Here is a 56475-nt window from a genome sequence, read left to right as displayed (position 1 = left end):
CGGATCTGCTGCGGCTGACCGACGAGGGTGCCGAGGACGTACTGGCCGGCCGCTTCGACCACCTGCTGCCGTCGGGGGGTGTGTGGCCGACCGAAAACCGTTGGGCGGTGCGCCTTCTCGCTGACGACGAGGTCGACGTCTGGTTGATCAGCTGGGTGCCGGACCGGTCGACGGAACTACACGACCATGCCGGCTCGCTCGGCGCGTTGACCGTGTTGAGCGGCGCGCTCTCGGAATTCCGCTGGAACGGTAAGGAATTGCGTCAGCGCACCCTGGCCGCCGGCGATCAGGCCTCGTTCCCGCTCGGCTGGGTGCACGACGTGGTACGTGCCCCGGACCACGTCGCGGGTGCGCCCGAACCGTCGAATCCGACGCTGTCGGTGCACGCGTATTCACCACCTCTGTCCGCCATGTCGTATTACGAAGTGACCGGCCACGGCACGCTGCGGCGCACCCGTACCGTGCTCACCGACCAGCCCGAAGGCGATGTGAAATGACGCACACGCATCTCACCATCAATGACATGCTGGAGGCGGCGCGTGCGCGATTGACGCGCATGTACGCATTCGAATTACCGGAGGCGATCGCGCGCGGCGCCCTGCTGGTCGATATTCGCCCGCAAGCTCAGCGCGTCAAGGAGGGCACCCTGCCGGGCGCATTGGTGATCGAGCGCAACGTGCTGGAGTGGCGGCTGGACCCCACCAGCTCCGCGCGGCTCGCGCTGGCCACCGATCACGATCGCGAATGGGTGATCGTCTGCTCGGAGGGCTACACGTCGAGCCTGGCGGCCGCGGCACTGCAGCAGTTGGGTCTGCACCGGGCCACCGATCTGGTCGGTGGCTATCAGGCGGTAAAGGCCGCGGGGCTGCTGTCGGTGGCCGCGGGCGCACCGCATCTGGCCGGTGAGATCAACGCACTCGTCTCGCTGTAATCGCCCGGGTGAGCGGGGGTCGGGCGCGCGCAAAACGATTTCCGGAGCACGATAGGGTGGTTCGCTGTGAGCACCCCGAACAGCCCTTCGTCCGGTGGCTCCGCGGGCCGGGTTCCTGCGGGGCAATCGCATCCTGCCGCAGCGGAAGTCGACGTTCCCGAGCAGATGCGGATCCGCCGGGAGAAGCGTGAGCGGCTGATCGACGCGGGCGTCGAGGCGTATCCGGTCGTGGTGCCGCGGACCCACAGCCTCGCCGAGATCCGCGCCGCCTATCCCGACCTCGCGCCCGACACCAGCACCGGAGTGCAGGCCGGTGTGGCCGGCCGGGTCATCTTCATGCGCAATACCGGCAAACTGTGCTTCGCCACGCTGCAGGAGGGTGACGGCACCAAGCTGCAGGCGATGATCAGCCTGAACGGTGTCGGCGCCGACGCGCTGGCGGCGTGGAAGGCCGATGTCGATCTGGGTGATTTCGTCTTCGTGCACGGTGAGGTGATCTCCTCCCGTACCGGCGAACTGAGCGTGATGGCCGATTCCTGGTCGATGGCGGCCAAATCGCTGCGTCCGCTGCCAGTGGCGCACAAGGAGATGAGCGAGGAGTCGCGGGTCCGGCAGCGTTATGTCGACCTCATCGTGCGGCCGGAGGCGCGGGAGAACGCCCGCACCCGGGTCGCGGCCGTGCGCGCACTGCGAAATGCATTGGAGCGCAGGGGTTTCCTCGAGGTCGAGACGCCGATGCTGCAGACCCTGCACGGGGGTGCGGCGGCGCGTCCGTTCGTCACCCATTCCAATGCGCTGGATATGGATCTGTATCTGCGCATCGCGCCGGAGTTGTTCCTGAAGCGCTGTGTGGTGGGCGGGATCGAGAAGGTCTTCGAGATCAACCGCAACTTCCGTAACGAGGGCGCCGACTCGACGCATTCGCCCGAGTTCGCGATGCTGGAAACATATGAGGCCTACGGCACCTACGACGATTCCGCGCTGATGATGCGGGAATTGATCCAGGAAGTCGCGCAAGAGGTCTTCGGTACTCAGGTCGTCACGCTCGCCGACGGTACGGAATACGATCTGAGTGGTGAGTGGAACACCGTCGAGATGTATCCTTCACTATCCGATTCGCTGGGTGTCGAGGTAACGCCGGAAACTACTGTTCCGGAATTGCTGGCCCTGGCCGATCGGGTCGGTCTGGAAATTCCTCCGGACAAGGGTTACGGCCACGGCAAACTTGTCGAGGAACTGTGGGAACACAGCTATGGCGACAAGCTGTATGCCCCCACTTTCGTACGTGACTTCCCGGTGGAGACGTCGCCGCTGACACGGCAGCATCGCAGTAAGCCGGGCGTCACGGAGAAGTGGGATCTGTATGTCCGCGGATTCGAGTTGGCCACTGGCTATTCGGAACTCGTGGATCCGGTCGTGCAGCGGGAACGTTTTGTCGACCAGGCCAGGCTGGCCGCCGCTGGTGACGACGAGGCCATGCGGCTCGACGAAGACTTCCTCGCCGCCATGGAACATGGTATGCCGCCGACAACGGGTACCGGTATGGGAATCGACCGCTTGCTGATGGCACTGACCGGACTCGGAATCCGGGAAACCATACTGTTCCCAATTGTGCGTCCGTCCGGTCGCTGAGTACCGGGTTTGAATGCCGATTCCCCGTCTTGGAAATTTCGTATCTAGAGGTATTCTCGACTCGGGCATCGGCCTGGTATCCGGGTCGCACGATTTCGAGAGGACGTTCATCTCATGGCAAAGAAGGTCACCGTTAGCCTGATCGACGATGTCGATGGTGAGTCCATTGCGGACGAGACCATCGAGTTCGCGATCGACGGTGTTTCGTACGAGATCGACCTGTCCGCGGCGAATGCGGCGAAGCTGCGGGACGGGCTGGATGTGTGGGTCGCCAATGCCCGCCGGGTGAGCGGTCGCCGGCGCAGCAAGCCGGTCGGTGCGACCACCGGAGCGCCGAAGGGCCGAGTTTCCATGGATCGCGAACAGAGTGCGGCAATTCGGGAATGGGCGCGGCGCAAGGGCCACAAGGTTTCCGCGCGTGGTCGCATCTCCGCCGATGTCGTGGAGAGCTACCACAAGGAAGTCGGCCGCAACAACTAGTGCGGTCGAAAAGACCCGGCTGCGTCTGTGCCGCTGCCGCCCGGAGGAATCGTGCGACGTCCGGGCGGCAGCGGCATTTCGATGCGGTGACGGTAATTCCGTGGGCTCGCGCGCGGACGGCCCCGGCGTGGTGATCTTGCTCGCCGCCGCGTCGGCGCGGCACCATGGGGCCTATGCAGACCACGTCACTGGCGGTACGAGAGTGGGGGTAGCAACGCGGTGACGGACATTCACGAATCGTTTCTCCGGTTCATCGACGACACCGGCAGCCGGCACGAACTGACGCTGACCCCGGATCATCAGCGCATCACCATCGGGCGTTCGCCGCAGGCGGATCTGTCGCTGGGCTGGGACGCCGAGGTGTCGCGATTGCATGCGGCCGTGGAATATCTCGGCGCGCACTGGACGATCGTCGACGACGGACTGTCGCGCAACGGCACCTTCGTCAACGGGGAGCGACTGGCCGGCCGCCGCCGGCTCGAGGCCGGCGACCGCATCCGGGTCGGTACCTCTATGTTGTCGTTCCACGATTACACCGGCACGGTCGACGACGCGACCCGGACCTCGGTCGGCTCGGTCCCGAGTCCGCGATCGCTCACCGATACCCAGCGCGCGGTACTGATCGCGCTGTGCCGCCCGTATCGCGGCAACACCGAATTCGCCACGCCCGCATCCAATCAGCAGATCGCCGACGAGTTGTACCTGAGCGTGGATGCGATCAAAACCCATCTGCGCGCGCTGTTTTCGAAGTTCGGCGTCGAAGACCTGCCGCAGAATCAGAAGCGGGTGCGGCTGGCGGCGCTGGCCATCCAGAACGGCATCATCTCGCATCGCGACCTCTGATACCGGCCAGCCGGATGTGATGAGCGATTCTTGTTACCCGCCGGTATCTATCCGAACGGTTCCCTTCCCCCGCTAGTGTTGAAACACGTTCTAGTTTGGGGAGGGGCTCGCAATGCCTTCTCGTTCCGTGTGTGCGCCGCGTCTGTTTCGCCGGTTGCCCGGATCCGTTCTCGTCCTGGCGGTATTGAGCACCATGTGGGTGACCGCCGCCGCCGCGGCTCACGCCGAATATCCGGTGGACTACAACTTCTTCTCCGGCATTCCGTACGAGCTGCGAAATCCGGGTGGATCCCTGCCCGGCGCCGACGACTGGTCGTGCCGGCCCAGCGACGCCCATCCGGAACCCGTCGTGCTGGTGCACGGCACCGGCGGCGGGGCGCAGACGAACTGGGGCGTGTACGCGCCGCTGCTGGCCAACGAGGGATATTGCGTCTATTCGCTGACCTACGGCGCCTACGATCTGCCGTGGCCGCTCTCGGCGATCGGCGGAATGCTGCCGATCGAGGACAGTTCGGCACAGCTCGCGGCGTTCGTGGACCGGGTGCTGACGGCGACCGGAGCCGCGAAGGTCGATCTGATCGCGCATTCGCAGGGCAATCTGGTGGGCAACTACTTCGTGAAGCGACTGGGCGGTTCCGACAAGGTCGACAAGTTCGTGGCGATCGCGGCGCCGTGGCTGGGCACCTTCGGCCCGGTGATCGACCCGGCTCGCGATTTCGCCCGGCGCCTGGGCGCGGAGCCGGCCTTCGACGCCGCCCTGGGGGTGAGCCCCTGTGCGGCCTGCGCGCAGATGACGGGTAGTACGGACTTCATCCGCTCTCTGAACGCCGACGGCGTCTACGACCCGGACGTCATCTACACCAATATCGAGACCCGCTACGACGAGCTGGTGGTCCCGTACACCGTCGCCTTGGTTCCCGGCCCGAAGACGACGAACGTCGTGGTCCAGGACGGCTGCGCGGCGGACTACTCGGAGCACGCGGGTATCGCGGGCAGCGACCGGGCGGCGGCGTTCGCGCTCAACGCCCTGGATCCGGACGATCCGCGGCCGGTGCCCTGCCACTTCATCCCGCCGATCACCGGATAGTTCCGTATCCGGGGCCGCGAATCCCGCCGTCGCGAAGCGGAGGCGGAAAATTCAGCTGTGGGCGTAGTTGCTGGGGAAACGTTCCGGGTCGGAGTCGCGTTAGAACGGTATGACTCGCGTTGTCGCCCGTTCGCAATAGGGTGGACGGACGACGGCCGTGACCCCCGCCAACTACAGTAGAGGCGGGGGATGCAACCCCAGGGCTTCATGGCAGGCTGGCGCCACAGGTGTGAAGCACAACAGCAGCGCCGGATGCCGTGGATAGCGGAGCAGGAAGTGAGGGAGCGATGTTCGAGAGGTTCACCGACCGCGCGCGGCGGGTCGTTGTCCTGGCCCAAGAAGAGGCTCGGATGCTCAACCACAACTACATCGGCACCGAGCACATCCTGCTGGGCCTGATCCACGAGGGTGAGGGTGTCGCGGCGAAGTCCCTGGAGTCGCTGGGAATTTCGCTCGAGGGTGTGCGCAGCCAGGTGGAGGAGATCATCGGACAGGGCCAGCAGGCGCCGTCCGGTCACATCCCCTTCACCCCCCGGGCCAAGAAGGTGCTGGAGCTGAGCCTGCGCGAAGCGCTGCAGCTCGGCCACAACTACATCGGCACCGAGCACATTCTGCTCGGCCTGATTCGTGAGGGCGAAGGCGTCGCGGCCCAGGTGCTGGTGAAGCTGGGCGCCGACCTCAACCGGGTGCGGCAGCAGGTCATCCAGCTGCTGTCCGGCTACCAGGGCGGTAAGGAGGCGGTGGAGTCCGGCGCTCGTGGCGAGTCCGGGACTCCGTCCACCTCGCTGGTCCTCGACCAGTTCGGGCGCAATCTGACCCAGGCCGCACTCGAAGGCAAACTCGACCCCGTCATCGGCCGCTCGAAGGAGATCGAGCGCGTCATGCAGGTGCTGAGCCGCCGCACCAAGAACAACCCGGTCCTGATCGGTGAGCCCGGCGTCGGTAAGACCGCCGTCGTCGAGGGTCTCGCCCAGGCCATCGTCAACGGCGAGGTGCCGGAGACGCTGAAGGACAAGCAGCTCTACACCCTCGACCTGGGTTCCCTGGTCGCGGGCAGCCGCTACCGCGGTGATTTCGAGGAGCGCCTGAAGAAGGTGCTCAAGGAGATCAACACCCGCGGCGACATCATCCTGTTCATCGACGAGCTGCACACGCTCGTGGGTGCGGGTGCCGCCGAGGGCGCCATCGACGCGGCCTCGATCCTGAAGCCGAAGCTGGCCCGCGGTGAGCTGCAGACCATCGGTGCCACCACCCTCGACGAGTACCGCAAGTACATCGAGAAGGACGCCGCCCTGGAGCGCCGGTTCCAGCCGGTCCAGGTGGGCGAGCCGACGGTCGAGCACACCATCAACATCCTCAAGGGTCTGCGCGACCGCTACGAGGCGCACCACCGGGTCTCCATCACCGACGGTGCGCTGGTGGCCGCGGCTACGCTGGCCGACCGGTACATCAACGACCGGTTCCTGCCGGACAAGGCGATCGACCTGATCGACGAGGCCGGTGCGCGGATGCGCATCCGCCGGATGACCGCTCCGCCGGACCTGCGCGAATTCGACGACAAGATCGCCGATGCGCGCCGGGAGAAGGAAAGCGCCATCGACGCGCAGGACTTCGAGAAGGCCGCGCGGTTGCGCGACAAGGAGAAGCAGCTCGTCGCCAAGCGCGCCGAGCGGGAGAAGCAATGGCGTTCCGGTGATCTGGACGTCGTGGCCGAGGTCGACGACGAGCAGATCGCGGAGGTGCTGGCCAACTGGACCGGTATTCCGGTGTTCAAGCTCACCGAGGAGGAGACCACCCGTCTGCTCCGCATGGAGGACGAGCTGCACAAGCGGATCATCGGCCAGGAGGATGCGGTCAAGGCCGTGTCGAAGGCCATCCGCCGTACTCGCGCCGGCCTGAAGGATCCGAAGCGTCCGTCCGGCTCGTTCATCTTCGCCGGTCCGTCCGGCGTCGGTAAGACCGAGCTGTCCAAGGCGCTGGCGAACTTCCTGTTCGGCGACGACGACGCGCTCATCCAGATCGACATGGGCGAGTTCCACGACCGCTTCACCGCCTCGCGGCTGTTCGGTGCCCCTCCGGGCTACGTCGGCTACGAGGAGGGCGGCCAGCTCACCGAGAAGGTGCGCCGCAAGCCGTTCTCGGTCGTGCTGTTCGACGAGATCGAGAAGGCCCACCAGGAGATCTACAACACCCTGTTGCAGGTGCTGGAGGACGGTCGCCTCACCGACGGCCAGGGCCGGACCGTGGACTTCAAGAACACGGTGCTGATCTTCACCTCGAACCTCGGCACCTCGGATATCTCGAAGGCCGTGGGTCTGGGCTTCTCGCAGTCCAACGCCGAGGGCTCGAACTACGAGCGGATGAAGCTCAAGGTCAACGACGAGCTGAAGAAGCACTTCCGTCCGGAGTTCCTGAACCGTATCGACGACGTCATCGTCTTCCACCAGCTCACCAACGAGCAGATCGTGGAGATGGTGGATCTGATGATCAACCGCGTCGCGACCCAGCTGCGGAACAAGGATATGGAGATCGAGCTCACCGAGAAGGCCAAGAGCCTGCTCGCCAAGCGCGGATTCGACCCGGTGCTGGGCGCCCGCCCGCTGCGCCGGACGATTCAGCGCGAGATCGAGGATCAGCTCTCGGAGAAGATCCTGTTCGGCGAGATCGGCCCCGGCCAGATCGTGGAGGTCGACGTCGAGAACTGGGACGGCGAGGGCGCCGGTGAGGACGCCAAGTTCACCTTCGCCGGTAAGGCCAAGCCCGCGAAGGCGGAGGCCGAGCCGGTCGCGGCGCTGGCCGGCGCGGGCGAGACCACTCCCGAGGCCTCGGGCGAGTAAGTAGTCCGCACAGATCGGTAGATGCCGGTCATCCCGCCTCGCGGGGTGACCGGCATCGTCGTATGCGCACTAAATGAGTAGCGGCCGCGCGGGCGAATGTTCCATTCTGGCGATGTTCGCGAGCGGAAAGAGGGCTGTGTGCTGACCGATGCCGAGGTGGAGGGGTTCGTCGCCGAGGGTTTCGTCCGGGTGGAGGGTGCGTTCTCCGCGGCCATCGCGGCCGAGGCGCGGGAGATCCTCTGGCGGGCGACCGGATGCGATCCGGAGGATTCCGGGACGTGGACGCGCCCGGTGATCCGGCTACCCGGCTTCGGGGACCCGCCGTTCGCCCGGGCCGCGCAGAGTCCACTGCTGGCCGACGCGTGCGATCGGCTGGTCGGTGCCGGTCGGTGGAAACCGCAGCAGGGCCTGGGCACCTTCCCGATTCGTTTCCCCGGCGAGCAGCCGCCCGGTGACGACGGATGGCACATCGATGCGAGTTTCCCGGGCGAGGATCCGGAGGACTATCTGCGGTGGCGGATCAATGTGCGGTCGAAGGGCCGGGGACTGCTGATGCTGTACCTGTTCTCCGACGTCGGACCCGATGACGCGCCGACCCGGATTCGGGTGGGCTCACATCTGCGGACGGCGAAGGTACTCGAACCGTACGGCGAGGCCGGAGTCGCGATGTTCGATCTGGTGGACGCTTTCGCGGCGACCGCGGATCTGCCCGAGGTGGCGGCGACCGGCCGGGCCGGAGACGTGTATCTGTGCCACCCGTTCCTGGTGCATGCCGCCCAGGCGCATCGCGGCCGGAACCCGAAATTCATGGCCCAGCCGCCGCTGCGGCTGCGGGAGCCGTGCGTGCTGGACCGGCCCGACGGGGCGTATTCGCCGGTGGAGCAGGCGATTCGACGGGGCCTCGAGCTCGGCGCCATCCGCTGACTACGCGCGGGGACGTACCCGGGATGTGTTCTCCGGACGGATGATTCGCGCTGCCGGGAGGCAGAGGGTGAGAGTCATGGATATCGGATTGCATCTGACGAACGTCGCGCTGGACACTCCCTCGGAACGCATCGGATCGCGTCTGGCCGAGGTGGTCCGCACGGCGGAGGAGAGCGGATTCTCGGTCGTCGCGGTGGGTGATCATCTCTGGCAGAGCCCTTGGCTGGGGCATGTAGAACAGAATGTGCTGGAGGCGTATTCGACGCTGTCGTTCATCGCGGCGCACACCTCACGAGTGGAGCTGACCGCGGTGGTGTCGGGGGTGCACTATCGGCATCCGGCCATGCTCGGAAAGCTGGTCACCACGCTGGATGTGCTGTCCGGCGGCCGGGCCTGGCTGGGGATCGGGACGGGCACCTCCACCGGCGATGTGGAGGGCTACGGCCTGCCCTTTCCGCCGTTGCGCGACCGCTACGACATGCTGGAGGAGACGCTGCGGATCTGCCGTGCCATGTGGACCGGCGAGCGGGGTGGCGCGGAACCCGTACCCGGCAAGCACTTTCACGTCGAGCGCCCGCTGAATGCTCCGCAGGTGGTGCGGAATCCGCTGTCGGGCGGGCATCGCCCGCATCCGCCGGTGCTGATCGGCGGGGACGGTGAGCGGCGCACGCTGCCGCTGGTGGCGCGGTACGCGGATGTGGCGAGCCTGCGACCAGGGCCGGAGCTGGCGAGCAAGATCGAACTGCTGGACCGGCTGTGCGCGGAGATCGGCCGCGATCCGCGCGAGATCCGTAAGAGCTGTGTCTTCGCCTTCGACCTCGGGCCCGGCGGGGGCGGCGTCGGTCAGGTGCTGGGGCAGCTGAAGCGGATGGCGGATATGGGCATCGACCTGGTGATCGGACGGGTGGCCGGCGTCGACGAGCTGACGCCCCTGGAGGTGCTCGGGCGCGAGGTGATTCCGGTAGCCGCGGAATTCGGTCGCTGATATCGGACCCGCGGCCGGACTACTGCCAGCCGGGGCGTACCAGACCGGATTCGTAGGCCATCACCACGAGTTGCGTCCGGTCGCGGGCACCGAGTTTCACCAGGATTCGACTCACGTGGGTGCGGGCGGTGGCGGGGCTCATGAAGAGGCGCCGGCCGATTTCGGCGTTGGTGAGCCCCTCCGCGACCAGCACCATCACCTCGCGCTCGCGGTCGGTGAGCTCCGACAGTGCCGCGGCGGGCGCGGGTTTGGCGTGGGTGGCAAATTCGGCGACCAGGCGTCGGGTGACGCTGGGCGAGAGTAGTGCGTCCCCGGCGGCCACCACGCGCACCGCCTTCACCAGATCCGCGGGTTCGGTGTGTTTGACCAGAAATCCGGTGGCGCCCGCACGCATTGCCTCGAAGACGTATTCGTCGAGCTCGAAGGTGGTCAGCACCACCACCTTCACCTCGGCGAGGCCGGGGTCGGCGGCGATCTCGCGGGTGGCGGCCAAGCCGTCGAGGACCGGCATGCGGATATCCATCAGCACGACGTCCGGATGCAGTTCCCGGGTCATCCGCACTGCCTGATCGCCGTTGCCGGCCTCACCGACGACCGCGATGCCGTCCTGGGCATCCAGCAGCGCGGCGAATCCGGCACGAACCAATGCTTGGTCGTCGGCGACCAGCACGCGAATATCCTTCACGAAACCTCCTGCGCAGCAGCGTATTCGGGGCCGATCATGTCGTTTCCGGTTCGACCGGAGGGGCAGGAGTTCCGGGCTCACCGGTTACGTTCCCCGGGATCGGCAGTCGAGCGTCCACTCGGAACCCGCCGTCGGTGCGCGGTGTCGCGGACGCCTCACCACCCAGTGCGCGGGCCCGTTCGACCATGCCGGGAATCCCGTTCCCGCCACCGGTTGTGGATGACTGTGGAGAATTCGGCGGTCGCTCGTTGTCCACAGTGATGCACAGCGCGCTCGGTGAATAATCCACCACCACGGTCGTTTCCGCGCCCGGCGCGTGTCGCAGCACATTGGTCAGCGATTCCTGCACGATGCGGGCGGCTGCCACGTCGACCACCACCGGCAACCGGCGCGGCGTACCCGAAATCCGGGTGTGGACCACCGTCCCCGCGGCGCGGGTCGGAGCCAGCAATGATTCCAGATCGCCGATGCCGGCCGCCGGACCGGTAGGCGCCGCAACGGTTTCCGCGCCGGCGCGGATCGAGCGCAGCAGGCTGTGCACCTCACCGATCGCATCGCGGCTGACCTCTTTGATCGCCGACAGCGCGGTCGCCGCCTGTTCGGGTTTGCGGTCGAGCAGTTCCAGCGCCACCGACGACTGCACGTTGATCAGCGACAGGCTGTGCGCGAGGACGTCGTGCAGTTCGCGCGCGATGGCCAGCCGCTCCTGGGCCGCCCGCTGTTCGCGCTCGGCCAGTTCGCGGGCGCGTTCGGCCTCCCGGTTACGCCGCGCGGCCTCGGCGCGCTGCCGCCGCGAGATCAGCGTCGAACGCCGCTGCCGGATCCCCTCGGCGATCGCGATCAGCACCACCAGCCAGGCGAGGATGCCGGCGACCGGCCAGCCCCCGGGGCTGTGGCCGCGCAGGGCGGGCACCGGCCACACCATGAGCAGATAGCCCAGCGGCACCAGCGGATAGGTGTACCAGCGCGAGCCGCGCGAGGCCGCGGTCAGGAAGGCGATGACCAGCGAGACGAAGACCGGTCCGTAACCGTAGCCGACCAGCAGATAGGCGGCCGTGACCGCGAGCACGCCCACGAACACCGCCCGGGGATACATCGCGCGCAGCGCCAACAGCAGCGGGCCGGCCACCAGCAGCGCGTATCCCAGCGCATCCAGTGGCCGCACGCCGGACTGATGCGCATTCGCCGCATGTCCGGCGCCCAGTTGGACGGCGGCCACGACGACGCTCAGCATCACATCCCGGGTGCCGGGCCGCGTACTCGACTGCACAGTTCGAACGGTAACCCCGCCGCGCCGCCCAGTGCGCCTCCGCGCCGCGAATTACGTCCAGATACGTACGCCGAGCCGGGCACGGTGACGGATGTGTGGCCGCAGGTCGAAGCGGATGGTCGAGATATGAAAAGATCGAATGCCGATCCGGGTGGCGCGCTTCCCGGCACGGCCACACAGGCTCGGTCGAACGCCGGCGAGGTCGTGGTCACCGACGCGCTCACCAAGAAGTACGGCGACCAGACGGCCGTGGACGCGGTGTCCATGACGGTGCGGCGCGGCGAGATCTACGGATTTCTCGGTCCCAACGGCGCCGGTAAGACGACGACCCTGCGGATGCTCGTCGGGCTGATCGCGCCGACCTCCGGTACCGCGACGGTACTGGGCCTGAATCCGGGCGAACCGGAGTCGTTGCGGCGCATCGGCGTTCTGATCGAAGGGCCGGGTTTCCATCCGTACCTGTCCGGCCGCGACAACCTGCGGGTGCTGGCCCGCTACCACCGGACCGAGCGCACCGCCGGTGCCCGGCGTCGCGACCGATTCGCCGAGGTGGACGAGATCCTGGCTCGGGTAGGTCTCGCAGACCGGGCCGACGACCGGTTTCGCACCTATTCGCTCGGCATGAAGCAGCGCCTCGGTGTCGGCGCGGCCCTGCTCGGCAGCCCCGATCTGCTCATCCTGGACGAGCCGACCAACGGCCTGGATCCGGCCGGCATGGCCGAAATGCGAGAACTGGTCACCGGTTTGGCCGCGGACGGGCACACCGTCGTGCTCTCCTCGCATCTGCTCGGTGAGGTGCAGGAAATCTGCGATCGGGTCGGTGTGATCTCGGGCGGGACGCTGCTCACCGAATCGACAGTGGGCGAATTACGGGGCGCGGCAACGCTTCTGGTGCGCGCCGAACCGTTGGAGACGGCTTACTCGGCGGTGCGCCGGGTGGTGGGTGAACATCGGGCGAAGCTGTCCGCCGCCGGCATCAGAGTCGATGCCGGTAGGGCAATGGCGCCCGAGGTGGCGCGCGCGGTGATCGCATCCGGCGCGGATCTGCTGGAGCTGCGCACGGACGAGAAGTCCCTGGAGGAAGTGTTCTTCGAGATGACGAAACAGGAGCACCCATGAACGACGTACTGGCCTGCACCCGAGCCGAATTCGCGAGGTTGCGGAAGTGGCCCGCGTTCTGGATCGTGCTCGGTACCTGGATCGCGCTGAATCTCGTCTTCGCCTACCTGTTCAACTATCTGGCCTACACCTCGGGCAGCAGTTCCCGGATGTCGAACGGGCAACCGCGCGAGGTGCTGTTGCAGCTGATGCTGCCCGCAGCCGTGCCGGAGGTGTTCACCCAGGGCATGGCGATGTTCGGCGGTGCGCTCATGCTGGTGCTCGGTGCGCTGGTGGTGGGCAGCGGATACGGCTGGGGCAGTTGGAAAACCGTCTTCACACAGGGGCCTTCGCGCCGCGCGGTGGTCGGCGGGACCGTGCTGGCCCTGGCGAGCGTGGTGGTGGGCTTGGTCGGTGCGGCGTTCGTGGTGGATACCGGTGTGGCCGCGATGATCGGGGTGGCCGAGCACCGGACATCGACGCTGCCGACGGCCGCGCACACCCTGCTCGGCCTCGCGACCGGCGTGGTGATCCTCGGTATGTGGACGCTGGCCGGCGCGCTGATCGCGGCGATCGCGCGTGGTCCCGCGCTGGCGGTCGGGCTGGGGCTGGTGTGGGTGCTGGTGGTGGAGAATCTGTTACGCGGCGTCGCGTCGATCTTCTCGCCGATCCGGGCGATCACCGACCATCTGCCGGGGACCGCGGCGGGTTCGGCGGCCGGGGCCATGCGCAGTGTCGGCGGCGCCGCGACACCGGGCGTCCTGGATATCCTGTCGCGACCGGCGTCGTTTCTCGTCCTGGCGGCATACATCGTGGTATTCGCCTGCGGCACAGTGGTATTGATGGTGCGTCGCGATATGGCGTGACCGCCCGCGCGGGAATCGTGCCGGACGACGGTGAGTCGAGCACGCTCGGCGAGTAGGTTCGATCGCGACGGCTCATTCTCACTCGACGAAAGGACAGCGATGCCTACACGTAGCGCGCGTACCGCATGGACCGGTGGCTTGCAGGACGGATCCGGACAGGTCGACCTGGCCAGTTCCGGTGTCGGCAAATTCGACGTCTCGTTCCCGAAGCGGACCGCCGATACCGCCGAGGGCACCACCAGCCCCGAGGAACTTATCGCGGCCGCGCATTCGTCCTGCTACGCGATGGCACTGTCCGGTCAGATCGGCGCCGCCGGCGGCACCATCGAAAGCCTGGACGTGAATGCCGACGTGACGCTCGGCCCGGATCCCGCGGGCGGCTTCCGCATCTCGAAGATCGCGCTGACCGTGCGTGGCCGGGTCTCGGGTATCGACGCGAGCGGCTTCGAGCAGGCCGCCCAGACCGCCAAGGCCGGTTGCCCGGTCAGCAAGGCCCTCGCCGGCGTCGAGACGATCGAACTCGACGCCGCACTCGAAAGCTGAGCCGGCTCGGGACCCGGTAGGGGTTCGCGGCGAGAAGGACAGGCCCGTCGCGCCCCTCGGCGCGGCGGGGTCGCTCGCCCGGTGGCCGGGGCCGGACCGCCGGGCGAGGTGACGACTACTGGGCCGGTTTGCCCGCGACGTCGAGGACGACCTCGAATTCCAGCAGCGAGGCGCCCGTGGCGACCGGTTGGCGGGCCTGTCCGGCGTGCGCCTCCTTGGCCGGGCCGTCGCGCCACGCGGCGAACGATTCCTCCGAATCCCACTGTGTCACAACGAAATACCGGTCATCTCCGGCCACCGGGCGGAGCAACTGGAAGCCCAGGAAGCCGGGCGAGTTCTCCACCGCGTGCGCGCGATGCGCGAAGCGCTTCTCGAGTTCGGGTCCGGCTCCCTCGGGAACCTCGATCGCATTGATCTTCACAACAGCCATGAGCACAGGCTAATCCCATCGCGCGGCACGTATCGTCGGTGCCGATGTTGTACGACGAGGGCGGCACCGGGGTGCCGATTCTGCTGCTGCACGGATTGATGGGCAGCGCGCGGACCTGGGCGGGCCAGGTGCCGTGGCTGCGCGAATTCGGCCATGTCCACTCCTTCGACGCGGCCGGCCACGGCCGTCCGGCGCCGCCCGAGCTCACCACCGAGGCGTTCGTCGCCGACCTGGCCGCCGCGACCGCCGCGATCTCGGAGCCGATGGTGGTGATCGGGCATTCGATGGGCGGCCTGCACGGGTGGATGTTCGCGGCCGCGCATCCCGAGCGGGTGCGCGCGCTGGTGGTCGAGGATATGGCGCCCGATTTCCGGGGGCGAACCGCCCGGCACTGGGCGGAGATGATCGAGGCCTGGCCGCAGCCGTTTCCCGATGCCGACGCGGTACTCGACTATTTCGGCCCGGTCGCCGGGCGCTACTTCCTCAACTCGTTCCTGCCGGCGCCGGACGGCTACCGGTTGCACGGGTCGGTCGCGACCTTCCGCGATATCTCCGAGGAGTGGGGCACTCGCGATTTCTGGACCGAATGGGCCGCGGTGCGCGTGCCGACCCTGCTGATCGAGGGCGAATACACGATCACGCCGCCGGGGCAGATGCGGGAGATGGCGGCGGCGCGGCCCGGGGTACGCCATGTCGTCGTCGGGGCCGCCGGACATCTCGTCCACGACGATCAACCCGAAGTCTATCGCGCCGAAGTCGAACGGTTTCTGCACGAAAACGTGGGTTGATCGGATCGTGTGCGGGCGGGAGCGGGCGAAACGGCGGCCCCGCGCAGCTGTGGTTCAGCAGCTGCGGGCAATCGCCTTCAGTCTCGGTCCGCAGGCGACGTATGCTCCTCTCAGGCCCCGACCATAAGGTGAATCATGATTAACTTCTCGATACCCGCCGACCTCGCCGCCGAACGTGACCGCATCCGCCGGTTCGTCATCGACAAGATCGTCCCGTTCGAGCGCGACCCCCGCCTGACCGCGCACGGACCCGACGACGATCTGCGGCAGGAATTGGTCGAAGTGGCGCGGGCCGAGAAGCTGCTCACCATTCAGGCGCCCGAGGAACTCGGCGGTCGCGGGCTCACCCACGTCGAACAGGCCGTGCTGTACGAGGCGGCCGGATGGTCCACGCTGGGACCGGTCGCGATGAACTGCGCCGCGCCCGACGAGGGCAATATGTTCCTGCTGTCCAAGGTCGCGAACCCGGAGCAGGTGGACCGCTACCTGATGCCGGTGATCGACGGCCGTCAGCGATCGGTCTTCGCGATGACCGAACCCGGGGGCGCCGGATCGGATCCGGCCCAGCTCGCCACCACCGCCACCTTCGACGGCGAGAACTTCACGATCAACGGCCGCAAATGGCTGATCACCGGGGCCAACGGGGCGAAGACCTGGATCGTCATGGCCAAACTCGAGGACAACGACCACCTCCCCGCGGGCCCGACCCTGTTCCTCACCGAGGGGGACGCACCGGGAATCGTCGTCGAGCGAACCATGAACACGATGGACCGCAACTATGTCGGCGGCCACGGCGTCGTGCGCTTCGAGAATCTGGTCCTGCCCAAGGAGTCGTTGCTGGGGGAGAGCGGCCAGGCCCTGCGCTACGCCCAGCTGCGACTGGCGCCCGCCCGCCTCACCCACTGCATGCGCTGGCTCGGCGCCGCCGAACGCGCCCAGAGCATCGCCGTCGAACACGCCAAGACCCGTACCGCCTTCGGCAAGCCGATCGGTGAGCACGAGGGCGTGTCGTTCATGCTGGCCGACAACGAGATCGCCCTGCACCAGTGCCGCCTGACCATCTGGCACGCCTGCTGGCTGATGGACCAGGGCCACAAGGCGCGTCACGAGAGTTCGATGGCGAAATCCTATGTATCCGAGGAACTGTTCAAGGTCGCCGACCGCTGCGTCCAGGTCCTCGGCGGAATCGGCATCAGCGACGAAACCGTGGTCGAGATGATCTTCCGCGACATGCGCGCCTTCCGCCTCTACGACGGCCCCACCGAAGTCCACAAGTACGCAATCGGCCGCCAAATCCTGCGCGGATAGAGGTCCCGTGCGCCCTGCCTTCCCTCAGGGTGCACGTCTACGAGCCGTGCACCCTGGTGGGTCTCGGCCCAGGGGGCCGAGACCCCGCCGAAGCGAAGCGAAGGCCAATAACGCCAATAACACAGCCAGTAAGGTGGGCGGAAAGATCACCCAAACCTAGGATTGTGTCGCATGAGTTCGGAACTGCAGGTCGATGTGTCCGCCGGTGTCGCCGTACTCACGCTCAATCGTCCCGCGCAGCAGAACGCCATGACGCCTGCGATGGCGGCGGAGCTCGGGACCGCGCTGCGGCGCTGCGATACCGAGGACGCGATTCGGGCGGTGGTGATCACCGGGACGCCGCCCGCGTTCTGCGCGGGCGCCGATCTGTCCGCCCGGGTCGGCGACGTGCGCGGCACGATCGATCCGCCGCCGTGGCAGATCCGCAAGCCGGTGATCGCGGCCGTGAACGGGCATGCCGTGGGGATCGGGCTGTCGCTGGCACTGCAGTGCGATCTGCGATACATGGCGACCGATGCCGTATACGGCCTGAACCAGGTGCGCCGCGGCGCGATGGCCGACGGCTACGCGCACTGGACACTCCCGCGTCTGGCGGGGATGGCCAATGCGGCCGACATCATGCTGACCGGCCGCACGTTCGACGGTGAGGAAGCGCGCCAGATGGGCGTGGCCAACAGCAGTCTGCCGGCCGGTGAGGTGTTGCCGACCGCCTTGGCCGTGGCCCACGACCTGGCGGCCGGTTCGGCGCCGCTGCCGACGGCACTGACCAAGCGGCTGCTCTGGGAGGGTCTCGGGATGAGCCCCGAGGCGGTCGGCCGGCTGGAATCCGAACTGCACGGCTTCGTCGGCAAGAGTGTGGACGCGGCCGAGGGGATGGCGGCGTTTCGCGACCGCCGCCAGCCGCAGTGGAAGGGCAGTATCAGCGCCGAATGGCCCGCGGGCGAGTTGTCGTCGCCGGGCGAACGTCCGGGGCTCGACGGCACCGCCGAGGAACCGGCCTAGCGGACCGGTCAGCGCCCGCCGATGAGCATCATCAGAAAGACGCACGCGTACAACACCATCAGTACGGTGCCGACGATGCCGACCACATAGCCGACCACCACCTGCGAGCGGCCGCCGATGGTGCCGCCGGACATCTCGATCTGGTCGAGCGCCCGCTTGCCCATCACCCACGCCACCGGACCCAGTGCGCCGCAACACAATAGGCTCAGCACACCGAGGATCAGCACCGTCGTCGCATGGGGGTGTTCGACCGGGTTGCCGGTCGGCGGCTCAGGCAGCGATCCCCAGTAGTCGGGTTGATTCATGGCCACCGTGCGAGTTTACGGCGTGCCGACCCGAAAAGCTTGGTAGACGGGCATCTTGGGAGTTTCCGGCCCAGCTCAGCGGCGCTGGCGGGCGATGTCGGAGAGCACGACGCCCGCCGCCACCGAGGCGTTGAGCGACTCCACCGGGCCGGCCATCGGGATGCTGATGATGGTGTCGCAGGTTTCGCGGACCAGGCGTGACAGGCCCTTGCCCTCCGAGCCGACGACCACGACGGTCGGCGTGGTGCCGTCGAAGTCGTCGAGGACGGTGTCGCCGCCGGCGTCGAGTCCGACCACCTGCAGACCGGCCTTGGCCCAATCCTTCAGTGTGCGAGTCAGATTGGTCGCGCGGGCCACCGGCAGCCGGGCCGCGGCGCCGGCGCTGGTGCGCCAGGCGACCGCCGTGACACTCGCGCTGCGGCGCTGCGGAATCACCACGCCGTGGCCACCGAACGCGGCGACGGAACGGATCACCGCGCCCAGGTTGCGAGGGTCGGAGATGTTGTCCAGCGCCACCAGCAGCGGCGCGGTCCCGGACGCGCGCGCACTGTCCAGCAGATCCTCCGGATGGGCGTAACGGTACGGAGGCACCTGCAGTGCCATCCCCTGATGTAAACCGTTGGCGCTCATCCGATCCAGGTCGATGCGCGACACCTCCAGGATGGAGATTCCGGCGTCGGCGGCGCGCTGCACGGATTCGGTCAGCCGGTCGTCGTTCTCGGTGCCCAGCGCGACGTACAGCGCGGTGGCCGGAACCTCCGCGCGCAGACACTCCACCACGGGGTTGCGGCCCAGCACCAACTCCGGCCCGTCGTCGCCCTTGCGGGTGCCGGGTCGGCCGCGGTTCTGCCCCTGCGTCGCGTTGGCCGCTTTCGCCGCCACCGCAGCGCGTTTCGCGGCGGGGTGGTTCTTGCGCATGGTGGCGGGCGGAGTGGCGCCGCGGCCCTCGAGCCCGCGGCGGCGCTTACCGCCGCTGCCGACGACGGCGCCCTTTTTGGTGCCGCCCTTGCGGATCGCACCTCGTCGCTGCGAATTTCCTGCCATCAGTATGCCTTTCGTGTCGGTCGCGACACCCGCACCCGATCAGCAGGCTTCGCCGGTTGAATCATTTGGCCAGCGACCAATCCGAGCCGCCGGCAGTGTCGACGACTTCGATTCCGGCCGCGCCGAGCCGATCGCGCACCGCGTCGGCGGTGGCCCAATCCTTTTCGCTGCGGGCCTGCTGGCGGCGCTCGAGTTCGGCCCGCACCAGGACGTCGAGTGCGGATTCGGCCGCCGAGGTGTCCTTCGGGCCGGCCCAGTGCGGATCCAGCGGATCGACGCCCAGGATCCCGAGCATCGCCCGCACCTGCCCGGCGGCCTCGCGCGCCGATTCGCCCGCGCCCGCTTCCAGCGCCCGATTGCCCTCGTGCACCACGCGATGAATTTCGGCCAGTGCCTTCGGGATCGCGAGATTGTCGTCCAGCGCCTCGGCGAAGGCATCGGTCCATTTCCCGACCGCGACCTCACCCACCCGCTCGACGGTGCGCTGCACGAATGCCTCGAGTCGCTGATAGGTCTGCGCGGCGTCGCGCAGCGCCTGCTCGGAATATTCGAGCATCGACGCGTAATGCGCACTGCCCAAATAGAACCGCAATTCCACGGGCCGCACCTGGGTGAGAATATTCGGCACCGAGAGCGTGTTGCCGAGCGATTTCGACATCTTCTCGCCGCCGAGCGTCACCCACCCGTTGTGCAGCCAATACTGTGCGAATCCGTCTCCGGCGGCACGGGATTGGGCGATTTCGTTCTCGTGGTGCGGGAAAACCAGATCCATACCACCGCAGTGGATATCGAATTCGGGGCCGAGGTAGAACTCGGCCATCGCCGAGCATTCCAGATGCCAGCCCGGGCGCCCGGGCCCCCACGGCGACGGCCAGGTCGGCTCGCCTGGTTTGGCGGCCTTCCACAGCGTGAAATCGCGCGGATCGCGTTTGCCCTCGCCGGCGCTCTCGCCCTGCTGCACATCCTCGAGTTTGTGCCCGGAGAGCGCACCGTATTCCGGGTAACTGCGCACATCGAAATACACGTTGCCGCTCGACGCGTAGGCGTGCCCGCGGTCGATGAGCCGCTGCATCATCTCGACCATCTGGGTGATGTGCCCGGTGGCCCGCGGTTCCACCGACGGCGGCAGCACCCCGAGCGCCTCGTAGGCGCGGTCGAAGGCACGCTCGTGGGTCGCGGCCCATTCCCACCACGGACGGCCCGCGGCGGCGGCCTTTGCGAGGATCTTGTCTTCGATATCGGTGACATTTCGCACGAAGGCCACGTCGTAGCCGTTCGCGGTGAGCCAGCGGCGCAGCACGTCGAAGGCGACGCCGCTGCGGACGTGCCCGATATGAGGTTCGCCCTGCACGGTGGCGCCACACAGGTACACCGACGCACGTCCAGGGACCAGCGGGGTGAAATCCCGCAGGGTCCGCGTCGCGGTGTCGAACAGGCGCAGAGTCACGACCAGCCATCCTAAGGCTTGTTGAACAACGGTATGGGTGGGCCCCTCCTATGGTCCACGGTCCATCGAATGCGATGACGCCGCGGGTCCGGAAAGGATTCGCCGGGGCATGTTTCCGGAGCGAGTTTCGGGGCGGCGATGCGGCCGCCGGGCACGAGCGCGAATACGGCGGACGACGCCGAGTTCGCTGCGGTCGATCCGCGCGAGCAGGAAATCCGCGGTGGATCGCCGACTGCGGTTATGCGGTACTACATCGCCCGTCGTGCACGAGTAATGCGGTCGCTACCGCCGCGATGCCCTCACCGCGTCCGGTGAGTCCCAGACCGTCGGAAGTCGTACCGGATACCGAAACCGGTGCGTCGAGCAATTCGCCGAGTATTTTTTGCGCTTCGGCGCGTCGCGGCCCGATCTTGGGGCGATTACCGATGATCTGTACCGCCGCGTTGAGGATCCGATATCCGGATTCGCCGAGCAACCGCCGTACCTCGGTCAGCATCGCGGCGCCGGATACGCCTTCCCATTCGGGCCGTCCGGTGCCGAAGACCGCGCCGACGTCGCCCAGGCAGGCGGCCGACAGCAGCGCATCGCACAGAGCGTGGGCGGCCACATCGCCGTCGGAATGTCCGGAGCAGCCGTCGTCGCCCTCGAACAGCAGTCCGGCCATCCAGCAGGGCCGGCCGGGTTCGATGGGATGTACATCGCTGCCGATGCCGGTGCGCAGCGCGGTGAGATCGGTCATCCGGTCACCGCCGCTCCGGTCGTCGTGGGGAGCGTGGCATCGGCTACCAGCGCGTTCGCGAGCTTCAGATCGAGTGGACCGGTGATCTTGAAGGCCAGGGGGTCGCCCGGAACCACCGAGACGGTCGCGCCGAGCGCCTCCACGAGGCCCGCATCGTCGGTGGCGGGCAGGTCGACCGCATAGGCCTCGCGCAGCAACGCGGCGTCGAAGCCCTGGGGAGTTTGAATGGCCCGCAGCCCCGAACGGTCGGGCGTACCGGTGACGTCGCCGGCCGTATCGACGGCCTTGATGGTGTCGGCCACCGGGATACCGGGAACGACGGCGCGATGACCGGCGTCCAGCGCGTCCACGACGCGCGCGATCAGCGACGGCGGCGTCAGGGCGCGGGCCGCGTCGTGCACGAGGACATGGGTGGCTTCCGGTGCGGCGGCCAGGCCGGCACGGACCGAGTCGGTGCGTTCCACGCCGCCGGCCACCACGTCGACCGATATCGAGCTGGCCGCGTGGGCACGGGCGGCGAGCAGTTCCCGGGCCGCATCGATCATCTCGATGGGCGCCATGATCACGATGCGGTCGACGACCCCGGACGCGATCAGACCGTCTACTGCGTGTACGAGCATGGGACTGCCGCCGACCGGGACGAATGCCTTGGGTGTCGATTCACCCAAGCGAACGCCCCGACCGGCGGCAGGAACCAATGCCACAACGCGGCGGGAGTTGAGCGTCAAGGCGATGCGGTCAGGAAGCCGCGGCGAGAACCTCGTCGAGCAGGGTCTCGGCCTTGACATCGTCGGTGCCCTCGGCGAGCGCGAGCTCACCGACCAGGATCTGCCGGGCCTTGGCCAGCATCCGCTTCTCGCCGGCGGACAGGCCGCGGTCCTGCTCCCGACGCCACAGGTCGCGGACGACCTCGGCCACCTTGTTCACATCGCCGGAGGCGAGCTTCTCGAGGTTGGCCTTGTACCGCCGAGACCAGTTCGTCGGCTCCTCCGTGTGTGGAGCGCGTAGCACCTGGAAGACTCGGTCGAGACCTTCCTGGCCGACGACGTCGCGGACGCCGACGTACTCCGCGTTCTCTGCGGGAACCCGAACGGTGAGATCGCCTTGGGCGACCTTCAGGACCAGATACTCTTTCTGAACACCCTTGATGGTGCGAGTCTCGATTGCTTCGATCAGCGCCGCTCCGTGGTGGGGGTAAACGACGGTGTCTCCGACCTTAAAAATCATGTGTCCCGTGCCCCTTTCGATGTTCACAGTTTAACATGCGACTCGATAACGCCGCGATCAACGGCGCAGGTCAGGGGCCACAACAGGCCGACCTCGGGGCTTGACAGATCGCGATGCGTATGCATCTTGTTGCGGCAGAACGGGATACGCGGCTCGCGGGTCGCCGCGGAACATTACACCGGACCGGTCCACACCGACCACCCTGTGAACTACTACGCTGCCTACTACTACTCTCCATCGTGGAGTGAGCCGGTCGACATGGAGGACAACCCGTGACTGCCCTGAAAGCCACCACAGCGTCGAATGTGACCAAGGTGTCGCGGCGCGCAATCGCTGTTGCCGCGCTGGCCACCGGTGCGGCGCTGGCGTTGTCCGGATGCGGTGCCGGCCAGATCTCGCAGACCGCGGGCCAGGTGCCCGCCGTCAACGGCAACGCGGCCACCGTCGGCAATGTGGCGCTGCGTGACGTGCGCATCCTGCTGCCGCAGTCGGAGGAGTACACCAACGCCAAGGGCGGCAAGTCCGTCGTCGCGTTCAGTGCGATCAACGAGGGTTCCTCCAAGACCGACCAGCTGGTCAGCATCACCACCGACCTCGGCCAGGTGAAGATCACCCCGGCCACGCCGGAGCTGGTCCCGGGGCAGACGGTCGTCGCCACGGGTCCGGAAGCGGGCAAGGCCGCGCAGGCGGGCGAGAACTCGACGCCGACCTCCGCCCCCGCGCAGCCCACCAGCTCGGCCGCGACCCCCACGCCGGAGCACAGCGCCTCGCCGCGCCAGGAGGGGGCCGGAACGCCCGATCAGCCGGCCGACCCGAACGCGCATCCGATCCTGGTCGAGATCACCGGGCTGTCCAAGGACATCGTGCCCGGCCTGACCTACGGCGTGACCTTCAACTTCAAGAACGCCGGCACCGTGCAGGTGCAGGTGCCCGTCGACGCCGGCCCGGACACCCCGCGGCACGAGGGCGCGACGGTCGCCGAGCACGGCGGCCACTGAGCCACGCCTGCGCGCACACCGCCACGGCATACCGGCCCATGTCGGCCCCTCTATCTAGGCTGCGCACGTGGCCAAGGTGAAGTCGCTGTACCGCTGCTCGGCATGCGGGAACGAGGTTGCCAAATGGGTGGGGCGCTGCCCGGGGTGCAACGAATGGGGGACCGTCGACGAGGTGGTGACGGCCGGCGCCGGTGCGGGTACGCATGCCGCCGGGCGCCGGGCGCTGCTGCCCTCGACGGCCGCGGCGCCCATCTCGACCATCGATTCGAAGGTCACCCGTGCCCGGCCCACCGGGGTCGCGGAACTGGACCGCGTCCTCGGCGGCGGGGTGGTGCCGGGATCGGTGGTGCTGCTCTCGGGTGAACCGGGCGTGGGCAAGTCGACGCTGTTGCTCGAGGTCGCCCACCGCTGGGCCCGGCAACGCGACGAGCGTGCGCTCTACGTCACCGCCGAGGAGTCCGCCGGGCAGGTCCGGCTGCGCGCCGACCGGACCGGGGCCGTGCACGAAAGAGTCTATCTCGCAGCCGAATCCGATCTCGCCACGATTCTCGGCCATGTCGATCAGGTCCGGCCGACACTGCTGGTGGTCGATTCGGTGCAGACCATGCTGGCCGCCGACGCGGACGGGGTGATCGGCGGCGTCACCCAGGTGCGTGCGGTGACCGCGGCCCTGACCTCCCTGGCCAAGGTGAGCGGGATCGCGGTGCTGCTGGTCGGCCACGTCACCAAGGACGGCAATGTCGCCGGGCCGCGCACCCTCGAACACCTGGTGGACGTGGTGTTGCAGTTCGAGGGCGACAAACACTCCACCCTGCGCATGGTGCGCGGCATCAAGAACCGCTTCGGCAGTGCCGACGAGGTGGGCTGTTTCGAACTGCACGACGACGGCATCGTCGGAGTGAGCGATCCGTCCGGACTGTTTCTGCATCACCGCGCGGATCAGGTTCCCGGGACCGCGATCACCGTCGCGATGGACGGTAAGCGGCCGCTGCTCGGCGAGGTGCAGGGGTTGACCGTATCCACCCAGGTGCCCGCGCCCCGGCGGGCGGTCAGCGGTCTGGACTACAACCGGGTGTCGATGGTGCTCGCGGTGCTGCAGAGCCGCTGCGGTGTGTATCTGGGCAAGCACGACGTATATGCCGCCACGGTCGGCGGGATGCGATTGACCGAACCCGCCGCCGATCTGGCCGTCGCGGTCGCGATCACCGGCGCCGAACGCGATATCCCACTGCGCGCGGGCATGGTGGTGCTGGGCGAGGTCGGCCTCGCCGGGGAGGTCCGGCGTGTCACGGGGGTCGGGCGCAGGTTGCGCGAGGCCGAGCGGCTAGGTTTCACGGAGGCGTTGGTACCGCCGGGGACCGACCTGTCCGGCATCGGAATGAAGGTGCACGAGGTCGCGAGTGTTCGTGCGGCACTCGCCTCGAGTGGTTTGTCGAAGCGACGACGCGAGCGTGTGGAGGCTGTGGAATGATCCCGGGCCGTTGGGTGACCCACCTGCTCGGCCGTCCCGCGCCGCGCGGCAGGTTCACGACCCCAGCGGATGTGCCGCTCGCGGCGGCTCCGGCGGAGGCGATGGCCGCGGCGGAGGCGGTTGAGGCCGGCGAGGATCCCGGTCTGAGCACCACCATCGCCCGGCTGGTGCCGGGCACCGAACTGCGCGACGGTATCGACCGGATTCTGCGCGCCCGCACCGGCGGGCTGATCGTGCTCGGCTACGACGAGGAACTGGAACGAATCTGCGACGGCGGATTCGAACTCGATGTCGAATTCTCGCCGACCCGGCTGCGTGAGCTGTCGAAAATGGATGGCGCCGTGGTGCTTTCGACCGACGGCGCGCGCATCCGCCGCGCCAATGTCCATCTGGTTCCCGATCCCGGCCTGCCGACCACCGAATCCGGCACCCGGCACAAGGCGGCCGAGCGCACCGCCGCACAGACCGGCTATCCGGTGGTGTCGGTGAGCCGCTCGACCGGCATCGTGACGGTGTATCTCAACGGGCATCGGCATCCGATCCAGACCTCGGAGACCATCCTGTCGCGAGCCAATCAGGCGATGGCGACGCTGGAGCGCTACCGCTCCCGGCTGGACGAGACCACTCGGCAGCTGTCACTGGTGGAGCTGAACGACTGCGCGACGGTGCGCGATGTGCTGGCGGTGGTGCACTGCCTGGAACTGGTCCGTCGCGTCGCGCGCGAAATCAGTTCCGACGTGGCCGAACTCGGCGTCGACGGCCGGCAGCTGGCGCTGCAACTGGCCGAACTCGTCGGCAACACCGAGGCCCTGCGCCGCCTGCTGGTCCGCGACTACATCCGCGGCGAACCGGTCGACGACGCGATGGTCGACCGCACCCTGGCCGCCCTCGACGGGCTGCTCGAGGTGGATCTGCTGGAACTCACCAATCTCGCACCGCCCCTAGGGTTTCCGGCGACGTTCGAAGCTCTCGACACCGCCGTGGGCCCGCGCGGATACCGGGTGCTGGCCGAGATCCCGCGGGTGCCGCTGCGCCGTGCCGAACCGGTGATCGCCGCCTTCGGCTCGCTGTCGGGCCTGGTATCGGCGAGTGCGTCGGAGATCGAGGGCGTCGACGGCATCGACGCGCATCTGGCCCGGCAGATCCGCGAGGGGCTGTCCCGGCTGTCGGAATCCGGTGCGGTCCGATCGACGGAATCCGGCACCGTCTGAACCGTTCGGCCGCCGCCGGTTTCGAGACCGCGTCAGGCGATGTTGAAGGTCTCCGGGGCGCTGCGCACGGAACCGAACTGCGCCACCACCGCGTATCCGCCGGCCGGCACCGGAACGCGATCGCCCGCACAACCCGGCTGTGACGTGGTGCCCGACCAGGTGAGAGTGAACGCCGCCTGCTGACCACCGTTGAGCGTGCGCACGTCGGCCGGACCGCCCTGATCGCAGTCGGTGTTCGACCACAGCTTCCGCTGGCCGTCCAGCGATTGCACCCACACCTGCTGCAGGCCCGAACCCATATCCCGAGTGCAGGCCGCGGTGGAGATGTTGGTCAGCACGATGGTGATCACCGGCTGATCACCGGCCTTGTAGGTCGGCTGGCCCACGGCCACCTTCACCGCCAGCGACTGATCCGGACACGGGGCCGGGACGCCGCTGGCCGTCGAATTGACGGTGCCCGAGGCCGGAACCTTCGAACCGCTGGGATCGGCGGTGGCCGACCCGGTGGCCTTGGCGGAGGTGGAGGTAGCCGCCGCGGCCTTGGGGTCCTTGTCGTCCCCGCCGCTACGCAGCAACATCAACGCCAGCCAGATGACCAGAGCGAGCGCGACGACGAGCGCGCCGATGGCGAGCAGGCGGCGACGCCAGTAGATCTCCGGCGGCAGCGGTCCATTCGGTTCCAGCACGGCAACAACGGTAAGGGCACGATCGTGCCGTTCCGCTCAGGTACGCGGCGTGTCGGCGCCGAAATGGCGGTGATGCCGGGTACATTTTCGCACCGCCTTCCGCGGCGGTGCCGTCACCCGGCGATCACCGTGTGAGAACCGTTGTGGTTCAGACCGTTTCGCCGATATCGCCGATCACCTTGTGCAGCAGCGCGCGGCCGTCGGCAAGCTTGTAGTTCACACAGGCGATGGCGCATTGCCCGCTCGCGACCCGATCGGACACGATCTTCGAGCGATCGGTGAGCAAGCGCGCGGTCTCCTGCACGTGGCGCGCCTCGAGTTCATCGACCTCGGTGAGTCCGTCGCGGCGGCCGGTGAGGATGGACGGCGTCACGCGCTCGACCACGCTGCGGATGAATCCGCCGGGCACGTTGCCGTCGTCGAGTGCGTCGATGGTCGCGCGGACCGCGCCGCAACTGTCGTGCCCGAGGACGACGATCAGCGGCACGTTGAGGATCTCGACGCCGTATTCGATCGAACCCAGCACCGACTCGTCGACGACATGGCCGGCGGTGCGAACCACGAACATATCGCCGAGGCCCTGGTCGAAGATGATCTCGGCGGCGACCCGGGAGTCGCCGCACCCGAACAGGATGGCGCGGGGCTGCTGTCCGCCGACGAGTTTGGCGCGGTCGGCGGCGCCCTGGCTGGGGTGCTGCAGTGTGCCGTTGACGAACCTGTCGTTACCCTCGCGGAGAGACTTCCAGGCACTGATCGGGTTGGTATGAGGCATGCGTCCCATTTTCCATGGCTTGAGGGCTACCGGCGAGTCCGTTCGGCTACACATGGGCAAATTTCGGATCACCGGCGGGCTCGCGCGGCGGTGATGTCGTGAGCTCGAAGACGGCACCCGAGGCCACCCGCGACCCGGCCGCGGGCGTGGACAGCGACGTTCTGATCGACTGGTACGAGCAGTCGGCGCGGGACCTGCCGTGGCGGCGCCCCGGAGTGAGCGCCTGGCAGATCCTGATGAGCGAGATCATGCTGCAGCAGACGCCCGTGGTCCGGGTGGAGCCGATCTGGCGGGAATGGGTGCGGCGCTGGCCGGTGCCCTCCGCGATGGCCGCCGCCTCGCCCGGCGAGGTGCTGCGCGCGTGGGGCAAACTCGGCTATCCGCGCCGCGCGCTGCGGTTGCACGAATGCGCCCGGGTGCTCGCCGCCGAATACGGCGATGTGGTGCCCGACGACGTCGAGGTGCTGCTCACCCTCCCCGGCATCGGCGCCTACACCGCGCGGGCCGTGGCCTGTTTCGCCTACGGGCAGCGAGTTCCGGTGGTGGACACCAACGTTCGCCGTGTGGTCGCCCGGGCGGTGCACGGCCGGGCCGAGGCCGGGAATCCGCGCACCCGCGATCTGGCCGAAACCGAGGCCCTGCTGCCGGTCCGGATCGACCGGGCGGCGGTCTTCTCCGCGGCGTTGATGGAATTGGGAGCCACCGTCTGCACCGCTCGCAATCCCGGCTGCGAACGCTGTCCGCTGCCGCGCTGCACGTGGGTCACCTCCGGTCGTCCGGCCTCGGACGTGGTGCGTCGCACTCAGAAATACGACGGTACGGACCGGCAGGCGCGCGGCCGCCTCCTCGACGTGCTGCGCGCGGCGACCGGGCCGGTCGAACGCGTCGCTCTCGACCTGGCCTGGACCCGCGATCCGGGCCAGCGCGACCGGGCACTGGATTCCCTGCTCGTCGACGGCTTGATCGAGCAGACCACCGACGGGCTGTTCGCACTCGCCGGTGAGAGCGGCGCGAACTGAGACGCGCGCGGATCGGACCGAGCGTTCCCAGCATCGGTGGGAACTTACAGTTCGGCCGATGAAACTACTGCTCGACCGACCCTTCGTCCTCGCCTGGATGTACGCGCTCGCCTCGGTAGTGTTGGGCCCGTTCATCTTTCTGGGCGGCTATTCGTTCTTCACGCGGGGAGTCGGTGATTACTGCGACCCGGTGCACGGTGACGCTGCCGCCCGGGACGCGGCATTCCGCGCCGCGCAGACGTTTCAGATCACCGGCGCCGCTGTGATGCTGGCCCTCGGAGTTCTCGTGCTGTTCCGCCTGTGGTCCCGTCGACACGACATCAACCGGAATCTCGTCGTCGTCGCGAGCGGCCTCGGGGTCGTGCCCATGATGGGCGGCTTCGTCCTGGTCATTCTGCTGTCCGGGCCGGGCGGTCAGTCCTGCTGGCCGAGTTGACCCGAGACGGGCGACCGATGACGACGGCTGGATCTCACCCGCGGACCGGCAGCTGCACGTCCTCCGCTCGGCCGCGTAGCGAATCCGGGTCATCCGGGGCGTCGATCCGCGGAGCCGGATCCGACACGTCGCCCCCTCGTATTTCGGCAGTGGCCGGCGTCCGCAGTGCCGTGCGCCGGCGGGCCCGCAGGATCGGGCGGCCGATGAACCGGCAGGCCAGGTAGATCACGAACGAGATGGTCGTGATGAAGGTCGAGACCGGGACGCCGGGCGCCAGGGACAGCAGAATCCCGCCCACGGCGGCGATTTCGGCGAACAGCACCGACAGCAGCGTCGCCCGCAGCGGGCTCGCGGTGAGCTGGGCGGCGGCCGCGGCGGGGGTGATCAGCAGCGACAGCACCAGCAGGGCGCCGACGATCTGCACCCCGAAGGCGGCGGTCACGCCGAGCAGCACCGCGAAGACCACCGACAGCGCACGCACCGGAACTCCGCGCGCCACGGCCACTTCCGGGTCGGTGCTGGCGAACAGCAGGGGGCGATAGATGAACGCGAGCACCGACAGCACGCCGGCGGCGCAGAGGGCGAGCGAGGTGAGACCGGTACCGCCGACGCTGACCACCTGTCCGGTGAGCAGGGAGAATTTCGATCCGGCGCGACTGGGCCCCAGCCAGAGGAACAGCACCGACAGGCCGAGCCCGAACGACATCACCACCGCGATCACCGAATCACGTTCGCGCGCCTTGGAACCCAGCAGCCCGAACATGACGGCCGCGATGACCGATCCCGCGATCGCTCCCGCGCCCACGCCGATGCCGACCAGCAGCGCCGCCGCCGCGCCGGTCAGCGACAGTTCGCTCGTGCCGTGCACGGCGAACGACATCTGCCGGTTCACGATGAGCGGTCCGATCACGCCGGCGAGCAGTCCCAGCAGGGCGGCCGCGAGCACGGCCTGCTGCACGAAGTCGTAGGACAGCAGGTCGGCGGTGGTGTGCAGGTCCAGCATCTTGGTGAGGACGTCGGAAAGTTTGTCGTTCATTCGCCGGCTCCCTCGGTGTGGTGCGTGCCCAGCGCATCGATCTCGTCACCGGTGCCGACGACCACCAGCCGGCCGCGCACGCGCAGCACGTCGACCTCGGTGCCGTAGAGCTCCGACAGCACCTCCGAGGTCATCACCTCGTCCGGAGTGCCGATCCGGAATTTTCCTTCCACGAGATACAGCACCCGATCCACCAGCGGCAGAATCGGATTGATCTCGTGCGTCACGAACAGCACCGCGGTGTCGTGGGTGCGACGGCGGCGATCGATGAGTTCGGACACCAGCCGCTGATTCGCCAGATCCAGGCTCAGCAGCGGTTCGTCGCACAGCAGCACGCGCGGATCACCGGCCAGCGCCTGCGCCACCCGCAGCCGCTGCTGTTCCCCGCCGGACAGCGATTCCAGCGGCGCGTTCGCGAAACGCTCGGCACCGACCTGCGCGAGGGCGTCGGCGACGCGGCGCCGGCGTTCGGCCCGGCCGCGCCAGCCCAGGCCCCAGCGATGCCCGTCCACGCCCAGCCCGACCAGATCGACGCCGCGCAATTGCACACCGGCGTCGATCGTCTTCTGTTGCGGCACATAGCCGATCCGCGGATTACCCAGCCGCGCGGGCGCCCCACCCACCTCGACCGTGCCCGCACTCGGCGCGAGCTGCCCCAGCAGCATCCGCAGCAGCGAGGTCTTCCCGGATCCGTTGGGCCCCAGCACCGCGACGAATTCGCCGGGCGCGATATCGAGATCGAGTCCCTGCCAGAGCGTGCGTGGCCCGAACGCCAGGCTCGCGCCGCGCAGGGAGACCGCGGGGGCGGCGATGTGCGATGCCTTCGCCGAGGCCTGCTCCGGCGCCTCGGTTCGGGTGCGTCCCGTCATCACTACCTCCCTCAGCCGAGCGCGGCGGCCAGCGCGGTCGCGTTGTCGGTCTGCCACTTCACGAAATCGGTGTTCGCCGGGAGGGTTTCGGTGACCTCGACGATCGGCACGCCCGCGGATTTCGCGGTCGCGGCGACATCCTTCGTGGTCTTGTCCTCGGTCTGGATGTTGTAGACCAGCGCTCGAACCTGCTTACCGGTCAACAGGTCTCGCACCGCCGCCAGATCCGCCGGGGACGGATCGGTGCCCTGTTCGATCGCTTCCTCGAAGGTATGCGGGGTGCGGTCGTCGGTATCGGCGGCGGCGAGCAGGTAGTGTGCCAGCGGCTCGGTCTGCAGCACGGGCGACTTCGGGTGCGCGGCAGCGATTTTCGCGGTGATCGCGGTGATACCCGACAGCTGCCCGCGCAGCGCCGCGGCGCGGTCGGCGAACGCCTGCCGGTGCCCGGGGTCGATGCGGCCGAGTTCGTCGGCGATCCGTCCGGCCACCGCCTCGACCGTCTTCATGTCGTACCAGACGTGCTCGTTCTCGTCGTTCGGCGCCGAGCGCAGGTCGAAGGCGGCGATGCTGGGCTCGCCGCGGCCCGCGGCCGCCTTCTCGGCGAACTCGTCGTAGTGCCCGCCGTTGTAGACGACCAGCGCGGCATCGCGGATCGCGGCGGCGTCGGTCGGGCTGGTCTCGTAGGAGTGCGGGTCCACGTCCGGGCTGTCGATGATCGACTTCACCTCGACGTCGGGACCGCCGACCGCCGCCGCGACGCTGCCCCACACGTCGGTGGAGGCGACGATCTTCGGTTTCCCCGAATCCGAGGAGGTTCCCGAGCAGGCGGCCAGCGCGACCGCGGTGGTGATTCCCAGCGTGACGACAGCGATTCGAGCGGCGAAACTTCTGATCACGCGGGTACTCCTGCACACGAGCTCTTAACGGAAACGATTTCCATTTAAATGTAGCGTACGTGTCCACCCCGGCCCGCATCGATCGGACCGACCGGGATGTGAACCGCACCACGAACAGGGCCCGCGGTCGCTCGATCCGAGCGACCGCGGGCCCTGGGACGGGTATCCGGCCAGCCGGGCTACTGCACCATCGCCGCGACCGGCTGGCTCAGCAGTTGAGCGCAGCGCAGCAGGCCGAGATGGCTGTAGGCCTGCGGGTGGTTGCCCAGGGAGCGTTCGGCGACCGGGTCGTACTCCTCGCTGAGCAGTCCGGTCGGGCCGGCGACATCCACCAGCTGGGCGAACAACGCCTCGGCGTCCTCGCGCTTGCCGATCAACAGGTAGGCCTCCACCAGCCAGGCGGCACACAGGTGGAAGCCCCCCTCACCGCCGGGCAGACCGTCGTCGTGGTGATAGCGGTACACCGTCGAGCCGCTGCGCAATTCGGCCTCGGTGGCGACGACCGTGGCCGCGAAGCGCGGATCCGACGGCTCGATCAGTCCACTGAGACCGATGTGCAGGGTCGCGGCGTCCAGATCGGTGCCGTCGTAGGCGGCCGTATAGGACTGCACCTGCTCGTTCCAGCCCTTGGCCTTGACCTCGTCGGCGATGGTCTCGCGCAGCTCGACCCACACCGGGTCGATGCCGCGGTCGAACCGCTCGGCCAGTTTCAGCGCCCGGTCGACGGTCAGCCAGCCCATCACCTTCGAATACACGTGGTGACGCGGGTTGCCGCGGATCTCCCAAATGCCGTGGTCGGGTTCGCGCCAGCGTCGCTGTACGGCCTGGACCATGGCCTCGACGAGTTCCCAGTCGCGGTCGGGCAGTGCCTTGGCCGGGTCGAGAATGCCCTTGCCCTCCCGAGCCTCGGCCAGGGCCGCGATCAGATCCACGATCGGGCCGAAGACATCCAGCTGAACCTGCATATTCGCCGCGTTGCCCACGCGTACCGGCCGCGAGCCCGCGTAACCGGGCAGCTGGTCCAGCACGGCCTCCGGGGGCAGGGTCTCGCCGTAGAGCGTGTACAGCGGGTGCAGGCGTTCCGGTCCGGCCAGCGTCTCGAGCACGCGGTGCGTCCAAGCGAGGAAATCCTCGGCCTCCGACAGCGAGCCCAGCGTGACCAGCGCGTGCGCGGTGAGCGAGGCGTCGCGCAGCCAGCAGTAGCGGTAGTCCCAGTTGCGGACGCCGCCGATGTCCTCGGGCAGCGAGGTGGTGGCCGCGGCCAGAATGGACCCCGAAGGGGCGTGCACCAGCCCGCGCAGGGTCAGCGCCGAACGCTTCATCAGATCGGGCTTGAGCGGCGGCAGGTTCAGATCGGCGGCCCAGTCGCGCCAGTACCGCTCGGCCTCGTTGCGCCGATCCGCTTCGCTCACCATCGCCGGGGCGAGATCGGAGGTGCCGCAGCGCATTTCGAGCACGATCGGTCCCTGTGAGGGGTCGACCACCGCGCGGGCGACGTGATGGATGCCCTCTTCGGAGATCTCCCACTGCACGCCGGGGGAGCGCAGCACGATCGGATCGTTGGTGCCGTGCACGCGCAGGCCGGCCGGTTCGCGGACCAGTGTCACCGGTACCTGTCCGAACTCGGGGCGCGGTGCGAAGGTGACCACCGCACGCGCGTCCCCGGTGATCACGCGGGTCAGATCGGTGCGTTCCAGTGCGACGTCGTGTGGCAGATAGTCGACGATTTTCAAACTGGACCAACGGGTTTCGACGGTCATGGTGCCGTCGACGTAGCGCTGCGACAGCGGCAGGCTCTGGCGCTCGGGGGCGATGGTGAAGTGTCCGGCCGCCGGGCCGCCGAGCAGATGTGCGAAGACCGCCGCCGAATCCGGTTCGGGATGGCAGAACCAGCTGACGGTCCCGTCCGGGGTGAGCAGTGCCTTGGAGCGCGGGGAGGCCAGCATGGTCAGCCGCTCGATGCGCGGCGCCGACGCGCCGGCCAGCCAGGTGCGGCGTTCCTCGAGCAGGAACGCCAAGGCCTTGGCGACCTCCTCGGTACTGGGCACCCGGTATTCGGCCAGGCTGTCGCCGTCGCCCACCTTGATGCCGATATCCGGACCCGACAGCCGCGCGAAGGCCTTCTCGTCGGTGACGTCGTCACCGAAGAAGACCGCGGCCGAGGCGCCCTCCTGATGGCGGATGATGTCGAGAGCCGCGCCCTTGTCGGTCTGGATGACGGCCAGTTCGATCACCGCCTTGCCCTCGGTGACCTGGATGCCGACCCAGCTCGCCGGACCCTGCCGGGCCTGCTGCAGCGCGCGGCGGCCCACCTCCGGGGTGGCATTGCGCACATGCAGCGCGATGCTGGCCGGTTTGGCCTCGACGGTGACACCGGGATTGTCGTCGGCGATGGCGGCCAGGGCGTGGCGCACCTCGGTCAGCAGTTGCTTGGCGTCGTTGTCGATGGCGTGCACGAAGCCGACATCGAATTCCGAGCCGTGGCTTCCGATCAACTGCACCTCGACGGGAAGCCGGGAAAGCGCCGCGAGATCTCGCAGCGCGCGGCCGGAGATGACGGCCGCGGTAGTGGTCGTCAGGCCGGCGAGCGCACGCAATGCGCTGACCGATTCCCGATGGGGATAGGCCTTTGCCGGATCGGAGACTATGGGCGCGATTGTCCCGTCGTAGTCCGAAGCGACCAATAGCCGCGGCACGCGGGCTACGGCCGACAAGGCACGGCGAAGTTCGTGTGGCAGATCCTGTGCGCTCACGCATCCAACCTAGTGATCGGAGGAGATTTTTCAGGGCGCGAGAAACTTTACTGGGTCAGGTTTGCCCGCGTGTTGGCGCAGTGATACGTGCTGTTTACACGAGCTCGCCAGGCAGGTTTCGAACGCCGGACCTACATTGTCCGGCAATCCGCTCCCCGCCGCGCGCTCAGGACTTCTCGCCCAGCAACAGATCGACGGTCAGGTCGAGCCGCTCGGCCACATCGGTCGCCGAGGCGCGCCGGGTGAGCCACGCCACCAGATTCGACAGCCACACGTCGCTGATCACTCGGGCGATGGCCAGATCGCGCTCGGTGGGCTCGCCCTCGTTCACGGCACGCGCGAAGAAGCGGTCCATCACCTTGCCCACCCGGTCGACCTCGGCGGCCGCGGAGGCGTCGGCGAACATGAACGCCCGCGTCATGGCCTCGGTGAGCAGCGGATCGCGCTGCATGGCACGGGTCACCTGGGTCAGCATCACGTGCATGCGTTCCTGCGGGGTCTGCCCGGCCAGCGGCTTGCGTTTGCTGTCGAACTGCTCGAATTCCCGGGCCAGCGCCGAGACCAGCAGATGCACCTTCGAGGGGAAGTATCGATACAGCGTGCCGACCGCGACATCGGCGCGTTCGGCGACCGCGCGCATCTGTACCGCGTCGTAACCGCCCTTGGAGGCGAGCGCGAGGGTGGCGTCGAGAATTCGTTTGCGCCGCTCGCGCTGGGCCGCCGAGCTCAGCTCGTCCTCGCTGAGGGTGCTGACCGTCGCGCGGTTGCGGGCTCCGTTCTGCGCACCCGAGTCGGCTGCCTGCTCTCGGGAGGGACTGGCCATTCGTGAAAGTCCTTTCCTGCACGCACGTCGGTTCCGGTGGCCGACGAGCGTAGTTCAGCGGCGGCGACGGACGCCCCTTGACTTACGCCCGACCGTCACATTAGAACATGTTCTAGGTGTGGGAGTCACGCCGGAAAGGCGGTATGGAGTGTGACCATCGCCACCACTGACGAGCATAAAGCCGTCCAGGAGTCGATGCGCGGATGGGCCGCAGCGGCGCACCCGATTGCAACAATGCGCACTGGCGCGCCCGGGTACTGGCGTGAATACTGGCCGGGCCTGGTGGGCCTCGGCGTCTTCCGCGTCGCGGTTCCCGAGGAGGCCGGCGGCGCGGGCGGCTGCGTGAGCGATCTGGCCGTGCTGATCGAGCAGGCGGCGCATGATCTCGTGGGCGGACCGGTGACGGCTACCGCGCTGGCCGGCCTCGTTGCCGGCGACACCCTCGATGAGGATACGCCCTGCGGTATCGCCCTGGGCCGGCCTGTTGTGCTGTCGCACAACGCAACCGACGCACCGGAGGTGACCGGCACCTGGGAGACGGTGCTCGGCGCCGACGAACAGACCGCGTTGTTGCTGTCGGTACGCTCCGGCGAGCGCGAACTGTGGTGCCTGCTGCCGGCGGGCACCCCGGGCGTGACGGTCGAGGCGCTCGAGCCCCTGGACCCCAGCACTCCGCTGGCCCGGGTGACCTGCGCGAACGTCGCGGTGCGCGGCGACCACGTCTTCGAACCGCCGTACGCGGTCGGCGATCTCGTGGCCGCGCTGATCGCGGCCGAGGCCGCGGGAATCGCGGGGTGGTGTCTGGAGACGGCGGTCGACTACGCCAAGGTCCGGGAGCAGTTCGGCCGCAAGATCGGCGAATTCCAGGCGATCAAGCACATCTGCGCCTGGATGCTGTGCCGCACCGAACAGACCCGCGCCGTGGCGGCAGACGCCGCGGCAGCGGCAGATCCGGTGATAACCGTGACGACTGACGCGAGCGATTCCGGCGGTCGCGAATTGCGATTGGCCGCCGCCGTCGCGATGACGATCGCGCTGGACGCCGCCGTGGCGAACGCCAAGGACTGCATCCAGGTGCTGGGCGGTATCGGCTTCACCTGGGAGCACGACGCGCACCTGTATCTGCGGCGCGCGACCGCGCTGCGGGCGTTGCTGGGCGGTTCGGCGCACTGGCGGGCCGAGGTGGCGAAACTGACACAGGCCGGGGTGCGGCGCACGGTCGCGGTCGACCTGGGCGCCGCCGACGGTGAAACCGCCTGGGAGGCGGCGGGTCTGGATACGGGGGAGGGCACCGTGCTGGCCGCCGACCTGGCCCGCATCGCCGCGCTGCCCGCCGCGGAGCAGCGCACCGCACTGGCCGAAGCCGGACTCCTGGCCTGCCACTGGCCGGCGCCCTACGGTCGCGACGCCGACCCGATTCAGCGCGGTCTCATCGAGGATCAGATCCGCAAGGCCGGAATCGACCTACCGGATCTGGCGATCGCCAACTGGGCGATTCCGACCCTGTTGCAGTGGGGTACGGCCGAGCAGATCGAGCGCTACGCGCTGCCCACACTGACCGGCGAGGTCATCTGGTGTCAGCTGTTCTCGGAGCCGGGCGCCGGCTCGGATCTGGCAGCACTGCGCACCGTCGCCGAGCGGGTCGAGGGCGGCTGGAAGCTGCGGGGCCAGAAGGTGTGGACCTCGCTGGCCGACCGTGCCACGTGGGGAATCTGCTTGGCGCGCACCGATTCCGCCGCGCCGAAGCACAAGGGCATCAGCTACTTCCTGGTCGACATGAAGAGTCCGGGGCTCGAGATCCGGCCGCTGGTCGAGATCACCGGCGAGGCGCGCTTCAACGAGGTCTTCCTCGACGACGTGTTCGTCCCCGACGACTGCCTGGTGGGTGAGCTCGGCAACGGCTGGCGGATCGCCCGCTCCACGCTGTCGGCGGAGCGGGTGGCCATGGGCGGCAAGGGGATCGGCGAGGAGCTGGAGGCCGTGATCGCGGCCGCTCCGGCCGCGGGCCCGGGTGCCGAGGTGGTCGCCGATCGCCTCGGCGCGCTGATCGCCGAATCGGTGGCCGGCACGTTGCTGGAGGCGCGTGCGGCCAAGAAGTTGCTGTCCGGCGGTGACCCCGCGGCGGAGAGCAGCGTCCGCAAACTGGTCGGCGTCCGCCACCGGCAGGCAGTGGCCGAATTCGCGGCCGAGCTGGCCGGAACCGCCGGTGCGCTGGACACCGGCGTGGTGAAGGAATTCCTGCTCACGCGCTGTCTGTCGATCGCCGGCGGCACCGAACAGATCCTGCTGACCGTCGCCGGTGAGCGGATTCTCGGGCTGCCGCGCGAATCGAAGGGCTGATATCGCAGGGCCGGGCCGCCAGAGCAGCCCACATCCGACAGGGAGCAAAAGAATTGGACTTCACCAGAGACGAGAGTCAGGACGCGGTCGCCGAAGTCGTCGTGAGCCTGCTCGAACACGACAGCGCGCGTGATCTCGCGCTGTGGCCCGCGCTGGTCGACAGCGGACTGCTGGCGCTGCCGCTGCCGGAACAGCACGGCGGCGACGGGATGGGACTGCTCGAGGTCTCGACCCTGCTGACCGAACTCGCGACCGACGCGGCGGCGGTGCCGGCGCTGTCGACGCTCGGATTCGGCGTGCTGCCGCTGGTCGGCCATGTCGGAGACGACTTGGCGGCCAAGGTCTTTCCCGCTGTCGCCAAGGGCGCGATCCTGACCGCCGCACTGCACGAGCCGGGCGCCCCGTTCGTCGCAGAACCGCGGACGAAGGCGGTGGCCGACGGCGATTCGGTGCGGATCACCGGCCGCAAGATCGCGGTGCCGTACGCGGAACAGGCGCAGTGGATTCTGGTGCCGACCGATCGCGGAATCGCGGTCGTCGACGGTGACGCGAACGGCATCACCCGCACCGAGAGTCCGAGTTCCACCGGCGCGCCGGAATTCTCGGTGTCCTTCGACGGCACGGTGATTCCGGCGTCGCAGCTGCTGGATATTCCGCTGGAGGACCTGCACCGCATCGCCCTGGCAACCCTCGGCGCGGTCGCCGACGGTCTGCTCAAAGGTGTGCTGGCGCTGACCTCGCAACATCTGCGGACCCGGCAGCAGTTCGGCCGCCCGCTGGCCGAATTCCAGGCCGTCGCACAGGAAATCGCGGACGTGTACGTGGTCTCGCGCACCCTCCAGGTGGCCGCGACATCCGCGAACTGGTCGCTGGCGCAGTATGTAGGTCGCAGCCCGGCTCGGGCCTGGACTGACGGAGCGGGGGAGCGAAGCGGAGGAGCGAAGGAGGGAAGGACCGAGCCATCGGGGGCTGCGACCCGCGACGCCGGAGGCGGCGCCAAGGACACTGCACGGGTCGACGACGATCTGGACGTGCTGGCGTTCTGTGTGGCCTCCGAGCTGCCGGCGGCCATGCAGCGGTGTCATCACCTGCACGGCGGCATCGGCGTCGATGTGACTCACCCGCTGCACCGCTACTACTCACAAGCCAAGGACATCGCCCGCTGGCTCGGCGGTGCGTCGTTCCGGCTGGACCGGTTGGGAGCCAGATGTACATCGATCTGACCGCTGAACAGCACAAGCTGCGCGACGAATTACGCGCCTACTTCGCCGATCTCGTCACTCCCGAGGAGGAGGCCGAGATGGCGGTGAACCGCCACGGCGACGCCTACCGCGCGGTGGTCAAGCGGATGGGCCGCGACGGCCGGCTGGGCGTGGGCTGGCCGAAGGAGTACGGCGGCCAGGGCTTCGGCCCGCTGGAACAGCAGATCTTCTACAACGAGGCGGTCCGCGCCGATGTGCCGGTGCCGCTGGTGACGCTGCTGACCGTCGGCCCGGCACTGCAGTCGTTCGGTACCGAGGAGCAGAAGCGCAAGTTCCTGCCCGGAATTCTCAGCGGCGACGTTCATTTCGCCATCGGCTATTCCGAGCCGGACGCCGGTACCGACCTGGCCGCACTGCGGACCTCGGCGGTGCGGGACGCGAACGGCGACTGGATCGTCAACGGGCAGAAGGTGTTCACCACCGGCGCGCACGAGGCCGATTTCATCTGGCTGGCAGTACGCACCGGTTCGGTCGAGTCCCGCCACAGGGGCATCTCGATCCTGATCGTGGACACCACCGATCCGGGCTACTCGTGGACGCCGATCATCACCGCCGACGGCGCGCACCACACCAACGCCACCTACTTCGACAATGTCCGCGTGCCGGCGGAAATGCTGGTCGGGGAGGAGAACGGCGGCTGGAAGCTGATCACCACCCAGCTCAATCACGAGCGGGTCAGCCTGGGCCCGTCCGGCAAGATCGAACAGCTCTACGAGCGGGTGCGCGACTGGTCGCAGCGGTACGGCGTGCTGGAGGAGACCGAAGTGCGGCGCGCCCTGGGCCGCCTGCATGCCATGGTGCGAGTCAACGAACTGCTGAACTGGCAGGTCGCCTCGAATATGGAGCGCCCCGACGCCGATCAGCGCGATGTGATCGCCGATGCCTCCGCGACCAAGGTGTTCTCCACCGAGGCGCTGCAGGAGGCGGGCCGGCTGGCGGAGGAGATCGTGGGGCGCTTCGGCGATCCGGCCGATCCGGCCACCGCGGAACTGCTGACCTGGCTGGACAAGCGCACCAAGCAGAACCTGGTCGTGACCTTCGGTGGCGGCGTCAACGAGGTCATGCGCGAACTGATCGCGCAGATGGGCCTGCGCCTGCCCCGCGTACCGAGATAGGAGTTTTCGCGTGTCGGAAACCATGACGGCGGAAGAGATCCTCGCCGCCGGCGAGAAGATCCAGCAGCTGGGCGAATCCGCTCCGCGCCTCGGCCGCGACCCGGTGAACCAGCCGATGATCAACAACTGGGTCGAGGCGCTGGGCGACGCCAACCCGATCTACGTCGACGACGAGGCCGCCCGCGCCGCCGGACATCCCGGCATCGTCGCGCCGCCGGCCATGGCCCAGGTGTGGACCATGCCCGGCCTGCACGGATCTCGGCCCGCCGACGATCCGATGAACGCGGTCAACGATCTGCTCGACGCCGCCGGTTACACCTCGGTGGTGGCGACCAACTGTGAGCAGACCTACCACCGCTACCTACGCCTCGGCGAGCGGCCGGTGGCACGCACCAGACTGCGAGAACTGGTGGGGCCCAAGCGCACCGGACTCGGTGAGGGCTGGTTCGCCACCTACCTGCTGACCTGGTACGTCGATGACGAGCCGGTCACCGAGATGCTGTTCCGCATGTTGAAATTCGCCCCCGGTACGGCGAAGCCGGCCGCGGCCCCGGGAGAGGTGTCGGCGGAGGACCTGGCGAAGCGGGTCCGGCCCACCGTGTCGAAGGACACCGAATTCTTCTGGGACGGAACGAAACTCGGCGAGCTGCGGATCCAACGCCGGCCGGACGGGACGCTGCAGCATCCGCCGGTTCCGGCGCTGTGGAAGGACCACACCGAACAGTCCGACTACGTGGTGGCCTCCGGCCGCGGCACCGTCTTCAGTTTCGTGGTGCACCACGCGCCGAAGGTGCCCGGCCGGCAGGTGCCGTATGTCGTCGCCCTGGTCGAACTCGAGGAGGGTGTGCGCATGCTCGGCGAGCTGCGCGGCATCGACCCCGCCGAGGTCGAGGTGGGGCTGCCCGTCGAAGTGGGCTTCCAGCAGCTCGACGACGACAACACCGTGCCCTACTGGAAGGCCGTGCGATGACCTCCACGATTCAGCCCGCCGCCGTGCGGGTCGGAACCACTCTGCCCGAGTTGGTGATTCACGCCGACCCGACCTTCGTGGTCGCCACCGCGCTGGCCACCCGCGACTTCCAGGACGTGCACCACGACCGCGACAAGGCCGTCGAGCGCGGGTCCAAGGACATCTTCGTCAACATCCTCACCGACACCGGCCTGGTGCAGCGATTCGTCACCGATTGGGCGGGGCCGGGGGCGGTCGTGAAATCCGTCGCCCTGCGCCTGGGTGTGCCGCTGTACGCGGGTGACACCCTGACGCTCAGCGGAACCGTGGCGGCCGTGGACGGCGCGGACATCACCATCGAGGTGGTCGGCAAGGACAGCCTCGGCGACCACATCACGGCGAAAGCCGTTATCTCCCTGCAGGAGGCACGCCAGTGACGGGTCTGAGCCGCCGCGCCGCCATCGTCGGCATCGGCGCCACCGATTTCTCCAAGGACTCCGGCCGCAGCGAACTGCGTCTCGCCGCCGAGGCCGTCACCGCCGCCCTCGCGGACGCGGGGCTGAGCCCCGCCGATGTGGACGGACTGACGACCTTCACGATGGATACCAACACCCAGGCCGCGGTCGCGCGGGCCACCGGTATCCCGAGCCTGAAGTTCTTCAGCAACATCCCGTTCGGCGGCGGCGCGGCGGCCGCGACCGTGCAGCAGGCCGCGATGGCGGTCGCCACCGGAGTCGCGGATGTCGTGGTGGCCTACCGCGCGTTCAACGAGCGGTCCGGAAATCGCTTCGGGCAGTTCGCGACTCATCTCGCGACCGGCAATCCCAGCTCGTCCGGAGTGGACAACGCGTTCTCCTATACGCACGGCCTGGGCACTCCGGCCGCGCAGGTCGCCATGGTGGCCCGGCGCTATATGCACGTATACGGCGCGAGCAGTGCGGATTTCGGCCGGGTGGCGGTCGCCGACCGCAAGCACGCCGCGGTGAATCCGGCGGCCCACTTCTACGGCAAGCCGATCACGCTGGACGATCACCAGGCCTCGCGCTGGATCGCGGAACCGTTGCATCTGCTGGATTGCTGCCAGGAGACCGACGGCGGGGTGGCCATCGTGGTCACCAGCGCCGAGCGCGCCCGGGACCTGCCGAACAAGCCCGCGCTGATCGCCGGTGCCGCCCAGGGTTCCGGCGCGGACCAGTACGTGATGACCAGCTATTACCGCGACGCCCTGACCGGCCTGCCGGAAATGGGCCTGGTGGGTGACCAGCTGTGGGCGCAGAGCGAGTTGCGGCCCGACGATATGCAGGCGGCCATTCTCTACGACCACTTCACCCCGTTCGTGCTCATGCAGCTCGAGGAGCTGGGCTTCTGCGGTCGCGGCGAGGGTAAGGATTTCGTCGCCGACGGGGCGATCGAAATCGGCGGCCGGCTGCCGCTCAACACCCACGGCGGCCAGCTGGGTGAGGCCTACATCCACGGAATGAACGGCATCGCCGAGGGGGTGCGCCAGATTCGCGGCAACTCGGTGAATCAGGTCGAGGGCCTGGAGAACATCGTCGTCACCGCCGGCACCGGCGTGCCGACCTCCGGGCTGGTGCTGACCGCGGCCTGATCCGGGCGCCCGTGGGGCATGAACTACGAAAAGATCGGGCCTCACCCGACCGGGGCCCGCCACGGCGGCTATCCGGCCCCCGCGCGTAGTTGTGCTCGTAGCGGGCGGGCCAGCTGTTCGACACTCCGCGCTGTTCCGGCCGCCGAACCTGTTCGCGCACCGGCGAATCGGTCGAAGACCAAGCCCTCGATGACGGCGATGTAATCGGACGCGGCCGTGTCGGGGTCGGTGGCGCCCAGCACGCGGAACAGCTCACGGGCGTGCGAATGGGAGAACAGACTCGCGACCAGGCGGGGATGCAGGTCGGGGTCGCCGAGTAGGTCGGTGATCAGCATGTGGCGGGCGATCAGATGGTTACGGCGTTGTGCCAGTAGGTCGTCCAGCCACGCGGCCACCGCGGCGGCGATGTGGTCCGGGTCGGTGGCAGGCAGGTCCGCGGCGCGGAAATCGGTGCGCGACCGCTCGGTGATCGCGTCCACGATGGCCTCGACGAGTGCGCGCTTGGTGCGGAAGTAGTACGAGGTCGAACCGGGCGGTAGGCCGGCCTCGGTATCGAGGGCCCGATGAGTCAGCGCCCGCAGCCCCGCGCGAGCGATCAGGTCGATCGCCGTGCCGATGATGAGCTCGCGCCGGTCCGCGACCCGCACATCACCCGCCGGACGTGGTGTGGACATCGTCACCTTCTCTCGTCTCGCGCCCGATCATCCTCTACAAGTGTAGAGGTGCTCTACAGGTGTAGAGCCCTCAGGAGGGTGGAGATCGTGGACGGACCGGTTCTCGATGACGATCAGCGCACTGCCGCGGCGGCCCTGGCCACGGTGGCCAGGCGATGGAGTCGGCGTCGCTGGGCATTTTCGCGCGGCTTCGGTTCGCATGCCCTGCCGTCGGCACTCTCGCGGCCCGTCCCGCGCGGGGTGTACCTGCACGGTCGTCCCGGCCGCGGCAAGACGATGCTCATGGACGAGTTCTTCGCGCGGGTGGATTCGAAACGTAAGTGCCGCTTCCACTTTCATCAGTTCTTCGCCCGGCTCCATACCGCGATCGCCGAATCCGGCGGTCTGCCGGCCGCGCTGGACGCACTGCTCGGCGACACCGAACTGATCTGTTTCGACGAATTCCACGTTCACGACGTCGGCGACGCCGTACTGCTGACCCGCCTGCTCCAGGCACTGTTCGCGCGCCGCATCGTGCTGGTGGCGACCTCGAACTATCCACCCGAGCAGCTGCTGCCCAATCCGCTGCATCACGCGAAATTCGAGCCCGCCATCGCGCTGCTGCGCGCCCATCTGGCCGTGGTCGCGGTCGACGGACCGCAGGATTACCGCGCTCGCGGGTACCCGGACCGGACCTGTGATCGGACCGGATTCGCGAGCGGGCGCTACGTCCGCGGGCACCGGCCCGGTGCCGACCGGCCGGCCGCGGTGCCGATCGCCCATCTCCTGTTGCGGGCGAGGGCGGCGGAGGCGGACCAGCTGGTCATCGATTTCGACGAAATCTGCGGGAAGCCCTTGTCGGCCATCGACTTTCTGGCCCTCACCCACACCTACCGGCGCTGGGTCGTGTGCGCGGTGCCGCCACTGCGGCGGGTTCGGGTCGATGCGGTGACGCGCCTGGTCAACCTGGTCGACGTGCTCTACGACGCCGATCTGCCCCTCACCCTCTACACCGAGGTTCCGCTGCCGGAGTTGGTCCGCGACGTTGCCGACGTCCCGGATCTCGAACGCACCGCGAGCCGGCTGGGCCGCTTGCCCGGCGCTCGCCCGGTGAGCGTCGGGCAAGCGGCCGGGTCGGCGGGAAGCATGGCGGCCGCCCCGTCGTGAGGGGTCCGCCGAAGTGAAGTGCATGCGTTTGGACGGATCTGCCGGAAACGAGGTCATTTGCTGTTCCCGGTCACAGTTTCGCCGGCTGTCAACTGGCGGCTAGGGGCATAGACCGAACCGGTCACCGTCCGGTGTCACGATTTCCCTCCTCACGGACCGTTCGGCATGTAACGATGTGCCTGTTTGTGCAGTTCGGATGTTTTCTGGGAGAGGCCCGTGGCCGGGGTGAGAACGGCGATACCACGCGCGATCGGGCTGATCGCACTGATGGCGTGCGTCGTCTTCGCGCTGCGCGGATACCTGCCGGGCACCGGCGGCCCGCATGCACCGTCCCCGCCCTCGGCGGTGACGGTGGCACTCATGCCGGTGCTGTCGCTGGTATCGGTGGTGATCCTGCTGGCCGGGGTACTGACCAGCCAGCACCACCTGCCGCTGGCGATGGCCGAGGTCGACCGTGACCGTCGGCGCCAGCCGTTCCGATTGAGCCGGTTCGGGATCGTGATAGTCATCGGCACCGCCGTAGCGGCCGTGCTGACCGCGATCGTGTGGGCGATATATCTGCTCGCCGGCGGCCGCGAGGAAGCTCCGGCGCCGCGTTCGAATCCGCCCGCTACCGCACAGCCGGCCGAAACGACCGCGCCGCCGACCACCCAGCCGTTCTCCGGCACCCCGGAGTTGAGCGGCCACGCCCTGCTGTTCGTGGGCGTGTGCGCCGCGGTGCTGGTGGCGGTCGCGATCCTCGGTCTCGGCGTGGTGGCCTTCGGCGCCCGCGACGGCCGCGGCGCACCGGCGGTTCCGTCCGCGCCCGCACCCGCCGAGACGCCGGTCTCGCTGGCACAGGTCGCCGAGATGGGCCTGGCCGCGATGATGGCCTCCGGAAAGGACGCGCGCGCCGCGATCATCGCCTGCTATGTCGCGATGGAGAGCGGTCTGGCGCAGGCCCGCGAGGTGGCGCCACTGATTTCCGACACCCCTTCGGAGGTGCTGGCGCGCGCCTTCGACCGCGGCGTTCTGCACGACGCCTCGGCCCGCGAACTGGTGACGCTGTTCGAGGAGGCCCGGTTCAGCCCGCATTCCATCTTGGAGTGGCAGCGCATGCGTGCCGAACAACTGCTGCGCATAGTGCTGGCGGATCTCCAGGGGGCGCGGCTGTGACCCGGATGACGATCGTGGTCGGCGCGGTGGCGATGATCGCGCTGATCGAGTTGGTCGGCCTGAGCAACCAGCGCGAGATGTTGCCGATCCTGGCCGGGGTGCCGGTGCTCGGCGCCCTGGCACTGCTGCTGTGGTCCCTGGTCGAGCGTTCCCGGGCGCGGGACCGTGCCGACGCCGACGACCACGACTTCGAGAACGGCCCGGCCGAAATGCTGAGCCGCTGGCAGGCGCGGGCACAGATGCTCGCGACCCGCGCCGACGGCACCCGGGCCGATTGGGATCGCTATCTGCGCCCGCTGCTGGCCAAGGAGTTCGAATTGTCCAGCGGTCATCGGATCGCGAAGAACCGCAAGGCCACCGAGGCCGCCGGCCGGCTGCAGTTCGGTCCGGAACTGTGGCGCTGGGTGGATCCGGCCAATTCGTCGCCGCGTGATCAGAACACGCGCGCGCCCGGCCGGGCCGCGCTCGACGAGATTCTACGTCGCTTGCAGAGCATGTGAGCCCTTGCCGAACATGTGAAATGGGTTGGAACTAGTGCGAGATCGGATATGACGACACCTTTGGATGTGACCATCAAACGCACCGATGCGGTGCTGCGGGAGATCGCCCGCGTCGTGGTCGGCAAACGCGAAGAGCTGCAGCTGATCATGGTCGCGGTGCTGTCGGGCGGCCACATCCTGATCGAGGATCTACCGGGCCTGGGCAAGACGCTCATCGCCCGATCCTTCGCGGCCGCATTGGGTTTGGACTTCACACGGGTGCAGTTCACGCCCGACCTGCTGCCCGCGGATCTGATCGGCTCGACGATCTACGACATGGCCTCGGGCCGGTTCAACTTCCGTCGCGGGCCCGTCTTCACGAACATGCTGCTCGCCGACGAGATCAACCGCACGCCGCCCAAGACACAGGCCGCGCTGCTCGAGGCGATGGCCGAGGGCCAGGTCAGCATCGACGGCGAAACCTTCCCGCTGCCACAGCCTTTCGTCGTGCTGGCTACCGACAATCCGATCGAGTACGAGGGCACCTATCCGTTACCGGAGGCCCAGCTGGACCGATTCGCCATGCAGTTACGGCTGGGATATCTGTCGGAGAAGGACGAGACCCACATGATCCGCCGCCGGCTCGAACGCGGCGCGGTCACCCCGCAGGTGGGGCAGGTGGTGGACGCACAGGGTCTGGTGGAGATGCGGCAGGCGGTCGAATTCGTCACCGTCCACCCGGATGTGGTGACGTACGTGGTCGCGCTGGCGGCCGCCACCCGCGGTCATCCGCAGGTCGAGGTCGGCGCGAGTCCCCGCGCCGAACTGGATCTGGTGCAGATGGCCCGCGCCCGGGCGCTGCTGCTCGGGCGCGACTACGTGATCCCGGAGGATGTGAAGGCGCTGGCGGTTCCGGCGATGGCGCACCGGATCACGCTGCGCCCGGAGATGTGGGTGCGCCGGATCCGTGGCGAGGACGTGATCTCCGAATTGCTGCGCCGCCTGCCCGTACCGCGCGCGACGGTGACATGAGACATCGCGACACCACCTCGGCGAGCGAGGTCGATCTGCGCTGGCGGCCCGCGCCACTGGTGTACATGCTGGCGGTCGCCGCCGCGGTCGCGCTGGTGCCGGCGATCATGCTGGATCGGTGGCAGCTGGCGGTCTTCGCGGCGCCGATGCTCGGCGTCCTGGCCACCGCGCCGATTCAGGTGTCGCGCACGAGGGTTCAGGTCGACGGCGGCGGGATTCTGCGCTGCTTCGAATCCGAGGAGGTCGAGCTGCCGGTCGCCGCGTTCGTCGAACACGGGCACGCGCTGCTGCGCTGCCGTCCCGAGGAGGCGAGCGGACTCGAGGTGCGCGTGGAGGAGTCCTCCGATTCCGGACCGGCTCCGGCGGGCCTGCGGTTGGCGCTGTCCACGCAGCGCTGGGGCCGCTATCCGGTGACGGTGCGGCTGACGGCGTTGAGCCCGGCCGGTCTGGCCCAGGCCGCTGCGAGTGTCGCGGCCGGCGAGGTCTACGTATATCCGATCGCGGACCCACAGCGAATGCGCTTGCCGCGCACCGAACTTCCGGAAAGGATCGGTACCCATCTGACCCGCCGGCATGGTCCGGGCGTGGAATACGCCGATATTCGCGCCTACGCTCCCGGTGACGAATTGCGCATCGTCAACTGGCCGGTGAGTGCGCGTCGCGGCCGGTTGTACGTCACCCAACGGCTCACCAATCGCGCCGCGGATGTCGTTGTGCTGGTGGATACCTCGTTGCAGGCGCCGGGTCCGGCCTCGGATTCGATGGAGCTGACGGTGCGCGGCGCCGCACAGGTCGCGCAGACCGCGCTGCAGGCGGGCGACCGTACCGCCGTGGTGTGCCTGGGCCGCGCACCGCGCTGGCTGCGGCCCGATATCGGACGCCGCCAGTTCTATCGCATCATCGACACGGTGCTCGGCGTGGGCGACGAGCACATACCCAATGTCGGCACCCTGGCCCCGCATTCGGCGGTACCGATCGGCGCGGTCGTGGTCGCGTTCTCGACCCTGCTCGACACCGAATTCGCGCTGGCCCTGATCGACCTGCGCAAACGCGGACATGCCGTGGTGGTGGTCGACGTGCTGCGCGGCACGCCGTTCAAGGACGGGCTGGATCCGACGCTGGCCCGGATGTGGCAGTTGGAACGCACCGCGATGTACCGCGACATGGGCACGGTCGGTGTGGATATCGTGCCGTGGCCCGAGGGGGCTCGCCTCGACCAGGCGATGCGCCTGCTGCCCGAACATCGGCGCATGGTGCGGGTGAAGCGATGACGAGATTTCTGGCCGTACTGTCCGGGCTGCTGCTGACCACCGCGGTGGGCATCGTGCTGCCGTGGGCGGCCATTCCGGTTTTCGTCGCGGTGGTCGTCGGCTGGCGGTTCCGCACGGTGGCGGTGCTGGCGGTGCTGATCGCCCTCGGCGCGTTGGCGTGGGCCGATACCGGTGCGCTGGCCGCCGCCGGGACGGGTCTGGTGGCGACCACCTATCTGCTCAACACCGCCACCCTGCACGCCCCGGCCGGTGTGGTTCCCACCACATTGCCGTCGGTCGTCGGGGCGCTCGGTTTCGCGGCGGCGGCGGTGCTGGCGACGCTGATTCCGGGACGGCTGGCGTGGCTGCCGCTGCTGGCCCCGGTGCTGGTCATCGTGTTGTACGCGGCGATCGTGCAGGGCCTGATCGGGCCCGAGGACGCCCTGGATACGGCGGAACCGACGTAGTCGACCGAGCGTGATATACCCCACAACCAGGGTGTTTGCCCTACTACGCGATGTCGTGGTTCCCTACTACACCTTGTAGTCTGATGGCATGTGGATTATCCCGATCATCGCCGTCATCTGTTCCGTCGCGATCGCCGGCCTGTTCGCCACCGGCTTCCCGGACTGACGCCGACAGGCCCCGCCCGGAACATCTGCGAACCGGGATGAACGACCGCCCGACCGGCACTGCCGATCGGGCGGTTCTTCGTTCGGAGCTGGGCTTCAGGTCGGCCGATGCGCTTCTGGGGCCCTGCCTACTTTGTCTCGTTCGGATGGCTGGTGTGTACCTGTTCCAGGTAGACCGTGCGGTCCTCGACGAAGAACCAAATGCGGGCGGTGCCCTTGAGTGTCGGCTTGTGCTGCCAACGCTCATGGACCTCATTCCCGCGGGTGATCGCGCCGAGGTCGCCGCGCAACGGATAGTTGGTCGGTGTCTTCGCGAGGGGTGTTCGCGTCAGGAAGTCCCAGGCCTCGGCCAAGGGATTCCGAATCGTCGCAGTGAGATCCTGCCAACCCTTGCGGGCATTGGCGGTCGCGAAGCGGATCTCGTACTCGATCTTCTTCGGAGGACGAGGCACGAGCTCGCCGCGTTTACCGGCCACCGTTACGGCCGCGCCACAACGTCGTAATCGTCGGAGTCCAACCAGTCCAGCTCGGCTTGGCCGAGACCGGCTGCGATGGCGGTTGCGGTCTCGCGCCACGAGGTGAGTTCCGCGAGCGCCAGGTGCGGCTGATCGGTGGAGAACGACGCACGCGCGGCGTCGACGAGGTTCTGAGCGCAGGTGGCCCGGTCCTCGGGCGGCAGTGCGAGCATCCACGGGAACGCCCGAGACATCCGACCGGCGAGGGGGCCGTCGTCGTCCACAGCCACACCGATGAGCTGTGCGGCGAACTCGAGCAAGCGAGCACGAGCCTCCGCCTCGCGCTGCGACATGAGCACGAGGTTCTCGCCGTCACGCCGAGTCACCGTCACCGGATGGTCCTCGGCCTCGGCGAACACCTCGGCGGAGTGCTTGCTCAGGTCCGAGGAGCGGCGCGTGGAGGTGCGGAGAGCTGTTGTGGACACACTCCCATTGTATTCGGAACGTATTCGGAAGTCTAGTGGGATGGGTCGCCGCGACCACGTGCGCCTCGCGTCCCGCCGCGACGACGCACTGGGTATCGATCCCCCCGCCCCGCGTGCCGACCCTCCAGCTCCCGTGCCGAGCGCAAGTCTCTGGAGGGTCGGTGATAGACGGGTCGCGTCGTATGCCGGTTCAGGCGGTGAAGCTCAGCCGCACATCGCTCAGTACCGGGGCGTCCTCGCGTTCGACCACGGTCGCGCCGATGACGAGCTCGTCGCCCTCGCGCCAGATCCGCGATCGGATCGTCTCACCCGGATACAGCACACCGGCGAACCGCGCGCGGAAGCCGGTCACCCGGCTCGCGTCCGAGTCCAGCACGGTGTCGGTCGCGGTCTTGCAGACCAGGCCGTAGGTGCACAGGCCGTGCAGGATCGGGTTGGGAAAGCCTGCGGCACGGGCGAATTCGGGGTCCGAATGCAGGGGGTTGCGGTCACCGCACATGCGGTACAGCAGGGCCTGCTGCGGCAGCGTCGGTGTGAGGACCTCGAAATCCGGGGTCCGATCGGGTAGCACGGCCTTGGTGCTCGGGCCGCGCTCACCACCGAAACCGCCCTCACCCTTGGCGAAGATCGACGAGCGCGCCGTCCACAGCGGCTGCCCGTCGGATCCGGTGATCACCGTCTCGTGGGCGATCACCGCGGCCGAACCCTTGTCCCACACCTCGGTGATCCGCCCGGTGCTGCTCGCCTTGCCCTCGGCCGGAATCGGCCGGTGCACAACGATTTCCTGGCTGCCGTGCACGACCTTGGCCAGGTCGATCTCCACGCCCGGATAGCTCACCTTCGGTGGTTCGGTGACCCGCATCGTCGGTGCGACGGTCGCGAAGGTCGGCAGCACCTGGGGCTCCCGATCGTCCAGATATCGCAGTTCGCCCGGGTCGGTCCAGCGGGTACCGGCGCTCAGGCCCAGGTGGTACAGCTGTACGTCCGAGGGCGTCCAGGAGAACTCCTGGGTCGGAAGTTCCGCTCCGAGAGCGGTTTTCAGGTCGATAGGCATTGTGTGTTCCTTGTTCGCCGACGTATCACGAGTCCCGATCGAGGGGTCCGGAATCCGATCCGATCGGCCGGACCGCCCTCGATCGACAGTGGTGTTGCGGACGCCGCCGCGGGTGGCAGGACCGCTCCCATGGTGCCGGGATCGGGCCGGGCCCCGGCCGCGGGTCCCGCTCACCGGTGCCCGCCTACTTGCTCACCGCGCCGGTGGGCGCCTTCTCCTCGCGCGCCTTCTCGACGATATCCATGACCGCCAGATAACCGAAGGTCAGCGCGGGCCCGATGGTCGCGCCGGGACCGGCGTAGGTGTGGCCCATGACCGGGGTCGAAGAGTTGCCGGAGGCGTAGAGCCCCTCGATCACGGTGCCGTCCGCCCGCAGCACCCGCGCCGCGGTGTCGGTGACCAGGCCGCCCTTGGTGCCCAGGTCGCCGGGCACGATCTTGGCGGCGTAGAACGGGCCCTGCACCAGGGCCGCCAGGCACGGGTTCGGCTTCACGGTCGGATCGCCGTAATAGCGGTCGTAGTGACTCTTGCCGCGGCCGAAGTCCTCGTCCACGCCCTTCTCCGCGAAGGCGTTGAAGCGGGCGACGGTGGCGGCGAGATTGTCCGCCGGCACGCCGAGACGCTGGGCCAGCTCCTCGAGGGTGTCGGCCTTGACGATGTTGTCGTTTTCCATCCAGCGGGACGGAAAGCGCTGGCCCGGCTGCAGCCCGGCGAAGATGTAGCGGTTGCGGTAGCGCTGGTCGAACACCAGCCAGGCGGGAATGTTCTCGCCCGGACCGTCACCCTGACCCCATTTGCCACCGTACATGGTGTGCACGGCCTCGACGTAAGGAGCGGACTCATTACCGAATCGCTTGCCGTCGGCGTTCACCATGATCGCGCCGGGCAGATTGCGCTCGGCCAGCGCGAACCACGGCTTGCCCTCGCCCTTGAAAATGGTCGGCCCCCACCAGGAGTCCTCCATGAAGCCGATATCGGCTCCGACCTCCATGCCCGCCAGGATGCCGTCACCGGTGTTGGCCGCGGCACCCGTGGTCCAGTCGGTGGTGATGGGCTGGCGCTGGTACTTGGTGCGCATCTCGGCGTTGTGCTCGAAACCGCCGGTGCCCAGCACCACGCCGTAGCGGGCTTTGAACACGGTCGGCTCGCCGTCGACGGTCGCCTCCACGCCGACGACCCTGCCGTCCTCGGTGATCAGCTTGGTCAGGGGGGTGTTGAGCAGGACCGGGACGTTCGCGTCCATCAGGCCCTTGCGCATGGCCGCGATGATGGCCTGGCCCATACCCACGATCTGCTTACCGGTGAACTTCGCCAGGTAGGTGCGGGCGCCGACCCGCATCGCCCGCATCATGCCCTTCGGATGCCGCTTGATCAGGTTCAGGCGGACGAAGTCGGTCTGCATGACCACGACATTGAGCGGGGCCTTGGCGTAGGGCGGTTCCAGTTTGGCGGCCTCGGCGCCGAGGACCTTCAGGTTGAACGGCTTGGGCTCACACGACCGGCCGGAGCCCAGCCCGCCGGGGGCCTCGGGGTGGTAGTCGGAGTAGCCCGGCACCCAGGTCATCTTCAGCGGAGAGTGATCGAGGACGAAGTCGAAGGCTTCGGCACCGCGGTCGATGTAGGTGTCGATCTTCTCCTTCGGCACCACGTCACCGATGATGCTGTGCAGGTAGCGGCGGGCCTCCTCCCGGTCGTCGGGCCGGCCGGACGCCTTGAGCGCCTTGTTGCCCGGGATCCACACACCGCCACCACTACGCGCGGTCGAACCGCCGTAGTGCGCGGCCTTCTCGATGAGCACCGCGCGCAGTCCGTGGTGCGCGGCGGCGAGGGCGGCGGTCATTCCGGCGGCGCCGCTGCCGACCACCACCACGTCGTATTCCCGATCAGTCATGTAGAACACGTTATAGAATCGGATCAGGTTCGGTCTATATTGGTCTGGCAGATGGGACTGCTGACACGAGAAAATGCAGGAAAACTCGTTTCAGTTTGTATCCCGTTCACCGGCTGGTCCCCAGACCGAGCGCCCCAATGGAAGGAACAAGCGTGCTGTCCGACGCGGTACGGAATGAACTGGCCGCGGAGCTCGCGGTCGCCGAACGAGACCGGGTGCCGATCGATCCGCTGGTCACGCGGTACGCGGCGATCGACGTGGTCGACGCCTACGAGATCCAGCTCATCAACATCCGGCAGCGGCTGGCCGACGGCGCGAAGGTGGTCGGTCACAAGGTCGGGCTCTCCTCGAAGGCCATGCAGGAGATGATGGGCGTCGACGAGCCCGACTACGGCCATCTGCTCGCCGATATGCAGGTGTTCGAGGACGTTCCGGTCGACACGTCGAAGTACCTGTTCCCGCGCGTCGAGGTCGAGGTCGGTTTCGTGCTGGGCGCGGATCTGCCGGGCGAGGAGTGCACCGAGGCCGACGTGCTGGCCGCGACGGTCGCCTACGCTCCGGCCATCGAGCTCATCGACACCCGCATCAAGAACTGGAACATCGCGTTGTGCGACACCATCGCCGACAACGCGTCCTCGGCCGGCTGGGTGCTCGGGCCGGAGCGGGTGGCCCCGGATGCGCTGGACATCAAGGCGATCGACGCGACTCTGACCCGCAACGGCGAGGTCGTCGCCCAGGGCCGCAGCGACGCGGTACTCGACGATCCGACCATCGCGGTCGCCTGGCTGGCCCGCAAGGTCGCCTCGTTCGGGGTGCGATTGAAGGCCGGCGACATCGTGCTGCCAGGTTCCTGCACCCGCGCCATCGACGCCCGTCCGGGTGACGACTTCCATGCCGAGTTCGCTGGACTCGGTTCCGTCCGTTTGACATTCAGCTGAGGGAGATCAAGTGCCTGACAATGGAAAGGTGACAGCCGCGATCGTCGGCTCCGGGAATATCAGCACCGATCTGCTGTACAAGCTGCTGCGTTCGGAGCGGATCGAGCCGCGCTGGATGATCGGTATCGATCCCGACAGCGAGGGTTTGAAGCGCGCTCGCGGACTGGGGCTCGAGACCTCGCACGAGGGTGCCGACTGGCTGCTCGCGCTGCCGGAGAAGCCGGACATGCTGTTCGAGGCCACCTCGGCCTACGTGCATCGCGAATACGCGCCGAAGTACGAGGCGGCCGGTATCCGCGCGGTGGATCTCACCCCCGCCGCGGTCGGCCCGGCCGTCGTGCCGCCGGTGAACCTGGGCGCCAATATCGACACCCCGAACGTCAACATGATCACCTGCGGTGGGCAGGCGACGATTCCGATCGTCGCGGCCGTTTCGCGCGTGGTCGAGGTGCCCTACGCCGAGATCGTCGCCTCGGTCTCCTCGGTCTCGGCCGGACCCGGCACGCGCGCCAATATCGACGAGTTCACCAAGACCACCAGCAAGGGTGTGGAGACCATCGGTGGTGCCAAGCGCGGTAAGGCGATCATCATCCTCAACCCGGCCGAGCCGCCGATGATCATGCGCGACACCATCTTCGCCGCCATTCCCGAGGATGCCGACACCGACGCGATCAGCGAATCGATCCACCGGATGGTCGCCGACATCCAGGAGTACGTGCCCGGTTACCGCCTGCTCAACGAACCGCAGTTCGACGAGCCGAGCGTGATTTCCGGTGGGATGGCGAAGGTTTCGGTCTTCGTGGAGGTCGAGGGCGCGGGCGACTTCCTGCCGCCGTACGCGGGCAACCTCGACATCATGACCGCCGCTGCCACCCGGGTGGGCGAGGTCATGGCCGAACAGATCCTCACGGCTCGGGTCTAGGAGGGACCAGATCATGAACTACGTATTGCAGCCGTTCTCCCAGGAACTCGACGTCCGCGTCACCGACACCTCGCTGCGCGACGGTTCCCATCACAAGCGCCACCAGTTCACCGCCACCGAGGTGCGCGATATCGTCGCGGCCGTCGACGCCGCGGGCGTGCCGGTGATCGAGGTGACCCACGGTGACGGCCTGGGTGGTTCCTCGTTCAACTACGGGTTCTCCAAAACCCCTGAGCAGGAATTGATCACGATCGCGGCACAGACCGCGAAGCAGGCCAAGATCGCGGTCCTCATGCTGCCCGGCGTGGGCGTCAAGGAGGACATCAAGATCTCCCAGGACAACGGTGCGTCCATCGTCCGCATCGCCACGCACTGCACCGAGGCCGACGTCTCGATCCAGCACTTCGGCTATGCCCGCGACCTCGGCATGGAAACCGTCGGCTTCCTGATGATGTCGCATTCGCAGCCGCCGGAGGTGCTCGCGAAGCAGGCGCGCATCATGGCCGACGCGGGATGCCAGTGTGTCTACGTCGTGGACTCCGCCGGTGCGCTGGTGCTGGATCAGGTGTCCGACCGCATCGCCGCGGTCGCCGCCGAACTGGGCGACGACGCCCAGGTCGGCTTCCACGGTCACGAGAACCTCGACCTCGCCGTCGCCAACTCGATCTACGCGGTCAAGGCCGGCGCCAAGCAGATCGACGGCAGCGCACGGCGTTTCGGCGCCGGTGCGGGCAACACTCCGGTCGAGGCGTTCGTCGGCGTCGCCGACAAGATCGGTATCAAGACCGGTATCGACTTCTTCGCCATCGCCGATGCCGCCGAGGACGTCGTGCGCCCGGCCATGCCGCAGGAATGTCTGCTGGACCGCCAGGCCCTGATGATGGGCTACGCGGGCGTGTACTCGAGCTTCCTCAAGCACGCCGAGCGCCAAGCCGAACGCTACGGCGTCTCGGCGGCCGAAATGCTGGTGCGCGCCGGTAAACGCAAGCTCGTGGGCGGCCAGGAGGATCAGCTGATCGACATTGCGCTGGAACTGCAGCGGGAACAGACCGCCTCCGCCTGAAACAGTCGGCACCAGCGGGCCGCGAACGTGATTCGTTCGCGGCCCGCTGTCGTGTGAAGGGACCAGAGTCCGGTGGCGACACGTCGGACGGACGCCGCGGACGGCTGCGTTCGGAGGAAGCGGCGTGGACCCGCCTGTACTGTCGGACGCCAGGCCGGCCGGTGCCGCTCTCGATCCTTTCGGAGGACGAGATGCGGCGGGTGGTTAACGCGCGTGGGTTTCGAACCGATCCGGATTACGGGTCTGGGACGCGCTGTAGCTTTGCGCGGCAAGCAATTCTGTTCTCGATGTTCGTTCGGAAAAAATGGAGGAGTTGCTGTGAACATGCGGGCTGTGATCGGTGGATCTGTTGCCGCTGTTGCGATTTCGATGGCAGGCGGGGCCGTGGCCGCCGCAGATACGTTCGTCGCCGCGAACGGGCCCACGGTGCAGAACCCGGCCGATTATCTGGTGGGCGACACGGTGTATTTCAGCGCCGGCTATGCCAATTGCTCGATGCATCCCAACGGTGACGTCGGCTGTGACATCAGCCCCGGAGTCGCCACTCTGTTCGGAATTCCCATCAACAATGTCGCCATCGATC

General features: G+C 68.1%; 57 protein-coding genes (2 of these 57 running past the window's edge). 36 read left to right on the top strand and 21 right to left on the bottom strand.

Going from position 1 to position 56475, the window contains the following annotated elements; translation table 11 throughout:
• The 9 genes from NMI01S_RS03655 to NMI01S_RS03615 all read left to right on the top strand — a co-directional run.
• Positions 1-497 carry the 3' portion of a cupin domain-containing protein gene (locus tag NMI01S_RS03655; RefSeq protein WP_084512245.1) on the top strand. The gene continues 163 nt to the left of window position 1, outside the view, so the window shows 497 of its 660 coding nt (coding positions 164-660); its start codon lies beyond the left edge, outside the window; it ends in the stop codon at positions 495-497.
• Positions 494-931 (top strand): rhodanese-like domain-containing protein, encoded by a 438-nt coding sequence (locus tag NMI01S_RS03650; RefSeq protein WP_036497453.1) that lies wholly within the window; start codon positions 494-496, stop codon positions 929-931. Before NMI01S_RS03655 ends, NMI01S_RS03650 begins: the two co-directional genes overlap by 4 nt.
• A gap of 165 nt (positions 932-1096) precedes the next feature.
• Entirely contained in the window at positions 1097-2563 is a 1467-nt protein-coding gene (gene lysS, locus NMI01S_RS03645) for a lysine--tRNA ligase (RefSeq protein ID WP_062994536.1), read from the top strand.
• Positions 2564-2677: 114 nt separating this feature from the next.
• Positions 2678-3043 (top strand): histone-like nucleoid-structuring protein Lsr2, encoded by a 366-nt coding sequence (locus NMI01S_RS03640; RefSeq protein WP_030517338.1) that lies wholly within the window; start codon positions 2678-2680, stop codon positions 3041-3043.
• A 219-nt stretch (positions 3044-3262) separates the two neighbouring features.
• Positions 3263-3886 (top strand): FHA domain-containing protein, encoded by a 624-nt coding sequence (locus NMI01S_RS03635; RefSeq protein WP_062994535.1) that lies wholly within the window; start codon positions 3263-3265, stop codon positions 3884-3886.
• A 112-nt stretch (positions 3887-3998) separates the two neighbouring features.
• Positions 3999-4973: an esterase/lipase family protein gene (locus tag NMI01S_RS03630; RefSeq protein ID WP_062994534.1), complete on the top strand. Its 975-nt coding sequence runs from the start codon at positions 3999-4001 to the stop codon at positions 4971-4973.
• Positions 4974-5260: 287 nt separating this feature from the next.
• On the top strand, positions 5261-7810 hold the full coding sequence (locus NMI01S_RS03625) for an ATP-dependent Clp protease ATP-binding subunit (protein WP_062994533.1): 2550 nt from the start codon (positions 5261-5263) through the stop codon (positions 7808-7810).
• A gap of 138 nt (positions 7811-7948) precedes the next feature.
• The gene (locus tag NMI01S_RS03620; protein WP_245716687.1) at positions 7949-8734 is read left to right on the top strand and encodes a phytanoyl-CoA dioxygenase family protein; all 786 of its coding nucleotides are present in this window, start codon (positions 7949-7951) and stop codon (positions 8732-8734) included.
• A 76-nt stretch (positions 8735-8810) separates the two neighbouring features.
• Positions 8811-9719, top strand: a complete 909-nt coding sequence (locus tag NMI01S_RS03615; RefSeq protein WP_063920639.1) for an LLM class flavin-dependent oxidoreductase — start codon at positions 8811-8813, stop codon at positions 9717-9719.
• A gap of 19 nt (positions 9720-9738) precedes the next feature.
• On the opposite strand, the gene NMI01S_RS03610 is transcribed toward NMI01S_RS03615, so the two are convergent.
• Together NMI01S_RS03610 and NMI01S_RS03605 are read right to left on the bottom strand one after the other, a co-directional pair.
• Complete coding sequence (locus NMI01S_RS03610) at positions 9739-10404, bottom strand: response regulator transcription factor (RefSeq protein WP_245716686.1); 666 nt, start codon at positions 10402-10404, stop codon at positions 9739-9741.
• A 34-nt stretch (positions 10405-10438) separates the two neighbouring features.
• Positions 10439-11674, bottom strand: a complete 1236-nt coding sequence (locus NMI01S_RS03605; protein ID WP_245716685.1) for a sensor histidine kinase — start codon at positions 11672-11674, stop codon at positions 10439-10441.
• 126 nt (positions 11675-11800) lie between these two features.
• Here NMI01S_RS03605 and NMI01S_RS03600 point away from each other — a divergent pair, with 126 nt between their 5' ends.
• The 3 genes from NMI01S_RS03600 (at position 11801) to NMI01S_RS03590 (ending at position 14181) form a co-directional block, all read left to right on the top strand.
• Entirely contained in the window at positions 11801-12793 is a 993-nt protein-coding gene (locus NMI01S_RS03600) for an ABC transporter ATP-binding protein (protein WP_084512242.1), read from the top strand.
• Positions 12790-13638: an ABC transporter permease subunit gene (locus NMI01S_RS03595; protein ID WP_062994531.1), complete on the top strand. Its 849-nt coding sequence runs from the start codon at positions 12790-12792 to the stop codon at positions 13636-13638. The genes NMI01S_RS03600 and NMI01S_RS03595 overlap by 4 nt, the downstream gene beginning before the upstream one ends.
• Before the next feature lie 99 nt (positions 13639-13737).
• Positions 13738-14181, top strand: a complete 444-nt coding sequence (locus tag NMI01S_RS03590; protein ID WP_039775731.1) for an OsmC family peroxiredoxin — start codon at positions 13738-13740, stop codon at positions 14179-14181.
• A 115-nt stretch (positions 14182-14296) separates the two neighbouring features.
• On the opposite strand, the gene mhuD is transcribed toward NMI01S_RS03590, so the two are convergent.
• Entirely contained in the window at positions 14297-14611 is a 315-nt protein-coding gene (gene mhuD, locus NMI01S_RS03585; RefSeq protein WP_062994530.1) for a mycobilin-forming heme oxygenase MhuD, read from the bottom strand.
• Between the two features lie 44 nt (positions 14612-14655).
• Between mhuD and NMI01S_RS03580 the strand changes: the two genes are divergently transcribed.
• The 3 genes from NMI01S_RS03580 (at position 14656) to NMI01S_RS03570 (ending at position 17709) form a co-directional block, all read left to right on the top strand.
• On the top strand, positions 14656-15399 hold the full coding sequence (locus tag NMI01S_RS03580) for an alpha/beta fold hydrolase (protein ID WP_062994773.1): 744 nt from the start codon (positions 14656-14658) through the stop codon (positions 15397-15399).
• 135 nt (positions 15400-15534) lie between these two features.
• Positions 15535-16707 carry an acyl-CoA dehydrogenase family protein gene (locus NMI01S_RS03575; RefSeq protein WP_062994529.1) on the top strand — a complete coding sequence of 391 codons (1173 nt, stop codon included), beginning with the start codon at positions 15535-15537 and terminating at the stop codon, positions 16705-16707.
• 171 nt (positions 16708-16878) lie between these two features.
• Complete coding sequence (locus NMI01S_RS03570; protein WP_062994528.1) at positions 16879-17709, top strand: enoyl-CoA hydratase/isomerase family protein; 831 nt, start codon at positions 16879-16881, stop codon at positions 17707-17709.
• Positions 17710-17717: 8 nt separating this feature from the next.
• Here the strand turns inward: NMI01S_RS03570 and NMI01S_RS03565 are convergent, their stop codons facing one another.
• From NMI01S_RS03565 to carD, 6 genes are all read right to left on the bottom strand, one after another.
• Complete coding sequence (locus tag NMI01S_RS03565; RefSeq protein WP_036497501.1) at positions 17718-18014, bottom strand: hypothetical protein; 297 nt, start codon at positions 18012-18014, stop codon at positions 17718-17720.
• Positions 18015-18089: 75 nt separating this feature from the next.
• Entirely contained in the window at positions 18090-19058 is a 969-nt protein-coding gene (gene rlmB, locus NMI01S_RS03560; protein WP_062994527.1) for a 23S rRNA (guanosine(2251)-2'-O)-methyltransferase RlmB, read from the bottom strand.
• Positions 19059-19119: 61 nt separating this feature from the next.
• Positions 19120-20505 carry a cysteine--tRNA ligase gene (gene cysS, locus NMI01S_RS03555; RefSeq protein WP_062994526.1) on the bottom strand — a complete coding sequence of 462 codons (1386 nt, stop codon included), beginning with the start codon at positions 20503-20505 and terminating at the stop codon, positions 19120-19122.
• 238 nt (positions 20506-20743) lie between these two features.
• Positions 20744-21226, bottom strand: a complete 483-nt coding sequence (ispF, locus tag NMI01S_RS03550; RefSeq protein ID WP_036497513.1) for a 2-C-methyl-D-erythritol 2,4-cyclodiphosphate synthase — start codon at positions 21224-21226, stop codon at positions 20744-20746.
• 14 nt (positions 21227-21240) lie between these two features.
• Positions 21241-21912, bottom strand: coding sequence for a 2-C-methyl-D-erythritol 4-phosphate cytidylyltransferase (ispD, locus tag NMI01S_RS03545; protein WP_062994525.1), 672 nt, complete (start codon positions 21910-21912; stop codon positions 21241-21243).
• A 70-nt stretch (positions 21913-21982) separates the two neighbouring features.
• A complete protein-coding gene (carD, locus tag NMI01S_RS03540) occupies positions 21983-22471 on the bottom strand; it encodes an RNA polymerase-binding transcription factor CarD (RefSeq protein WP_019931623.1) in 489 nt (162 codons plus the stop codon).
• A gap of 272 nt (positions 22472-22743) precedes the next feature.
• On the opposite strand from carD, the gene NMI01S_RS03535 reads away from it, so the two are divergent.
• The 3 genes from NMI01S_RS03535 to disA all read left to right on the top strand — a co-directional run bounded on the left by NMI01S_RS03535 (position 22744) and on the right by disA (position 26151).
• Positions 22744-23469 carry a copper chaperone PCu(A)C domain-containing protein gene (locus tag NMI01S_RS03535; protein ID WP_062994524.1) on the top strand — a complete coding sequence of 242 codons (726 nt, stop codon included), beginning with the start codon at positions 22744-22746 and terminating at the stop codon, positions 23467-23469.
• Between the two features lie 67 nt (positions 23470-23536).
• Positions 23537-24940: a DNA repair protein RadA gene (radA, locus tag NMI01S_RS03530; RefSeq protein WP_062994523.1), complete on the top strand. Its 1404-nt coding sequence runs from the start codon at positions 23537-23539 to the stop codon at positions 24938-24940.
• 101 nt (positions 24941-25041) lie between these two features.
• Positions 25042-26151 carry a DNA integrity scanning diadenylate cyclase DisA gene (gene disA / locus NMI01S_RS03525; protein WP_062994772.1) on the top strand — a complete coding sequence of 370 codons (1110 nt, stop codon included), beginning with the start codon at positions 25042-25044 and terminating at the stop codon, positions 26149-26151.
• Positions 26152-26183: 32 nt separating this feature from the next.
• Here disA and NMI01S_RS03520 read toward each other — a convergent pair whose 3' ends face one another.
• Positions 26184-26837 carry a DUF4232 domain-containing protein gene (locus NMI01S_RS03520; protein ID WP_062994522.1) on the bottom strand — a complete coding sequence of 218 codons (654 nt, stop codon included), beginning with the start codon at positions 26835-26837 and terminating at the stop codon, positions 26184-26186.
• A gap of 148 nt (positions 26838-26985) precedes the next feature.
• The gene (locus NMI01S_RS03515) at positions 26986-27609 is read right to left on the bottom strand and encodes a carbonic anhydrase (RefSeq protein WP_036497560.1); all 624 of its coding nucleotides are present in this window, start codon (positions 27607-27609) and stop codon (positions 26986-26988) included.
• A gap of 98 nt (positions 27610-27707) precedes the next feature.
• Between NMI01S_RS03515 and NMI01S_RS03510 the strand changes: the two genes are divergently transcribed.
• Together NMI01S_RS03510 and NMI01S_RS03505 are read left to right on the top strand one after the other, a co-directional pair.
• Positions 27708-28628 (top strand): HhH-GPD family protein, encoded by a 921-nt coding sequence (locus tag NMI01S_RS03510; RefSeq protein WP_062994521.1) that lies wholly within the window; start codon positions 27708-27710, stop codon positions 28626-28628.
• A gap of 58 nt (positions 28629-28686) precedes the next feature.
• Positions 28687-29064, top strand: coding sequence for a hypothetical protein (locus NMI01S_RS03505; RefSeq protein WP_062994520.1), 378 nt, complete (start codon positions 28687-28689; stop codon positions 29062-29064).
• Positions 29065-29098: 34 nt separating this feature from the next.
• Here the strand turns inward: NMI01S_RS03505 and NMI01S_RS03500 are convergent, their stop codons facing one another.
• The 5 genes from NMI01S_RS03500 to kstR all read right to left on the bottom strand — a co-directional run bounded on the left by NMI01S_RS03500 (position 29099) and on the right by kstR (position 35441).
• Complete coding sequence (locus NMI01S_RS03500; protein WP_084512237.1) at positions 29099-30100, bottom strand: metal ABC transporter permease; 1002 nt, start codon at positions 30098-30100, stop codon at positions 29099-29101.
• On the bottom strand, positions 30097-30969 hold the full coding sequence (locus NMI01S_RS03495; RefSeq protein ID WP_084512235.1) for a metal ABC transporter ATP-binding protein: 873 nt from the start codon (positions 30967-30969) through the stop codon (positions 30097-30099). The genes NMI01S_RS03500 and NMI01S_RS03495 overlap by 4 nt, the downstream gene beginning before the upstream one ends.
• 11 nt (positions 30970-30980) lie before the next feature.
• On the bottom strand, positions 30981-31865 hold the full coding sequence (locus NMI01S_RS03490; RefSeq protein WP_062994519.1) for a metal ABC transporter solute-binding protein, Zn/Mn family: 885 nt from the start codon (positions 31863-31865) through the stop codon (positions 30981-30983).
• 179 nt (positions 31866-32044) lie between these two features.
• Positions 32045-34618 carry a trehalose-phosphatase gene (gene otsB / locus NMI01S_RS03485; protein ID WP_062994518.1) on the bottom strand — a complete coding sequence of 858 codons (2574 nt, stop codon included), beginning with the start codon at positions 34616-34618 and terminating at the stop codon, positions 32045-32047.
• 166 nt (positions 34619-34784) lie between these two features.
• Positions 34785-35441: a cholesterol catabolism transcriptional regulator KstR gene (gene kstR, locus NMI01S_RS03480; protein WP_030517308.1), complete on the bottom strand. Its 657-nt coding sequence runs from the start codon at positions 35439-35441 to the stop codon at positions 34785-34787.
• A 150-nt stretch (positions 35442-35591) separates the two neighbouring features.
• Between kstR and NMI01S_RS03475 the strand changes: the two genes are divergently transcribed.
• From NMI01S_RS03475 to NMI01S_RS03450, 6 genes are read left to right on the top strand one after another with little or no spacing between them, the layout of a single operon-like run.
• Positions 35592-37781 (top strand): acyl-CoA dehydrogenase family protein, encoded by a 2190-nt coding sequence (locus NMI01S_RS03475; protein ID WP_062994517.1) that lies wholly within the window; start codon positions 35592-35594, stop codon positions 37779-37781.
• Between the two features lie 53 nt (positions 37782-37834).
• Positions 37835-39004: an acyl-CoA dehydrogenase family protein gene (locus NMI01S_RS03470; RefSeq protein ID WP_062994516.1), complete on the top strand. Its 1170-nt coding sequence runs from the start codon at positions 37835-37837 to the stop codon at positions 39002-39004.
• Positions 38989-40158 (top strand): acyl-CoA dehydrogenase family protein, encoded by a 1170-nt coding sequence (locus NMI01S_RS03465; RefSeq protein ID WP_062994515.1) that lies wholly within the window; start codon positions 38989-38991, stop codon positions 40156-40158. The genes NMI01S_RS03470 and NMI01S_RS03465 overlap by 16 nt, the downstream gene beginning before the upstream one ends.
• A 22-nt stretch (positions 40159-40180) precedes the next feature.
• The gene (locus NMI01S_RS03460) at positions 40181-41128 is read left to right on the top strand and encodes a bifunctional MaoC family dehydratase N-terminal/OB-fold nucleic acid binding domain-containing protein (protein WP_084512232.1); all 948 of its coding nucleotides are present in this window, start codon (positions 40181-40183) and stop codon (positions 41126-41128) included.
• The gene (locus NMI01S_RS03455) at positions 41125-41544 is read left to right on the top strand and encodes a MaoC family dehydratase (protein WP_062994513.1); all 420 of its coding nucleotides are present in this window, start codon (positions 41125-41127) and stop codon (positions 41542-41544) included. The genes NMI01S_RS03460 and NMI01S_RS03455 overlap by 4 nt, the downstream gene beginning before the upstream one ends.
• A complete protein-coding gene (locus tag NMI01S_RS03450; protein WP_062994512.1) occupies positions 41541-42716 on the top strand; it encodes a lipid-transfer protein in 1176 nt (391 codons plus the stop codon). Before NMI01S_RS03455 ends, NMI01S_RS03450 begins: the two co-directional genes overlap by 4 nt.
• Positions 42717-42784: 68 nt before the next feature.
• Here the strand turns inward: NMI01S_RS03450 and NMI01S_RS03445 are convergent, their stop codons facing one another.
• Complete coding sequence (locus tag NMI01S_RS03445) at positions 42785-43390, bottom strand: TetR/AcrR family transcriptional regulator (protein ID WP_062994511.1); 606 nt, start codon at positions 43388-43390, stop codon at positions 42785-42787.
• Positions 43391-43477: 87 nt separating this feature from the next.
• Between NMI01S_RS03445 and zapE the strand changes: the two genes are divergently transcribed.
• The 6 genes from zapE (at position 43478) to NMI01S_RS03415 (ending at position 48919) form a co-directional block, all read left to right on the top strand.
• Positions 43478-44536, top strand: coding sequence for a cell division protein ZapE (gene zapE, locus NMI01S_RS03440; RefSeq protein WP_167669862.1), 1059 nt, complete (start codon positions 43478-43480; stop codon positions 44534-44536).
• Positions 44537-44752: 216 nt separating this feature from the next.
• Positions 44753-45691: a DUF4129 domain-containing protein gene (locus NMI01S_RS03435; RefSeq protein WP_245716683.1), complete on the top strand. Its 939-nt coding sequence runs from the start codon at positions 44753-44755 to the stop codon at positions 45689-45691.
• Between the two features lie 5 nt (positions 45692-45696).
• Positions 45697-46191: a hypothetical protein gene (locus NMI01S_RS03430; protein ID WP_062994769.1), complete on the top strand. Its 495-nt coding sequence runs from the start codon at positions 45697-45699 to the stop codon at positions 46189-46191.
• Between the two features lie 48 nt (positions 46192-46239).
• Entirely contained in the window at positions 46240-47202 is a 963-nt protein-coding gene (locus NMI01S_RS03425; RefSeq protein ID WP_062994510.1) for an AAA family ATPase, read from the top strand.
• The gene (locus tag NMI01S_RS03420; RefSeq protein WP_062994509.1) at positions 47199-48473 is read left to right on the top strand and encodes a DUF58 domain-containing protein; all 1275 of its coding nucleotides are present in this window, start codon (positions 47199-47201) and stop codon (positions 48471-48473) included. The genes NMI01S_RS03425 and NMI01S_RS03420 overlap by 4 nt, the downstream gene beginning before the upstream one ends.
• Positions 48470-48919 (top strand): hypothetical protein, encoded by a 450-nt coding sequence (locus NMI01S_RS03415; protein WP_062994508.1) that lies wholly within the window; start codon positions 48470-48472, stop codon positions 48917-48919. Before NMI01S_RS03420 ends, NMI01S_RS03415 begins: the two co-directional genes overlap by 4 nt.
• Positions 48920-49212: 293 nt before the next feature.
• Here NMI01S_RS03415 and NMI01S_RS03410 read toward each other — a convergent pair whose 3' ends face one another.
• From NMI01S_RS03410 to kstD, 4 genes are all read right to left on the bottom strand, one after another.
• A complete protein-coding gene (locus tag NMI01S_RS03410) occupies positions 49213-49560 on the bottom strand; it encodes a hypothetical protein (protein ID WP_062994507.1) in 348 nt (115 codons plus the stop codon).
• Between the two features lie 2 nt (positions 49561-49562).
• A complete protein-coding gene (locus NMI01S_RS03405) occupies positions 49563-50024 on the bottom strand; it encodes a type II toxin-antitoxin system Phd/YefM family antitoxin (RefSeq protein WP_062994506.1) in 462 nt (153 codons plus the stop codon).
• Between the two features lie 190 nt (positions 50025-50214).
• Positions 50215-51078, bottom strand: coding sequence for an enoyl-CoA hydratase ChsH3 (gene chsH3 / locus NMI01S_RS03400; RefSeq protein WP_062994505.1), 864 nt, complete (start codon positions 51076-51078; stop codon positions 50215-50217).
• A gap of 184 nt (positions 51079-51262) precedes the next feature.
• A complete protein-coding gene (kstD, locus tag NMI01S_RS03395) occupies positions 51263-52978 on the bottom strand; it encodes a 3-oxosteroid 1-dehydrogenase (RefSeq protein WP_062994504.1) in 1716 nt (571 codons plus the stop codon).
• Positions 52979-53121: 143 nt separating this feature from the next.
• Here kstD and NMI01S_RS03390 point away from each other — a divergent pair, with 143 nt between their 5' ends.
• The 4 genes from NMI01S_RS03390 to NMI01S_RS03375 all read left to right on the top strand — a co-directional run.
• A complete protein-coding gene (locus tag NMI01S_RS03390; protein WP_030517292.1) occupies positions 53122-53907 on the top strand; it encodes a 2-keto-4-pentenoate hydratase in 786 nt (261 codons plus the stop codon).
• Between the two features lie 10 nt (positions 53908-53917).
• Positions 53918-54829: an acetaldehyde dehydrogenase (acetylating) gene (locus NMI01S_RS03385; protein ID WP_062994503.1), complete on the top strand. Its 912-nt coding sequence runs from the start codon at positions 53918-53920 to the stop codon at positions 54827-54829.
• A 13-nt stretch (positions 54830-54842) separates the two neighbouring features.
• A complete protein-coding gene (gene dmpG, locus NMI01S_RS03380) occupies positions 54843-55892 on the top strand; it encodes a 4-hydroxy-2-oxovalerate aldolase (protein WP_062994502.1) in 1050 nt (349 codons plus the stop codon).
• A 213-nt stretch (positions 55893-56105) separates the two neighbouring features.
• Positions 56106-56475, top strand: the 5' portion of a protein-coding gene (locus NMI01S_RS03375) for a hypothetical protein (RefSeq protein ID WP_157126019.1). Its footprint extends 221 nt past the window's final position; 370 of the gene's 591 nt are visible here — the first part of the coding sequence; it begins with the start codon at positions 56106-56108; its stop codon lies off the right edge, out of view.

Origin of the sequence: Nocardia mikamii NBRC 108933, assembly GCF_001613505.1 — a bacterium.
Taxonomy (GTDB): domain Bacteria; phylum Actinomycetota; class Actinomycetes; order Mycobacteriales; family Mycobacteriaceae; genus Nocardia; species Nocardia mikamii.
Note: the sequence above shows the minus strand (reverse complement) of the source record. Positions and strands in the feature narration are given on the sequence as shown.

Coding starts and splice junctions, on each gene's coding strand:
- NMI01S_RS03570 (WP_062994528.1), top strand. CDS start 16,879: ATGAGTTCGGAACTGCAGGTCGATGTGTCCGCCGGTGTCGCCGTACTC.
- NMI01S_RS03575 (WP_062994529.1), top strand. CDS start 15,535: ATGATTAACTTCTCGATACCCGCCGACCTCGCCGCCGAACGTGACCGC.
- NMI01S_RS03465 (WP_062994515.1), top strand. CDS start 38,989: ATGTACATCGATCTGACCGCTGAACAGCACAAGCTGCGCGACGAATTA.
- NMI01S_RS03415 (WP_062994508.1), top strand. CDS start 48,470: ATGACGAGATTTCTGGCCGTACTGTCCGGGCTGCTGCTGACCACCGCG.
- disA (WP_062994772.1), top strand. CDS start 25,042: ATGGCCGCGGCGGAGGCGGTTGAGGCCGGCGAGGATCCCGGTCTGAGC.
- NMI01S_RS03600 (WP_084512242.1), top strand. CDS start 11,801: ATGAAAAGATCGAATGCCGATCCGGGTGGCGCGCTTCCCGGCACGGCC.
- NMI01S_RS03495 (WP_084512235.1), bottom strand. CDS start 30,969: ATGACGGGACGCACCCGAACCGAGGCGCCGGAGCAGGCCTCGGCGAAG.
- NMI01S_RS03425 (WP_062994510.1), top strand. CDS start 46,240: ATGACGACACCTTTGGATGTGACCATCAAACGCACCGATGCGGTGCTG.
- NMI01S_RS03505 (WP_062994520.1), top strand. CDS start 28,687: ATGAAACTACTGCTCGACCGACCCTTCGTCCTCGCCTGGATGTACGCG.
- carD (WP_019931623.1), bottom strand. CDS start 22,471: ATGATTTTTAAGGTCGGAGACACCGTCGTTTACCCCCACCACGGAGCG.
- NMI01S_RS03615 (WP_063920639.1), top strand. CDS start 8,811: ATGGATATCGGATTGCATCTGACGAACGTCGCGCTGGACACTCCCTCG.
- NMI01S_RS03565 (WP_036497501.1), bottom strand. CDS start 18,014: ATGAATCAACCCGACTACTGGGGATCGCTGCCTGAGCCGCCGACCGGC.
- NMI01S_RS03640 (WP_030517338.1), top strand. CDS start 2,678: ATGGCAAAGAAGGTCACCGTTAGCCTGATCGACGATGTCGATGGTGAG.
- NMI01S_RS03430 (WP_062994769.1), top strand. CDS start 45,697: ATGACGATCGTGGTCGGCGCGGTGGCGATGATCGCGCTGATCGAGTTG.
- NMI01S_RS03455 (WP_062994513.1), top strand. CDS start 41,125: ATGACCTCCACGATTCAGCCCGCCGCCGTGCGGGTCGGAACCACTCTG.
- NMI01S_RS03580 (WP_062994773.1), top strand. CDS start 14,656: ATGTTGTACGACGAGGGCGGCACCGGGGTGCCGATTCTGCTGCTGCAC.
- NMI01S_RS03500 (WP_084512237.1), bottom strand. CDS start 30,100: ATGAACGACAAACTTTCCGACGTCCTCACCAAGATGCTGGACCTGCAC.
- NMI01S_RS03625 (WP_062994533.1), top strand. CDS start 5,261: ATGTTCGAGAGGTTCACCGACCGCGCGCGGCGGGTCGTTGTCCTGGCC.
- lysS (WP_062994536.1), top strand. CDS start 1,097: ATGCGGATCCGCCGGGAGAAGCGTGAGCGGCTGATCGACGCGGGCGTC.
- NMI01S_RS03595 (WP_062994531.1), top strand. CDS start 12,790: ATGAACGACGTACTGGCCTGCACCCGAGCCGAATTCGCGAGGTTGCGG.
- chsH3 (WP_062994505.1), bottom strand. CDS start 51,078: ATGCCTATCGACCTGAAAACCGCTCTCGGAGCGGAACTTCCGACCCAG.
- NMI01S_RS03420 (WP_062994509.1), top strand. CDS start 47,199: ATGAGACATCGCGACACCACCTCGGCGAGCGAGGTCGATCTGCGCTGG.
- rlmB (WP_062994527.1), bottom strand. CDS start 19,058: ATGGCAGGAAATTCGCAGCGACGAGGTGCGATCCGCAAGGGCGGCACC.
- kstR (WP_030517308.1), bottom strand. CDS start 35,441: ATGGCCAGTCCCTCCCGAGAGCAGGCAGCCGACTCGGGTGCGCAGAAC.
- NMI01S_RS03515 (WP_036497560.1), bottom strand. CDS start 27,609: ATGCCTCATACCAACCCGATCAGTGCCTGGAAGTCTCTCCGCGAGGGT.
- mhuD (WP_062994530.1), bottom strand. CDS start 14,611: ATGGCTGTTGTGAAGATCAATGCGATCGAGGTTCCCGAGGGAGCCGGA.
- NMI01S_RS03650 (WP_036497453.1), top strand. CDS start 494: ATGACGCACACGCATCTCACCATCAATGACATGCTGGAGGCGGCGCGT.
- NMI01S_RS03445 (WP_062994511.1), bottom strand. CDS start 43,390: ATGTCCACACCACGTCCGGCGGGTGATGTGCGGGTCGCGGACCGGCGC.
- dmpG (WP_062994502.1), top strand. CDS start 54,843: ATGAACTACGTATTGCAGCCGTTCTCCCAGGAACTCGACGTCCGCGTC.
- NMI01S_RS03460 (WP_084512232.1), top strand. CDS start 40,181: ATGACGGCGGAAGAGATCCTCGCCGCCGGCGAGAAGATCCAGCAGCTG.
- NMI01S_RS03630 (WP_062994534.1), top strand. CDS start 3,999: ATGCCTTCTCGTTCCGTGTGTGCGCCGCGTCTGTTTCGCCGGTTGCCC.
- NMI01S_RS03590 (WP_039775731.1), top strand. CDS start 13,738: ATGCCTACACGTAGCGCGCGTACCGCATGGACCGGTGGCTTGCAGGAC.